Consider the following 46,986-nt stretch of genomic DNA (forward strand, 5'->3'; position numbering starts at 1 on the left):
CGAAGGCGTGGCACTGTATCACAGGCTTCGAGACAGCGCTAAAGCGCTTCCTCAGCCCGAACGATATTGTGAAATGTAGAAATTTAATTCCTTAGCTTGACGGCTATGGGCTGTAAAGCCCAACACATCAATTCTAGATATTAAGCATCAGCCTGATAAGCTTCTGCCCCAATCTGAATTTTCACCTCATCGCCAATATTCGGCAGATACGCTTTGATGCCAAAATCAGAACGCTTTAACACGGTATTAGCACTGAAACCAACCGTCATTTTATTAGTAACCGGATTTTTACCAGTCCGATTTAATTTAACATTCAGTGAAATTGGCTCGCTTCTGCCATGTAAAGTTAAAATGCCATCAACACGTGCAGTACTGCTATTGATCAACTCGACACGATTGCTTTCAAACTTGGCGATTGGGAATTGGGCAATATTAAAAAATTGCTTGTCCTTCAATTCGCTATCCAGTTTTGGCAAACCAGTGATCAAATCAGCAAGGTTAATGGTTGCAACTACTTTACTATTCTGCGGATTTTCTTTATCCAGAGTCAACTCGCCATTAACAAACCATTTGCCAGTCTGATTTGAAAAACCAAAATGTTCAACCTGCCACTGCACATAGCTGTGTTGATTGTCAAAAATGAATTTTTCAGCAGTATCCGCAGAAATGGGCAGAGCAAATAACAAATTTAATACCAGACAAGTCACAATGCGTTTCACAATATCTCCTAATCCTTAATAAACCCGGCGGCAATAGTATAAATATATCTGACAGTTTGGCAATTACCGGGATCGATTGTTTTTCCGGCATTATATGCAATCAGAATTGTCAAAAAAATTGAGTTGATTTTTGTCACAATATATGTGCTATACTGATTGATATGTAAAAAAGGGATTTTTACGGAAAAACAATAAATGACGAGGTGAGTTATGCAACATAATCAGCAAATGCCGCCCCAACATCAGGCACGCCAACCTGGCATTGAAAAAAAAATGGAACCGAAGCCGGTTTATTTATCCCCGAATTATCAGGGCAGTAATAAACTGAAAGATAAAGTAGCTATTATTACTGGCGGTGACAGTGGAATTGGCCGTGCAGTGGCCTGTGCTTTTGTGTTAGAGGGGGCGCGGGTTGTTATTCAATATTTGAATGAGCATGAAGACGCTCAGGAAACGGAACAGATTATCAATGACATTGGCGGGGAATGTTTGTTAATTCCAGCGAATCTGCAGTCACATGACGCCTGCCAGCAAGTTGTTCAGAGAGCGATTGAGAAATACCATAAACTCGATATTCTGGTAAATAATTGCGCTGAACAGCACGTTAAAAAGCACATAGAGGAAATCAGTTGCGAACAATTGGAAGCAACCTTTAAAACCAACTTTTTCTCCTATTTTTATATGATTGCATCCGCCATGCCTCATTTAAAACAAGGCGCAGCTATTATTAATACGACTTCTGTGACTGCTTATAAAGGCAGTGGCGGGCTTATTGATTATTCTGCAACCAAAGGTGCGATTGTTGCTTTAACCCGCTCCCTTTCACAAAATCTGGTTAAACAGGGAATTCGGGTCAATGCGGTAGCGCCAGGACCCATATGGACCCCCTTAATTCCGGCAAGTTTCAGTGCTGAAGAAGTGGCGGAGTTTGGCGCCCAAGTACCTATGCAGCGGCCGGGGCAACCTGCAGAAATTGCGCCTTCATTTGTTTTTCTGGCAAGTGAGGATTCATCCTATATGACTGGCCAGGTTCTACATCCTAATGGCGGTGTTATCGTTAACAGTTAATCGGGGGGATGCCATGAGTATTTATACCTATTTGAAACATGATCACAAAGAAGTAAAAGATATTATTCAGCAAATTGAAGATTTAAAATCGTCAGATACCGAGCAACGTGATGAATTATTTAATAAGTTAAAAACCAAAGTCAAAGTGCATAGTGATGCAGAAGATAAAATTTTTTATAAACCGTTAAGTAAAGACAAAGAAACCAAAGATGAAATTCCTCATGCCCGTGAGGAGCATGCGGAGGTTGAGGAAATGCTTGACAGGTTATCAGATACTTCACTTCGGGGAGCGGCCTGGAATCAGCTTTTTAAGCATATGTCTCAGGCACTGTTGCACCATATTGAGGAAGAAGAAAACGAAATTTTTCCTGATGCCAGGAAAACCCTTTCTACTGCAGAGGCCAATGAAATGGAATCGGCCATGAAAGCGGAGAAAAAGAAAGTTAAGGATCATCTGAATATTGAATTGCGGGGCGAAGAATAATGCTCCAAATGTGAAACAACATATTCAATTCTATTGTAGCCTGGGTGCAGCGAAGCGAAACCCAGGTTCCGGTTGTGCGAAAAAATGCAGAACCCAAATAATTGACGAAAATCTGAATTTTATGCATCATGCCAATAGAAAAATTCTTTATTAGGCATACACTTGACTCAGATAAACACCCAATCCGCGCTTCTTGAGCAACCCATAGCAGCCGAAGAATCCGTCAGTATTGCACGCACAGGCCGTTTCGAGGCGCTTGATCTGCAGCGCGGCATGATTATGACCCTGATGGCGCTTGCACATTCGCGCGAATATTCCAGTGATCCCTATACTAACTCCAGTTGGCAGGTCACTTCGGCATGGAAAGGCCACAACTGGCTTGACGCCTTGCAACAAGTGATCGTAGGGTCAGGCGTGGCAGGCGGTTTTTTTATGATGATGGGCGTTGGCATCTTTTTTCTCTGGCATTCGTGGTTAAAAGATGGCCGTACTCCGAAAGAAATTTTCAATTATTTGTTTCTGCGCGGCTCGTTGCTGGTTTTATTGCAGCTAACAATCCTTGAGGGATTTGAATTAGTCTCGTCTGATAAACCATTTTTCCTATATGCCGGTGTCTTTATGACATTGGGATTATGCATGATGGGTGCAGCCTGTTGCATGCGTCTGATTGCTTATCTGAAACATAAAATCCCTGACATGCCCTGGGAGTACATTGTTCCGCTGGTAGTTATTGTAACCATAACTCTGACTATGCAAATATTAGTGGGCAATCTGCAAGCTGAAAAATTACAGCCTACCTTTAATCAGGTTATTTTTCTGATAACCGGAAACACTTACTATAACGGGATTTTGCTCGAAATCAATTACACGCCGATACCCTGGTTTCCAGCAGTTGCCATGGGCTTGATTGTAGGCAAAATACTGCAGCCAAGAAATGCAGGCAGCATGCGGCAGTTAAAAAATCTGGCTTTTGGATTAGTGGCCGCCTGGTTTATCCTGCGTACCGCAACACTGACTGGCTGGTTACATGCCGGCGATTATAAACAGCTTGCTGACAGTCAGGATATTAGCTGGATTTCCTGGTTTTGCGCCTCAAAACATCCGCCCTCTATCGAGTATTTTTTATGGGCGTGCGGTATGAATTTATCAGGGATTGTTCTGTGGTATAAAGTCAGTCAATCATGGCCCGCGGTATTTGATAAATTTCGCTTTTTAAAAATATTGGCGCAATGCGCGTTGTTTTTCTTTGTTGTCCATTGGTTTGTATATTTTGGATTATCGTTATTGCTTCCTGAAAAATTAACTACCCCTATGCCGCAAATTGGTTTTTGGCTGGTTGGTATGATAGTGTTGTTTTATTTATGCAGACGCTTCCACGCCTTTAAGTTCAGACAATCAAAATATTCATGGTGGCGGATGTTCTAAAATACGATCAGGGATGATTGATCTATGTTAAGGATTTTTATATTTGCTGTATGCCTCCTTCTCAGTGCCTGTATGGTGGGACCAGACTATAAGGAGCCGCAAAAGCCGGTCGCAGAGCATTGGTTGGCCAAAAGCCCGGCAATCAAGGAAGCCCCCGTCAGGAATGCCAACTGGTGGAAAGTTTTTCGTGATCCAACCCTGACCAGCATCATTCATCAGGGTTACAGCAATAGCCTGACAGTTCAAATTGCTGGCGTTCGTGTTTTGCAAGCCCGGGCCCAACTTGCACAATCCGTAGGCGAGCTTTATCCGCAGCAACAAGCGATTACAGGTAATTATAATTATCAACGCATAGGCGGCGGTTTTTTACAGGGACTTATTCCCTCAAGCTTTGAGACCGCGTCTTTAGGTGCTTCAGCCAGTTGGGAGCTGGATTTCTGGGGTAAGTACCGCCGCGCTATCCGATCAAATGACGCAACATTCCTGGCATCGTTAGCGGCTTATGATAATGCCTTGGTCACCTTAACCTCGGATGTTGCCAGTACCTATATCAGTATTCGTACCACAGAAGAACAGATTCGAGTTACCAAAGCGAATATTCAGGTTCAGGCCAACAGTCTGCAAATTGCTAATTCACGTTTTAATGCGGGTGAAACCAGTTTGCTTGATGTACAGCAGGCTAAAACCGAGCTTGCGTCGACACAGGCGAAGCTGCCTCCATTGATTGCAAGCCTGCAGAGCCAAAAGGATATTTTGGCCGTGTTACTTGGAACAGTACCGACTAATATTGACGGTATATTGAAAAAAAGCCGCGGTATTCCAATGGCTATCCAGCGTGTTGCTGTCGGCATCCCACTGGAAACGCTGGCGCAACGACCTGACATCTATCAGGCACGTCTTGAAGCAGTTGCCCAGTCAGAGGCTATAGGGGCGGTGAAAGCCAATCTTTATCCGGCGCTGTCGTTAGTCGGAACCTTTGCTTTTGCCGGTAATACGATAGGCTCATCCTCCATGAGCAATATGTTTAATTGGTCGCACCGGACAATAACCGCAGGCCCGTCGCTGACCTGGCCGATCCTGAACTATGGCCAGATTACCAATAGCGTCCGGGTACAGGATGCGGTATTTCAGGAAGCGTTGTTGAATTACATCAATAAGGTTTTAAAAGCCCAGCAGGAAGTGCAGGATTATATCACGCGTTATGTCGAAGCAATCAAAGCCGAGCGTAGTCTTGAGCAGGCAAATAGCTCCGCAGTCAAAGCGGTAAAGCTGGCGATTGTTCGTTATAAGGAAGGGCAGGCGAGTTATACCACCGTCCTTGATACCGAGCGTCAGCAATTACAAGTCCAGACCTCTTTAACCGATGCAAAAGGTGAAATCGGTAAAGCGCTGGTCGGGCTTTATCGCGCCCTGGGCGGTGGCTGGCAGATTCGCGGCTGTAATGACGTTATTTCGCCCAAAACCAAGGCTGATATGGCGGATCGAACAAATTGGGGTAATTTGCTGGAAAAACAAAACCACCAAAAGCCAGTCACTCCTGGCCAGCAAATTAAACAACTTTACGTACCAAACTGGTGATAAGCATGACTGCAGAGCACAAAATAAAATTACAGAAACTGGCAGCAATCGTGGTTGTTGTATTTTTATTATATCTGGTTGTCCATTTTACTAATAAAAAACAGCCGCCGACTCTGCCAGTACCTGTTGTTACAGTGAGTAAACCAAAGCTGGCCAATGTGGTTGATTATGTTAACCAGACTGGTAATCTGGTGGCTTACAATTCTGTTAATCTCGTTGCCCGGGTTGAAGGTTATCTGAATGAAATCAAATTTACTGATGGCGCGCTGGTAAAAAAAGGTCAGGAATTATTTATTATTGAGCCGCAACCTTATCTTGAAAAGTTAAGAGCGGAACAGGCCAGCCTCGAAGCAATCAAAGCGGCTTCAGTTTATGATTTGTCTGAATACAAGCGCCAACAGAAAATGTATAAAGAAAATGCTACTGCACAGAAAAGCGTCGAGCAGTGGCGGTCTAAATATGATGAATCAATTGCAGAAATTGCCAAAGCAGAAGCAAATGTTTCGATAGCTCAAATCAATTACAGCTATACCCGAGTATTGGCGCCTTTTGATGGCCGTATTGGCCGCCACCTGGTCGATCCGGGAAATCTGGTCGGTAATGGCAAGGCAACGGAACTGGCGAATGTCGAGCAGATTGATCCGATTTACGTGTATTTTAATCTCAACGAGCTTGATTTGCTTAAGCTGCGTGCAGAGGCAAAAGCGCATGGAATTACCCGAGAGGATATTAATAAAATCCCGGTTTACGTTGCCATGCAGAATGAAAAAGGATTTCCGCATCAGGGCAAGCTTGATTTTGTGAACACAGGTCTTAATGCTTCAACCGGAACGATGCAGTTTCGCGCCTTATTGCCTAATAAAGATTTAACTTTGTTGCCGGGTCTGTTTGTACAGGTACGTATAGCAGCCAGTAATCCGAAGCCAACTTTAACCGTACCAGACAGCGCAGTTCTTTATGATCAAATTGGTGCTTATCTGCTGACAGTGGATAACAACAACACTGTGGCGGTCAAGCGGGTCAAACTGGGCGGAGTAGAAAACGGTATGCGGGCAGTGATCTCTGGCCTGTCAGCTCAGGATAACGTAATTGTTGACGGCTTGCAGAATGCAACGCCTGGTAAACAGGTTAATCCTCAGACAAAAAAGGAGACTACGCTGGTTGGACTCAACAATATACTGCCTAGTCAGCTGCCTTCCTGTCGTAACAGTAGTTTTGTACAGGCAAAAACCAATAAAGCGCTGCCCAGCAAGTTACCTTTCTGGCGTGACAGTAATTATGCATAGGTTTATTGCCATTAAGTTAAGAAAATTTGTCATCCCCGCGGAGGCGGGGATCCACCCCATCAAACAAGGTAAGAGGCTGGCTCGAGAGATGGATTCCCGCCTTCGCGGGAATGACAGAGTCCTTTAAAAGTGAGAAACAGAAATGATTTCCAAGTTCTTTATTGAAAGACCAGTACTGGCCAATGTGATTGCACTGTTACTGGTTTTGCTGGGTGCAATTGCCATCGTGATTTTACCAGTATCACAATATCCGGCGATAGTACCGCCGACTATTCAGGTTACAACCACCTATCCTGGCGCTGATGCAGATACCCTAATCAAAACCGTAGCGCTTCCGATTGAGCAGCAAGTAAATGGCGTGGCTGATATGCTTTATATGCAATCAACCAGCAATAACAATGGTAATTATAATCTTATTGTTACGTTTGATATTGGTACTGATTTGAATATCGCTCAAGTTCTGGTTCAGAACCGTGTACAGGCCGCGATGGCTCAACTACCACAACAGGTTCAGCAACAGGGCGTACTGGTCCAGCAGAAATCCACAGCGATTTTGCAATTTATTACCCTGACTTCAGAAAAAGATCAATATGATGGTCTGTTCCTCAATAATTATGCCACCATCAATATGCAAAACGAACTGGCGCGACTGCCGGGGGTCGGCAATGTGGTTATTTTTGGTTCAGGAACCTATGCGATGCGGATCTGGCTTGATCCACAAAAAATGATGGCATTCGGCTTAAATCCCAGCGATGTATTGAATGCGGTCAGTAATCAGAATAAGGAAATTTCGGCAGGACAGGTTGCCTCTCCACCCATAGCTGGCCAGCAAGCCTATCAGTTTACCGTTAATGTGCCTGGCCAATTGGCTGACCCGGATCAATTTGCTGATATTATTATCAAAAGCATGCCCGTAAAAGCTGATCAGCAGGCCAATGCCGGCAGCAGCGCCCAGCTTGTTCGTATCCGTGATGTTGGCCGGGTTGAACTGGGTTCTGCGAATTATAACCAGCTTTCCAAACTTAATAACAAGCCGGCAGCTGCGATTGGCATTTTCCAGTTACCGGGCGCTAATGCTTTGCAAGTTGCAACTGAAGTGCGTAAAACCGTTGCTAATATGGCGAAAAATTTTCCGCCTGGCTTACAATATACAATCCCCTTCGACACTACCGTGTTTGTAACCGAATCGATCAATGAAGTATATAAGACGTTGATTGAAGCGGGAATTTTAGTACTCATTGTCATTGTTGTCTTTTTACAAAACTTCCGTGCCACGCTGGTTCCAGCGACAACGGTGCCGGTTACTATTATTGGAACATTTATCGCCCTGTTATTTTTAGGCTATACAGTCAACCTGCTGACTTTATTCGCACTGGTATTGGCAATTGGTATTGTAGTCGATGACGCAATCGTTATTGTCGAAGGAGTCAGTCATTACATTGAGCGTGGCGTGCCGCCGAAAGAGGCTGCTATTAAAACCATGCAAGAGCTTTTCGGCCCGATTCTGGGGATAACCCTGGTTTTAATGGCGGTGTTCGTTCCGGCAGGCTTTATGCCTGGCCTTACTGGCGCAATGTATGCCCAGTTCGCGTTAGTTATTGCTGCCACGGCTTTGATCAGTGCGATTAACGCCATGACACTGAAGCCGACCCAATGCGCCTTATGGTTAAAGCCATTGGATACCTCCAAGCCTAAAAATATTTTTTTCCGGACATTTGACCGCTTCTATAATCCGTTGGAAGCGGCCTATGTTGGGTTTATTGAAAAACTGGCCAACAATAGCGGCAAAGTCTGTATTATAGGTCTGGTCTTAGTTGCGCTGGCAGTTTTCGGCATCAGCCGCATTCCGACCGGCTTTATTCCGATCGAGGATCAGGGCTATCTGATCATGAATGTCATGTTGCCTGATGGCGCATCGTTATCACGCACTGAAGCGGTGATGAAGGAGTTAAGCGATGAAGTTTCCAAGGTGGGCGGTGTTGCCAATGTGATTTCAATTGACGGTGTTTCCTTGCTGGATAACAACACTAGCCTGGCGAATGCCGGAATTTTGTATGTCATGTTCAAGGATTGGAGTGAGCGCGGCGAAGGGGAGGGGTTACTGCCGCTTTATACCAAACTTAATGATATCGCAACCAAAACTTTAAGCGCAAAAGTGATGGTTATTGTGCCGCCGCCGATTCAGGGTTTGGGTTTATCAGGTGGTTTCCAGATGCAAGTGGAATTGCGCGACGGCAGTTTTGATTACCGCAAATTGCAGGCTGTGACTGATCTCTTAATCCAGAATGGTAATCAACAAACGGAATTACAGCATCTCCTGACTTCCTTCCGGGCATCTGTACCACAACTTGCAGCGCCTATCAGCCGGGTGAAGTCTGAATCATTGGGTGTGCCGCTTGGAGACGCTTTTGATACATTGCAAACCTATCTTGGCTCTTCTTACGTAAATCTTTTCACCAAGTTCGGCCAGGTTTTTCAGGTATATGTTCAGGCAGAGGCAGAGGCCAGAATGACGGTTGACGATGTGCGTAATTTTTATGTCAGAAACGAGGCTGGCGAGATGGTGCCATTTGGTACCCTGACTGATATGGGACCTGCTGTGGGGCCAGCAATTATTTCCTTATATAACTTATACCCTTCCAGCAGTATTAATGGCGCTTCTGCACCGGGCTACAGCTCTGGCCAGGCAATTAATATAATGGAGCAACTGGCCCACGTTTCATTGCCTGCCGGAATGGCCTATGAATGGACAAGTACCTCTTATCAGGAAAAGCTGGCAGGTAATTTAAGTTATTATATTTTCCTGTTGTCGCTGATACTGGTTTATATGATTCTTGCCGGACAATATGAAAATTGGGTCACGCCCGCTTCAGTGTTACTCAGTGTGCCCTTGGCGCTGATTGGTACGGTATTTGCGTTATCAGCACTGGGGCTGGCAAATAATATGTATACCCAGATTGGCCTGTTATTACTGATAGCGCTGGCGGCAAAGAATGCGATTTTGATAGTTGAGGTCGCCCGCGAACATCGTTTAATCCATAATAAATCCATTATCGAAGCCGCTGTTCATGGCGCAAAAACCCGTTTTCGGCCAATTCTGATGACTTCTTTTGCCTTTATTATGGGAGTATTGCCGCTGGTTTTCGCAACTGGCGCTGGCGCCAATGCGCGCCGCTCAATTGGCATTGCTGTCTGCAGCGGTATGCTGGCGTCAACCTGTCTGGCAATGTTGTTTGTACCGGCGTTTTATGTAGTGTTGCAGAGTTGGCAGGAAAAGAGAAAAGAACGAAAAGCGGTGCTGGCTACACAAACAAAGTAGCCGGGTAGCCTTGATACAATGCAGCGTATCAATTTCTTCGTCGTAAGAGGAGGGAAAGGCTAGTATTACAAGCGTTCATGTACTTTAATACGTGCTATAGGCTTGCTGGAGCCATTTCTTTATTACATTAACTCTAATTTTATTTGCGACTTTATTTTATTTAACCAATCAGTTCTATAATGAGCTTTTAATTTATGATTCTGTTGTCTGGTCACACCGGCAGTATTTAATAGGTATTCTAACGAAGTAACAGAATCTAACCATCCTAATAAACCAGTAGATTTAATTGCAGCTTTATCGGCTGTTGATATTAAAATCAATGCACTTGGCAGTAATTTTTGTGCATAAAGCCATGCAAATAGGTGAAGTTCACCATCATCAATACCTTGTGTTTGTGGATAATCGATTATTAAATTAGTAATATCTTTTTTGGTAGGATTATATCTTCCTGATAGGCCATTGGTTAGTTCTTCATGTTTTATTGATATATGTTGAGGATCATCAGAATTACCAGATACGGCTTCTTCAATGCATTTATCTACTGTTTCTATAGCATATTTATTACAAATTGCATTCCAGCTATTAATTCGAAAAGACTCTAAAATAATATTAGTGTCAACAAAGACTCTGGTTTTTGACATGAGGACTTCTTATTTTATTTTTACAATTCGTAAGGTGCAGAAAGATCATATTCTGTAAAAAGGTCTGTTAGGTGTGATAAGTTCATATTCAATGTCTTAGCAGCTTTTCTTGCAGATAATTGACCTTGCTCTATTGCCTTATGCAGCATATTAATAAAAATAGGCTGAAATTTCTTAAGAACACAGTCGTTATGCATAGGTAGTTTATGTTTTTTTAATGTATTCATTGTTTCTTGTTCAATCCATTTGAGATTAACTAGTCTAAAAGCTAAAGCTTGTGGGGAAACCTTTAGTTCTATTGCCACATCAAGTAAATGCTTTGTATCATTGATAAATTTTTTATTTATGAAATGATTCAAAGATTCTTCAGGCATTAATATTCCAGATGCAAAGTTATCCGCCAGCTGTTCAATTCGCTTATTTTTCTTACGGTCTTCAATTGAGTTAGATTCTCTATGAGAAGGCTTCATCACATCCCATGTTAATATGTGAAATAACTCATGTGCTAGATTATAATATCTTCTAGGTTCAGGTTCATTCTTATTAATTAAAATTAGACCTAGATCCTGCAAATGACATGAAGCGCCAGAAATAACGCTACCATCTTGGTTTTGTTTTGAATCTACAAATATAACAGGAATATCCAATTTTTGTTCGATTCTATCAATAAGATGTTCTGTAGGTTTTATGCCAAGTTCAAGAATTTTAACAAGTTTTTCTGCACAGTTAACAGCGTCTTCAAAAGAAGATTTATTTGAAAGTTTTAAACTATATTTTAATGGATTGCTTTGCTTATTATTAATTTCCCGTAACCAGCGTAATAAACCTATCCATCTACTAGTTTGTTGTTCAAAAGCGTCGAGTTCTTTTTCAGCTAGATCATTGGATGCACGCCAGGAAAATTTTGCTTCGCCAGTAACAGAAAAAGGATCTAGAAAAAAATCAATGTCATAATCTAAGAACTCTGATATAGATAACAACTCTTCAGATTTAACGGCTCTTTCTCCATTTTCTATGGAAGATATGCTCTGGCGATTTTTTAATCCAATGGCCTTGGTAAGGTCATCTTGACTGTAATCTTTAGATTCACGAGCTACTTGGATTCTGCGCCCAATCAATTTTTGAGACACTTTATTTATGGACATAATTTTACCTTATTATATATATTGTTATTATATGCTCACGTTTTAATATATGCAAGATATTCTTGCTTTTTATGATATGCAATAATATCTGTTTTCATGTTTATTCTAGGTTGCGTCCTTAAAGGCTATTAACTCAATCTCTTTATGCGAGGATTATTTGCTTATCCTAAATGGGATATTAGATCTATACTCGGAAGGCATAAGGCACTCATTTCTATTGATACTTTTAACAAAGTTCAGACCAGATTATTTGGCGTGCAAAGCATGCTTTTTCCAGAAAATCAGATCATGAGGACTTTCCAATTCGTGGTCTTGCTTTATGTCCATGCTGCGAAAATTCGGATGGTGGAGGCGGCGGGAATCCATCTCTCAGGCTGGTTCCCCGCCTTCGCGGGAATAACAGATTACAATTACTTGCCAACCGCCGCTGTCTTACCTGAAGGCAGACCAACAAGGCGAGTTTGCTCCAGTTTTTCTTTAAGTCTGGTAAACATAATCGGGAATACGCCGTTACCGGTCACATTAGCCGCTGTTCCAAACGGATCGCAGATTAAATAAACCGCAGTAATTAACCCGATCATATCGCTTGAAAAACCAAGATGCGCTTCAAGCAGAGGGGTAACAACCAGGATAACGCCGCCTGGAACGGCAGCGACTGCGTATTTGGCCAACGCGGTGTAGAACGCAAAAGTTAAAATCATACTTAGCGAAGGCATCGGCATGCCGAAGGTTAACATGGTTGCCAGGCTTAAAATTGGCATGGCAATCGCACTGCCTATGGTATGGATATTAATAATTGCAGGCACCAGCATTCTTGCTTTCTCTTCGTCTTCCAGATTTTTCTCAGTAGACATTAATAATACTGGCATAGCGGCAGCACTGGAAATCGTGCTGAAACCAGTCAGCGTTGCTGGCAGCACATTGCGGAGATAATAGGTAAATTTCTGCCATGAAAAGTTACCGGCAACAAAATACCAGCACAGCAGGTAGATCCATTGGCTGCCAACTATCAACAGCAGGATTGGGCCATACAGATTTAAGGATTTCTGCAGGATATGTTCATATTCAAGCTTGAACACAAATCCCAGAATGAATAGCGGCAGGAACGGAATAAAAACTTTTCTAAGGAAACCATTGGCAATGCTATTCAGTTTCGCGCCGATTTTTTTCGCAGTGTCATTAGGGTAAACCGAAAAGAAAATACCGCTGAAAAAACCAATCAGTAGCGCAATATCATTGGAAATCAGTTTGGTTAGATGGAATTGCCACGCAGGCGCCAACTGAGGAGAGGTTTCCATCGCACTGGGCATAAAATGATAAAAGCTTAAACCGAGGTAACCTGAGCCAAAACCTACCATTAGCGCGGTAAAATTGGATGCAAAAACACAGACAATTAACAGTACGACAAAAAACAAAGCCCCTTTACGCAGATTCCCCAGACAGGAGAATACAAAGCTGAAAATAATAAAAGGCAGAACAAACTCCAAAACGCTTTTCATGCTCAGACTAAGGGCATAGCTAATTGATTTTACTTCAAGCGGCACATACTGTCCGAAGAATAAGGGAAGTAAAAGGACTGCCAAAAGCGTAAGCAGAAATTTCAGTTTCTTTAGAAGTACAGTAGACATAAGAGTTTCCTTATAAAAAAGCTAACTACCCTCAAACCATATGTCGTTCTATATTTGATCACACTGGTTCTTTTGTCTTACTATCATACCAACTGATTTCTTCCATGGCTATTAATTAATTGCATTCAAACGATTTTTAGAGCCATTAAGTTAAGAAAAGTTGTCATCCTCGCGATGGCGGTAGTCTTTAATTTTAGTGCTCGCAAGCTGCGCGCTAAAATTTAAAGCCCACTTCGCCATCCTTCGTTGGCCATTTTAGGTAATTCATGTCAGCGGCATCCATTCACTCGTAGCCTGGGTGCAGGCCTAAAAGGCCGTAACCCGGGTTTATCGTACTAGCAAAGTGAACTGAACCAGACCAGCGCTTTACCCGCCTCATTCACAATCATCGCCTCAGGGTCCTGTCATAGCTTTAATGAGTTAAGGGGTGAAAGCCCGAACGCACCTTACTCGATAAAGGTCGACCCTGAAATAGGCGCCATAGGTACCATCGCCCATGTTCTGTTCATAGGCGCGAAGATCATTGCCATTGTAGCTAGAACACCAGTATCTGCTACCGCTAAAACCGCCTATTGCCACACGATTGGTATATAAACAGTAGGCTTGACTTGAAACGTTGCCTGCGGATGGCAGGAACCAATCGTTGTAGCATGTATTCCCTGCCTGACAAGGAGTATTGCCATGAGAATCCACTTCATAGTCACTGCAAATTCCCGCAGCATAAGTATTGATAGCAATATTCATTGGACAGCCTGCTCCTCCACCTGGCCCTGTAAAGCAGGCAACAATATATGCTGTATTAGTGGCCCCATCGGTGAGGCTATACGGTCCAGGATTATTAGTTACACCAGAGCCGCCCCATTCAATCCCCGCGCTGTTATCGGCAGTGGCTGCAATCAGATTATTTAAGCCGCCGTTCATGCAGGCGATTGTTCCACCAAAAGCCGGTTGTCCAATTGCGGTGGCCGCGTAAGTATAGCCATTAGTCAGTGTTGCACCGCCTGCTGGCGTGTTAATCACGACGTCCACAGCTCCTGCCGCATGGGCAGGGGTGACGCCAGTCACTGTCGTCGAATTGACTACATTGATGCTGGTTGCCGCTACCCCGCCAAAGGTGACGCTGGCAGCACCCGTTAACCCGGTTCCCGTTAAGGTAAAACCTGTTCCCCCTGATGCCGCTCCTGAAGTTGGATTGATGGCGGTTAGCGTGCTGCCTGATTGAATGGCGATGGCTGCCGTCAACGCATTGGTATTGCTGCCCTGGATGGTGAAATCCGTTTGCGCCGCCATTGTATTGCCTGGCGTATAAGTCAGTGTGCAATTGCCTCCTGGCGGTACATTCGCGCAGGTGTTGCCTGTTTCTGTCACATAGCCATCCAACGCCGTTCCGGTGAAATCTGATACAATGTTGGTAGCTGCTACGTCAGTGGATGTGTTAGTTATCGTTAACTGCCCAGTTGAGCCATTGACCGTTAGCAATAAAGGAGACCCTGCAACCGTAATCTCCGCATCCAGTATCGGTAACGCCTGGGTTATACGCAAAATATCAGGGCTACTGGGTCGATAACACTGACCAGGGTTTCCTTGATCACAAACTACAGGACCATCCATAATTGGGCTGTTTAACTGGCTGCCATTTATCTGCAAAGACAATACGCAGGAATTTTTGCCTCTGAGTACAAAAGGATTGCCGCACAAATTAAGCCCCGCGGTGATTTGGGTAATAGCCTGAATTGGCTCCATGGTTAAGCTGTGCGGCTTACTGGATTGATTAGTCACTCGATACTGTACCGTAGCTGTGCCATTGGCAGGTATTGAAACCGTGGTCGCTGTCAACGGCTCAAAGGTCCACACTGGCGATCCGGCATAAGCCGTTGTCATCATGAGCCCTAACCACAGGCAAGCCAGTAATTTTTTCCTGAAAAAATGTTTGTTGTTTCTCTGCATGTCGGTAGTCCTTTTAATATCAAACAGTTCATTCCCTGCGTCAGCATCGTATGTTATTTCATATAGGTAAACTATTCAAATGCAGGATACGCGGGAATGACAAAATTAGAGAAACATTTAATCCTGATTAATACTCGCAATATCAATAACAAAGCGATAACGGACATCGCTCTTCAATACGCGTTCATAAGCGTCATTAACTTGCTGTATTGGAATCAGTTCAATATCAGAAGTAATATTATGCTTGCCGCAGAAATCAAGCATTTCCTGCGTCTCTTTAATCCCTCCAATCAGAGAACCAGCGAGGCTGCGGCGTCCGCCTACCAGTGAGAATGCACCGATTGGGATTTGTTTCTCTGGAATCCCGAGGATAACCATAGTACCGTCTCTTTTTAACAGGGTGAGATAGGCATTCCAGTCTAATTGCAATGAAACCGTATTGATAATCAAATCAAAATGACTGGCAAGTTTTTCAAAGGTAGCCGGATCAGACGTGGCATAGAAATGATCGGCTCCCAGACGCCTGGCATCCGCTTCTTTTTTCATTGAATGGCTTAGCACTGTCACATCAGCGCCCATGGCATGCGCAAGTTTAACCCCCATATGGCCCAAACCGCCTAAACCAATAATCGCAACTTTTTTGCCAGGTCCTGCGCCCCAGTGTCGAAGTGGGGAATAAAGGGTAATGCCTGCACATAATAAAGGGGCAGTTGCATCAAGGGGTAAATTATCAGGCAGATTTAAAACATAGTCCTGGTTCACTACAATAGCAGAAGAGTAACCGCCCTGACTGATCCGGCTACCGTCACGTTCCATGCTATTATAGGTTGCAGTCATTCCTTCTTCGCAATATTGCTCCAGATCTTCTTTACAGCTGCTGCACCGACGGCACGAGTCGACAAAGCAACCAACACCAACGTTATCACCCGTTTTGAATTTGGTGACTTTACTGCCTGTTTTAGTCACAACCCCAACAATTTCATGGCCTGGTACCATAGGAAACAGTGAACCGCCCCACTCATCACGCGCCTGATGGATGTCAGAATGGCAAATCCCGCAATATTTAATTTCAACCAGTACATCATGCTCACCGACATCACGGCGTTCAAAATTATAAGGGGCAAGAGGCGTTGTAGCATTCCTGGCTGCATATCCTTTGACAGGGATCATAATAGCTCCATAATGTTAGTAGTAAGCATTAAGGTTAGAATGTCTATTCACTATTTGCAACTGTAGAAGCCTTGATGCGGTTCAACCTGCTACCCATTACTGTAGGGTTAAAATAATCCGCGATAAAGATACCAATTTACTGGCCTTTTTGGTATAATCTGACGCAATTTTTGCAGCCCAAACCCAAGGAGACATGTTGTCTGACTCATTAACACTCGACTCGGAGGCGGTAGTTCCTCGTGGTGGTTTGAAAGCCTGGCTGGTGTGTTTATCAGCTGGTTTGTTTTTCTTTTATGAGTTTTTTCAGCTTAATATCTTTGATGTTATCAATCATCCCTTACGTAATGACTTTAATCTTGATGCAGCCCAGTTAAGCTGGATGTCCAGTACTTACCTGTGGGCTGATATCCTGTTTTTATTGCCTGCCGGGATTATTCTCGATCGATTTTCGCCGCGTAAAGTCATTATGACCGCCATGGCCATTTGTGTGTTTGGTACTATAGGTTTTGCTCTGACCAACTCATTTGCTCTCGCCTGTTTTTTCCATTTTCTGTCAGGTATTGGCAACGCATTTTGCTTTTTATCCTGCGTTGTCCTGGTTTCGCACTGGTTTCCCCCGCGCCGTCAGGCTTTTGTTATCGGGCTGCTGGTTACCATGGCATTTATGGGTGGAATGATGGCGCATACTCCGTTTGCTTATTTGAACGAGCACTACGGCTGGCGTAATTCACTCCTGATTGATGGTGCGGTTGGCGCTGGGCTTCTGATCTGGATAGCATGCGTTGTGCGTGATTATCCTGATCCAGTGCGAACAACCAATCAGGGCGTACACGAAGCGGTTCTTCCTGGTTTTATCAAGGCGCTTAAAAACCGTCAGACCTGGCTGGCTGGACTTTATACCTCCTTTTTGAATTTGCCCATCATGGTATTATGCGCCTTATGGGGAGCCAGTTATTTGCAGGTTGTGCACGGTTTGACGGAAATCTCATCGAGTAATGTTGTAAGTCTTATTTTTATTGGAAGCATTATTGGTTGCCCACTGGTCGGGTGGATATCTGATCATCAGGGCAAGCGCAAACCTCTGATGCTTATGGGGGCGACCGCAACGTTGATTACCGTGATTCCCCTGTTTATGGATATTGCTCTAAACCAGTTCCAGCTTGGTTTGTTGTTCTTCGCCCTCGGGTTTTTTACCAGTACTCAGGTAATCAGTTATCCACTAATTGCCGAAAGTAATACGGCTAAAAATACCGGTGCGGCTACTGGAATTGCTTCGGTGCTGATTATGGGCGGCGGCGGAGTAGGCCAGGTCTTGTTTGGCTGGATGATGCAGCAACATGCCGGTTTGGCCAACCAATATTCAATTGCTGATTTTCAATACGCAATGTGGATGTTCCCGGGGGCGGCAGTATTAGCTTTAGTTGCAGTGCTGTTAACTTATGAAACATACTGTAAACGATCAATGTAAGGAGTAATGAATGCAAATGGCAGAAGATTACAAGGATACAAGCAGTTTTTCTGAAATCATGTTACCCTGGCTGGTATGTTTCAGTGCTTCTTTGTTTTTCTTTTATGAGTTCATTCAGGGCAATATGTTTGCCTCCATTGCTGACAGCATTATGCGCGATTTTAACGTGCAGGCTGATAAAATGGCTTATTTGTCAAGCATTTATTATCTTTCAAATGTAATCTTTCTGTTTGTTGCCGGGGGTGTACTGGATAAGGTTTCAGCCAAAAAAACCATTATGGTTGCCATGTCTCTGTGCGTAATCAGTACTTTCATTTTATCTCATGCCCATTCGTTCTATGTTGCGCTGATATGCCGCTTCATTACCGGTATTGGCAGCGCTTTCTGCTTTCTGGGGCCAATCCGAATTGCTTCCCGCTGGTTCCCGCCGCGCAAAATGGCATTAGTAACCGGCGTTATCGTGACGCTGGCCATGTCTGGCGGTTTCCTGGCTCAATACCCGCTTACCTGGCTGGTTAATCAGGTAGGCTGGCGCGATGCGCTGGTGTATGTTGGCTGGCTCGGTTTTATTATGTTGGTATTTATGCTTTTTGGTATTGTTGATAAAGCTGACAATGAACCGGCAAAAGCAGCGCGCTATAACAATGTATGGGCTAATGCCAAACAGGCTTATCTCAATCGTCAAAACCTGAAAGCAGCAGCTTATACCAGCCTGATGAATATGGCTATTGCTGTTTTTGGAGCAATGATGGGGTCGCTTTATCTTGTCCAGCGTATGGGGATATCAAAAGAGGACGCTTCGATAATAAACTCCATGCTGTTTTTGGGGGCGATTGTGGGCGGACCGGTTATAGGCTGGATTTCCGACAAACTTGCTCTGCGGGTGTTGCCCATGAAAGTAGGAGTGATTGCTTCATTGCTGACGCTGTTAGCGGTGTTGTATCTTCCGGTTTCATTCGTAGCCATGAAGATTTTATTCTTTCTGCTCGGCTTTTTCACAGCCGCGCAGATTATCAGTTATGCGTTGGTCGCTGAGAGTAGCCCGGCGGCAATTACTGCAACCGCAGTCAGTGTTATTTCGCTTTTAACCCAAGGCGGATATGTGGTTTATCAGAATCTGTTCACCGCCTTGCTAACCAGTCATGGCGACATGCAGATAGTAGACGGTGTACCCGTTTACTCACTTGCTGATTACCAATATGCAGCTATGATCTTACTTATAGGCCTTGTTTTGGCTCTGCTATCCTTAATTGGATTAAAAGAGACACATGGCAGACATAACGACATAGAAGGTTAAATGATGACAGGCAGAGTTTGTATACTGTTAATGGATTCCCTGGGAATAGGCGCAAGCCTCGATGCCGCACGCTACGGCGATGAAGGCGCCAATACCTTTGTACATATCTATCAGGCATGTGAGCAGGGTAAAGCTGATCAGGACGGCTTGCGGAGTGGAAAGCTTACTATTCCCAATCTGGCGAAATATGGTATGTATCATGCTGCAGTTGCAAGCTCAGGCATTAATTTTATTGATTTGGCAACACTTGAACAACCCACAGGTTATTTTGGCTATGCGGTAGAGCAAAGCCTTGGAAAAGATACGCCAAGCGGGCATTGGGAGCTGGCTGGTGTTCCAGTGACTTTTGATTGGGGGTATTTCCCGGATCAGTCAGCCTGTTTTCCCGAGCAGTTAATTAATGATTTTGTTGTCCAGGCAAAATTGCCGGGCGTACTGGCTTTAAAACATGCTTCCGGTACCGAAGTGATAGATGAGTATGGCGAGGAGCATATCAGTTCCGGTAAGCCTATTGTTTACACATCTGCTGACAGTGTTTTTCAGATTGCGGCTCATGAAAAGTATTTTGGACTCGAACGGCTCTATGAAATATGCGAAATTGCCCGTAAACTTGTTGATGAATATCAGATTGGCCGGGTAATAGCACGGCCCTTTATTGGCGAACCCGGTTCTTTTAAACGCACTGCTAACCGACGTGATTATGCAACTTTACCGCCAGCGCCAACTTTGCTTGATGTGTTAAAAAACACTGGCCGTGAAGTGATTGCGATTGGAAAAACGGCGGATATATTTGCTCATCAGGGTATTACCCAAACGATTAAAGCGGATGGCAATATGGCGTTGTTTGATAAAACTGTCGAGGCAATGGCTACTGCACCGGCAGGCAGTTTGATTTTTGCCAATTTTGTCGATTTTGATTCTTCATATGGCCACAGGCGGAATACAACCGGTTATGCGCATGCTCTCGAAGAGTTTGACAAACGGTTGCCGGAATTAATGGCACAGCTGAATGACAATGATTTGGTTGTAATTGCAGCTGATCACGGTTGCGATCCGACATTCCCGGGTTCTGATCATACCCGCGAGCATATACCCGTGCTTGTGTTTGGTAATAATACACCAGGGCGGTTTATTGGACGCCGGGATACCTTTGCTGATGTCGGGCAAAGCCTGGCTGAATATTTAGGAGTTGAACAGTTGCAGCATGGCATTTCCTTTATCACTAAATAATGCAGCCTACCCGGCTGAGTTTATAGCTTTTTGCAAATTGCTTGATTATCGTTTGACCTCGCTGAGAAAACGGATTCTGTATATTTTATGGTCTTCCGACAAACCTTTAAAAGCTTATCAAATCTTAAGCCAATTGCACCTTACCCAGGAAAATTCAAAACCGCCAACGGTTTATCGGGTACTGGATTATCTGGTTGAGTGCAAACTGATTCATAAAATAGAGTCGATTCAATCCTATGTCCTTTGCCGCAAGCCTGATGAACACCCCGTTTCAGAAATTTTACTGGTTTGTAATGCCTGTCACCGGATTCTGGAGGCATGCGACAAGCATATTCATAATTTACTAAAACAGCTTGGTCTTAATAATAATTTTAATATTGAAAAAAATGCTATTGAATTAAAAGGTTACTGTAATCACTGTCATGCCTGAAAATAATTCATGCTGGACTATTGTTTTTTAGTGATTCACCCCCATCTTCTTTATCCTGAATCAAAGTTTGAGGAATAGTTTTGGAACAATATTGCGGTACCACCATATTGTCTGTACGGCGCGGAAATAAAGTCGTTATTGGCGGTGACGGCCAGGTCACTCTGGGCAACACAGTAATGAAAGGCAATGCGAAAAAAGTCCGGCGCCTTTATAAAGATAAAGTCATTGCAGGGTTTGCCGGCGGTACGGCCGATGCATTTACTTTGTTTGAGCGTTTTGAGCGCAAACTGGAAATGCACCAGGGCCATCTGGTACGCGCCGCGGTTGAGCTGGCTAAAGACTGGCGTACCGATAGAATATTAAGACGGCTTGAGGCGTTATTAGCTGTTGCTGATAGCAAAGCGTCTTTGGTTATTACTGGAAATGGCGATGTGATCGAACCGGAAGAAGGATTGATTGCAATTGGTTCCGGCGGTCCTTTTGCCCAGTCTGCTGCCCGTGCCTTACTGCGTCATACTGAATTATCTGCTCGGGATATCGTGGAGAAAAGTCTGGGAATAGCGGGTGAAATATGTATTTATACCAACCTGAATTTAACAATAGAAGAATTGGATAGCGACTGTGAGTAATAACATGACTATGACCCCACGTGAGATTGTCCAGGAATTGGATAAGCATATTATTGGGCAGGATGAAGCAAAACGAGCAGTTGCAATCGCGTTGCGTAACCGCTGGCGTCGGATGCAGATTCAGGATGAAGTACTGCGTAATGAAATTATGCCTAAAAATATCCTGATGATTGGCCCTACAGGCGTTGGAAAAACCGAAATTGCCCGGCGATTGGCAAAACTGGCTCAGGCACCATTTATTAAGGTTGAGGCGACAAAATTTACTGAAGTAGGTTATGTTGGCCGTGATGTAGATTCTATCATCCGTGATCTTGCTGATATCGCAATCAAGCAGGAACGTGAAATGGCGATGAAAAAGGTTGAGAATCTGGCGGAAGACGCCGCAGAAGAGCGAGTTCTGGATGCCTTATTACCACCAGCACGCCATGGCTTAACGCCCGCTGAAAAAGACAATTCAACCCGTCAGGTTTTCCGTAAACAATTACGCGAAGGCACGCTTGATGATAATGAAATTGAAATAGATATAGCAGTATCGCCAATCGGAGTGGAAATTATGGCGCCGCCTGGTATGGAAGAAATGACCAGCCAATTGCAGGCCATGTTCCAGCAGGTTGGCGGTGGGCGCACCAAAAGCCGTCGATTGCCAATCAGCAAAGCGATGAAAATATTGCGTGAAGAAGAGGCAGCCAAATTAATTAACGAAGAAGATATCAAAGTTCGCGCAATCGAAAGCGTTGAGCAAAATGGTATTGTATTTATTGATGAATTGGACAAGGTTGCGAAACGTGCTGAAGGCGGGGGCGGTGATGTATCACGCGAAGGCGTGCAGCGCGATTTATTACCCCTGGTGGAAGGTTGTACGGTTTCTACCAAGTACGGTATGGTCAAAACGGATCATATATTATTTATTGCTTCAGGCGCATTTCACGTAGCCAAACCGTCTGATCTGATTGCTGAACTGCAAGGTCGATTACCTATCAGAGTTGAATTAAGCGCTCTCGGTGTTGAAGATTTCGTTCGCATCCTGACTGAGCCTAGCGCGTCCTTGACAGAGCAGTACATTGCCTTGTTGGCAACGGAAGGTTTACAGCTTGAATTTGATGAGTCAGGTATTCGCCGAATTGCCGAAGTTGCATGGCAGGTTAACGAGCGAACCGAAAACATTGGCGCACGCCGTCTGTATACAATTATGGAGCGATTACTGGAAGTCGTCTCTTATGAAGCAACTGATCGATCCGGCGAAAGCGTTCGTGTTGATCATGCCTACGTAGATGAACATCTGGGTAAACTGGTTGCTGATGAGGATTTGGCCAAATATATTTTATAGTTCCTTATTTGTCATCGCTGGGCTTTGTTGAATAAATCAAGATTCAACAAAGCTTGTCATCCCCGCGAAGGCGGGGATCCATCCATCAAACAAGGTAAGGAGCTAGCTTGGAAGATGGATTCCCGCCTTCGCGGGAATGACAGTATCCTTAACTTAATGGCAGGGGGATGAGATGACCTCAGTTTTCAGAAAACAATTCCGCCAGACTGGGTGATAATGATTTTTGCATCATCCTGTCATTCTCGATAAAAATCTTATCGCAACCCGCTGGTAACAGACGATGGTTGTCCTCAAGTTGCGGCAAGGGATAAGCTAAGTGCTCGCTTAACCAGTAAAGGTTTATCTCATGCAAATCCCGGCTTAACAGATAATGCCGGTTATCATCACAATGAATCAGGTTCAAGCGAATTAATTCATAAAGCATGTGCTCGGGATCAATCAGAAAGGGCCGTGGTATTCGATCAATGAGCTGCTCCTGCGATAACCCCAGGCCATCTTTTTGCTGTTGCCACAGCTCATATAACCACAATAATGCATGTGAAAAGCCATCGATCGGCGGCCCTTCCCGCCGTTCGTGATGCACTGACAGTGCATAACTAATCTCCGCTCCCAAAAGGGCAATTAACCATACCCAGTAAATCCATACGAAAAAAATCGGCACGGTGGCAAAAGCGCCATACAGTAATTGATAGGTGTCATAACGCGATAAATAAAAAATGAACCCCTGTTTGACCGATTCAATTAAAGTGGTTGCAAATATCCCGCCGACTAAACCATGCCAGAAACGTACAGAACGGTTAGGTACAATCACATAGAGAAAGGTAAAGCCAATCAGGGATAATAAAACCGGCAAGGTATTAAATAAAATCGGAGGGGTGTGGTTATTTTGAAATAAGGGCATTGAAATAATATAGGAACTTGCTGCTAGGCTGAGTCCGAGAAAGATCGGCGACAGCGACAAAATCGCCCAATATAATAAAAATGCGGCAACGCCTTCACGGGGATTATGGATGCGCCAGATTTTATTCATCGAACGCTCAATCGTAAACATCAGCAATAAGGCCGTGACAAACAGAAAGATAATACCCCAAACGGATAAATGAGAAACCTGGGAAACAAACTGCTGTAAATAATTCTGCACTACTTTCCCGGTTGCCGGCACAAAGTTCTCAAAAATAAAATTCTGGATTGGCGTACTCAGGTTTTGGAAAGCCGGAAACGATGACATCAGACTAAGCCCCACAGTCATTAATGGCACAATTGCCAATAAGCTGGTAAATGCCAATGCAGAAGCCCTGTATGTGCAATCATCTTCAATAAAATGAGTCACCACAAAGCGAATGAAGCGTTGTAATTTGTAACATCTGTTTGTAATACCTTGTTTCCAATCCATGGGGCTTAAGCCTTCTTGTTATTATATTTTAGCTGGCGGAGGCGCCCAGCAAATCCTTCTCATGATAGCGAGGCAGGCTGAAAGCGCCGGCTACGCCTGCAGCGTAGACCAATCCGGTTGCAAAACAGTATAAACCAAAATAACTGTTATCATGACCGGCATAAAAATAATTTGCAATCTCAATACCAATTGCCTGACAACACATGCTGATAAGGCTAATCATGGCATAAGCCGTACCCTTGCTGACAGGCGTTGAGAATAATATATACCGGTTAAGCGGTGCCGATGCTATGCCAAGGCTAAATCCATAAATAATGAAGCCTGGCATCAGCCATCTGAAATCCTTGCCGAACGCGAGCGGTGCCAATGCAGTCACGGTAAGGCCAATAACGGTTATAGTGCTGCCGAAGGTAATAATTTGCTTGATACTGTAGCGTTTAGTCAAATAATGTAAACACCAGTTACCAAAAATACCCGCACTAAATATAGGCAGTTGCCATAATGCATAAGTCAGGACAGACAATTTGGCCTCGCTGACAATAATAACAGGCGATATAGCAATCCAGGCAGCGCAGGGCGCACTTAACAGGCCTGCTGCGATAGCGCCGCTCAGATATGCCGGGTTAGTCAACAAGAGTTTATAGTTTTTAGCAACAATGCCAGGCGCCAGGGGAGTTTTGGGAATCTCTTTACCATCATGTTTCACTGCGCCGACTGGTTCAGGCATAAAGCGCCACAACCCCCAGAATGCGACTAATGCCAGCACGGCTATGCAGATAAAAATGCCGCGCCAGTTAAAATATAAAATAAAAATTGTACCGGCCAGCGGCCCTAGCAGTGGGGCTAGTGAAGCAACATTGCCTAATATCGCTGTTAACCGTATCGCCGCCATCTCTTCAAAAATTTCCTGTAAAGTGGCATACCCGATAACCCCGATGAAGCATAAACCCATTCCTTCAAAATAGCGGGCGAGAAGAAATTGAAACATTGAATTTGAACAGGCAATAAAACCGGTAAAAACGAAAAACAATAATGCGCCAAACAACATAACCGGTCGTCGGCCGACCGAATCGGAAACAGGGCCTAAAAATAATTGCAGACTCGCCCCACCCAGGATATAGACAGTCAATGAAGTGGCAATCGCAGACTCTGGACCATTAAATGACTGTACAACATGAAGCATGCCCGGCATGATCATATCATTAGCGATATAGGTTAAAAATTGGTAAAGTACCAGAAACGCGGCAAAGGACAGTGCTTGTCTGCGAGAGATAGCAATCAACGGATTTGACATAAAAGCACTCCTTTACCGAAACAGACTTGTTATTGTACACAAAATGATCATTGCTGTCATCCGAATTAAGCAGGGGTCACTAAAGAGGATTTGCATTATGGCTTTACCTTACATTCTGGTTTTATATTACTCCCGTCATGGTTCTACCGCGCAACTTGCCCAGTATATCGCGCGCGGAATTGAAGGAGTCGACGGGGTTGAAGCCCGATTAAGAACTGTGCCGCGGGTTTCGACGACTTGTGAAGCCGTATCAAGTCCCGTGCCTGACAGTGGGGCGCCTTACGCGACTTTGGATGATCTCAGGCATTGTCATGGCCTGGCATTAGGCAGTCCGACCCGTTTTGGTAATATTGCAGCGCCGCTGAAATATTTTCTTGATACCACAACACCCCTTTGGCTGGCCGGTGATTTGGTAGACAAACCGGCAGCTGTTTTTACCTCAACATCATCAATGCATGGCGGTCAGGAAACAACACAGACCAGCATGATGCTGCCTTTATTACATCATGGCATGGTCCTGTTGGGTATCCCTTATACTGAACCCGCCTTGAATAACACCCATACCGGCGGTACCCCCTATGGCGCTTCCCATGTTTCAGGGATTGAAGGCAAAAACCCATTGACTGACGATGAAATTACATTGGCTAAAAAATTGGGCAGGCGATTGGCAATTACCGCATTAAAACTGGCAATAAAACCACAGTAGGTGGGCTGTAAAGCCCAACATTTCCTTTAAATGAAAACCTTGATTACGCTACACTGCATCAAGGCTACCCTTGACTCCAGTAATCAACTCAATAATAGTTGCTAAAGTGTGTTTTTATTCCCTGATTGAGATACTTGTTTCATCAAGGTTATGCTTGACTCCAATAACTCCATAATGTATATTAAATTCTCATAATTTGAAGGCATTTATTCAGAGCGCATTATGAAAGTCCCGCAACATACATTTAACTACTCGTCTGAAATAACCGATTTTTAAGAAAGAGTACCTGTATGTTTAGTTTTTTCTCCCCTTTACCGATGATTGCAAAACGTTATATGTCATCTGTAGCCGCTGAATTCCGTTTGGCTAAAGCGAGCCAGACAGGCGAAATAATCAAAATTCTCTTAAAAAATGAACAGATGACAACCGAACATTTCTTGACGAATTTCAAAGACAAAATTGGTTGCCGCTATAGAAACACGTTATTTTTGGTAACAATGCCTACCAAACGGATCAATGGTGCATTTGAAGTCTTTCCAGGCCATAATTTGCTATTTTTTACCGATGAAAATGGCGCAGTTGATACGTCTGATGATGCATCCATCAGTAATAGACCTAATACTGCTGAAGTAATTGGGGAATATCCCCGTGTTCCAGACCAGCGTTTTAAAAACAAAGAGAATAAAGTGAAGTTGTATGCTCCAATGTTTACTTCAGTAGAAATGGAGTTTGCTGGTTGGTTAAAATATGCCAAAATCCAGTCGGGTTATCCGTTATATCTGCAGGCCTTGCCGGTAAGTTCGGAGGTGGCTAGTCAGATTAAAGGCAATATTGAGATAATAAAAGATTATAAGCGTTCTTATGCATTATTCAGTTACGTGGTCGATAAATATGAGAGGCGTTCTATCCCTGCCAATAATTGCAACCGTGCTGTGCAAGAGGCGGTTTTAGGTTTTTATTCAAAGGCGCAACTGCAAGATAAATCCTGTCAGGAAGCCGCTATTGAACTGGGAGGAGGATTTGCGGCTGATCCCAGGGAGCATCTGGCTCAGGCTGCATCTATAAAGCTCACTGATGGAATAGAGGCGTCGCCTATCCCAGAAGAAAATTATTATGCTTCGGCTACTTGTTAGATTTTTTCCGCAGCCAGCCGCTTAAATTACTGGTTAAGACATAAAAAACCGGGGTAAATAACAAGCCAAAAAAGGTTACCCCAATCATACCGCAGAATACCGCAACTCCCATAGCCTGCCGCATTTCTGCACCGGCGCCGGTTGCGATTACCAGCGGGAACACGCCGAGAATAAAGGCAAACGAGGTCATCAGAATGGGTCTGAGCCGTAATCTTGCGGCCTGTATTGCCGCTTTCCAGCGATTATTGCCTTGGTCCTCTAATTGTTTGGCAAATTCTACGATCAGGATTGCGTTTTTAGACGCCAACCCAATCAATACCATGAACCCGATTTGAGTCATAATATTATTTTCAGTATTGAGAATTTTCAGCCCAAAGAGCGAGGAAAAAAGACACATGGGAACAATCAAAATAACCGCCAACGGTAAAATCCAGCTTTCATACAAAGCAGAGAGCAACAGATAAACGAAGACAACTCCCAACGAAAAAGCAATCATTGACGTATTGCCGACCAATTTTTGTTGATAGGCCAATTCAGTCCATTCATAACCGATACCATCAGGCAGAATTTCAGCTGCCAGTTTCTCCATGGTAGCCAGAGCCTCTGAGGTACTATAACCCTGTTTTACATCGCCCATGACATCAATCGCCGGATAGAGATTATATCGTGGGAAGCGGGATGGGCCGGCGGTATTGGACATCGTGGCAACAGAACCGATTGGTACCATTTCACCCTGGCTGTTGCGTACTTTGAGGCGAAGAACGTCAGCCGGCGTGCGACGGTACTCAGCATCGGCCTGGGCTGTTACCCGGAACGTCCGGCCCAGGTAGTTAAAATCATTGACATACTTTGAGCCAAGATAGACTTCGAGTGCGCTTATCACATTCGCCACTGGAACACCCAGACGTTCCGCTTTTTCACGATCAAAGTCCAAATGCATACGCGGGGTAGAATTTTCAAACAGAGTAAATACCGATGTCGTTGCCGGCGCCTGATTCGCTTTTGCAATTAAATCCTGGGCGGCGGTCATTAATACTTTCGTGCCGCGTCCGCCTCTATCCTGCACCATCATTTTATAGCCGCCGCCATTGCCGATGCCGCGCACGGACGGCGGCGGAATAACAACAATAAAGGCCCCTTTTATTTTCGCCATTTCTGATCGGAGCTGATTCAGAATGGTATTATAACCAAGTCCGGCTTCATGGCGTTCATCAAATGATTTGAGGACTGGAAAAATTGCTGCAGCATTCGATGAGTTGGTAAAATTAGCGCCCGAAAAACCGGTAAAGGCAACCGCGTTTTCAATCCCTGGAATCGTTAACAGTTTTTTGGTGACTTGACGGACTATTTTATCGGTTCGGTCCAGGGATGCCCCTGTTGGCAACTGGATGGAAATAATGAAATAGCCCTGATCCTGGGCTGGAATAAAGCCTTGTGGAACCCATTTGAATAAAAACAGGGTAGTACTGATTAATACGGCATAAACGACTAACATTAGTGCCGAACGTCTGGTCATCGTGGCAACAATGGAGCCATAGCGATGAGAAATAAAATCCATAAACCGATTAAATCCCGCCAATGGCTTTTTCCACCAAATCGTGGTTTCCATGCTGGTAGAGTGTGGCTTAAGCAAGCGGGCAGCCAATGCCGGACTTAAAGTCAGTGAAACAAAAACTGAAAGCATGGTTGCAATTGCAACTGTTATTCCGAACTGCTTATAAAATTGTCCAGAGATGCCTTGAAGGAACAAGGTTGGGAGAAAAACGGCAACCAATACCAATCCAATCGCAACTAATGCTGAGCCAACTTCATCCATCGTCTTGCGAGCGGCTTCATAAGGTTTTAAGCCGTTGCTGATATTTCTTTCCATGTTTTCGACAACGACAATCGCATCGTCAACCACAATACCGATGGCTAGCACTAAACCAAACAGCGTCAGATAGTTGAGGGAAAAACCAATAATCTGCATAATGCCAAAAGTCCCAATCAGGGAAATGGGAATGGCGATAATGGGAATGATTGCCGCGCGCCAGGTCTGTAAAAATAGCAGAATAACCAGTACTACCAACACAATGGCTTCAAAAATAGTATGTTTTACCGCGTCAATAGACTGGGCGATAAAATCAGTCGGATCATAGGCAATATCGTAGGTCATCCCGGGAGGGAATTCTTTGGCCAGTTTTCGCATTGTGGCTTTGATTTTTTCCGCGGTAATCAGGGCGTTTGTTCCTGGGCGCTGGAATACCGGTAACGCAACGGCAGGGTATTTGCCAAGGTAGCCGCGGGTAAAATAATTTTCAGTACCAAGCTCCACTCGGCCTATATCTTTTAATTTGACGATACGGCCATCCTGCCCTGATTTAATAATGATATTTTCAAATTCAGACGGTTTAATTAATCGACCCTGCGTTTCAACATGATACTCAATGCCATATTGTCTAGGCTGAGGCTGATAATTGAGTGTGCCGCTCGCAACCTGGACGTTCTGAGAGCGAATTGCCGCTAATATTTCATCAGGCGTCAGCTCAAAAGAATTAATTAAATCAGGATTAAGCCAGATCCGCATGGCGTATGGACTGGCTCCGACAATGCGAGTATCGCCAACGCCCTGAATCCGTTTGATCTGATCAATAATATGGAGGACGGCATAATTGCCGATATAAGTTTGATCATAACGGCCATCAGGTGAAAACAGGTTAACAACCAACATCAAATCAGGCGAATTCTTGACGGTTGTGATCCCTAGCCGGCGAACTTCCTCTGGTAATTTCGGCTGAGCAATTGCAACCCGGTTTTGTACCAGTACCTGAGCCTGATCGAGATCAGTACCTAATTCAAAGGTAATATTAATCCGCAATTGTCCATCATCAGTGGCCTGTGAATCCATGTACAACATGTTTTCTACGCCGTTGATTTCCTGTTCAAGCGGAGTAGCAACCGTTTCAGCCACTGTTGTTGCATTGGCTCCCGGGTATTGGGCGTTGACCTGGATCGTAGGCGGTACAACGCGAGGATATTGTTCAACCGGTAAATTAAAATAGGACAAGCTGCCAATGATGACTACAATAATAGATAGAACAGCCGCAAAAATAGGCCGGGCAATAAAAAAATGAGAGATGTTCATAACAATTCCGCCTATTCCTTCAGGGTAGTCATTACCGGTTTTACTTCCTGATCAGGGCTTCGAATACGCTGAATTCCGCTGACAACTACTTTTTCATCGCCAGTTAAACCTGAACGAATAATATAAAAACCACTGTCGCGAATAGGACCCAAAGTCACATAGACCCGCTTTGCCCGGTTATTATTATCAACAACATACACAAACTGGTGTGATTGATCGGTATTAAGCGCGATATCCGGCAGCAAAATGCCTTCATACTCTTTACTGCCGATCAGGCGAACCCGGCCAAACAGGCCAGGATAAATAATTGCATCAGCGTTGGGAACAATGGCGCGTGCCTGAATGGTGCCTGTTCCGGTATCAACAACGTTATCAACGAAATTCATTGAGCCTTGATGCTTATAACTGTCTTCATCAGGCAATTTAATCATAATTGGATTAGGGCTTTCGGTGGAGCTTGGGCGTTTTCCGGAGCGATCAAGACGAATGTACTTGAGCAAGTCGTTCTGGCTTACCTCAAAATAGAAATAAATTGGATCAACTGAAACGATGCGGGTGAGAATGGTATCATCCATCTGAATCAAATTGCCCACACTGATGAAGTAGCGGCTGATTTTTCCGCTGATGGGCGCTTTAATCTCGGTAAACTCAAGTTGTAGCCTGGCATCATTAACCCGGGTTTCGGCCACTTGCATTTCCTGTTGGCGCTGGTCAATTGTTTCAGCCGAAATAAAACTGTCTTTTTGGAGTTTCAGCGCCCGTTCATATTGCTTTTTAGTCAGTTCAAATTGAGCCTGGGCGCGGTCAAGCGCATATTTGAAAGGGCGTTGGTCTATGATAAAGAGCACATCGCCTTTATTAACCATGTCGCCGTCTTTAAATTTGATTGCATCAAGGTAACCGGTAACCCGGGAGCGGATATCAACCCGTTCTATTGCTTCAAATCGTCCGGTATATTCATCCCATTCCGTAATTTTTTTCTTTAACGGCAAAGCAACATCCACTTCAGGCGCCTGCGCTTGTTGCGCGGATTGATTGCCCGAGTTGCAACCAGAAAAGTTAAGACAAAGCAGGGCTAAAAAACTGCTTCCAACCAGAATTCCTACCCTATTCATATGTATGCTCCCTGCAATGAAAATTGTCATCCCCGCGAAGGCGGGGATCCATCCATCAAACAAGGTAAGGAGCCTGCTTGAGAGATGGATTCCCGCCTTCGCAGGAATGACAGAATCCTTAATTTAATGGCTGTGAGGCTCTGTCTTAAATGCCATTTGATTATATAGCTAACCAACTCATCTAATACTAGCGTAAAAACCGCCTTAATAAAAATCTTCTTGTAATTCCCTGCAAGAGCCAGTAAGTTCAGAGTTTTTCTGAACCTCAGGTTTATATTGTGAGAGTAATAAGCTTTAATGCAAACGGCATAAGGGCTGCTGCCCGTAATGGTTTTTATGATTGGTTGCTGGCGCAGGATGCTGATTTTGTCTGTATTCAGGAAACCAAGGCACAAATTGCGCAACTGCTGCTGGAGCGAGAGTTATATCACCCGCTTGGCTATCATTGTGAATACTATGATGCTGAAAAAAAGGGTTACAGCGGTGTTGCCATTTACGCCCGCCACAAACCATTACGGATTGTAAAAGGAATCGGCTATGACTATTGTGATAATGAAGGACGCTACATTCAATTTGATTATCCGAAGTTAAGCGTTATCTCGCTTTATTTGCCCTCAGGCACCAGCGGCGATGAACGTCAGACCGTTAAATATGCGTTTCTTGAACGTTTTGCTGATCATTTGCAGGCTTTGAAAGCTGAGGGTCGTGAGCTCATTATCTGTGGCGATTATAATATTGCCCATAAAGCCATTGATCTAAAAAACTGGCGTGGTAATCAGAAAAATTCCGGTTTTCTGCCTGAAGAACGTGCCTGGATGGATCAATTATTTGGCTCAATGGGATTTGTAGATGCTTTTCGGGTTGTAAATCAGCAGGAAGAGCAATACACCTGGTGGTCGTATCGCGGACGTGCCTGGGAAAAGAATGTCGGGTGGCGTATTGATTACCAGGTAATTACTCCGGGGCTTATGGACAGTGTGCTAAGCGTTGCAATTCAGACTGAGGGGCGGTGGTCCGATCATGCTCCGTTAACAATCGATTATAAAGGGGAATGGTATGTTTAGGCTGGCAAGCTGGAATGTTAACTCTTTGAGTATTCGACTTGAGCATGTATTGACCTGGCTTGAGACAACCAATATTGATGTATTGGCACTGCAGGAAACCAAAACCGTTGATGAAAAGTTTCCGCTGCAAACCTTTACTGACCTTGGCTACCATGTGGTGTTTTCTGGCCAGAAATCCTATAACGGCGTTGCGGTCATCAGCCGGCATCCACTGACAGATATAGTGACTGATATCCCTGATCTGGAAGATCCCCAGAGAAGAATTCTCGCTATTTCTGTAGCGGGTTTGCGTTTGGTTAACCTGTATGTTCCTAACGGGTCTACAGTTGATTCAGAAAAATATTTATACAAACTGAATTGGTTACAGAAAGTAAAACAATTTCTTCAACAGCAATTACATGAATATCCTGAAGTAGCTGTTGTCGGCGACTTTAATATTGCGCCTGAAGACCGTGATGTTCATGATCCTGTTGAATGGCAAGGTTCGGTTCTGGTAAGCCCGCTGGAACGGCAGGCCTTTTCGGAATTCCTTTCTTTAGGATTACACGACAGTTTCCGGCTGTTTGATCAGGATGACGGTTTGTATAGCTGGTGGGACTATCGGGCGGCGGGCTTTAGACGCAACCGTGGTTTACGTATTGATCATGTCCTGTTAAATGAAACATTACGCTCAAAGTGTCTCAGTTCGCAAATTGATAAAATACCGCGCAAATGGGAAAGGCCTTCTGATCATGCCCCTGTTTGGGTGGAATTAACGCGCTAGTCCGCGCCTGACTTCGATTTATTTGAACTATACTTAGTAAACACCGGTTAGCCGTGAGTTAGTAATGGATAAAAGCAAGCTAGGCCAAACTCTGATAACTTTGAATATCGATGCCAGGACCATTCCTGGTCTTATTAACAACGAAAACCACAATCAGGAACAGATTGAACGCCTGATGTCCGATATGACTAAAGAACAATATGACCACGAGGAAATATTTGGTCAATTCTGTCAACTCGGCGCTTATATCGCTTGTCCGCCGGAAATGGCATTTGAATATTGTTCAAATGTGTTAAGTTTGGGTGAGTGGACATTCAGTATGCGTAATTTTGAATACATAGGGGGCCAAATCTGGCGTTCCGAGGAGCGCCTGGGTAAAAATACCTTTGTCTATACTAAGGTAAATGCTTATCCCGATTCAGGCGTGGTAGATTATTTATGTGCCTGGGATCAGGCTTTTGAATTATGGATGCGTTATTATTTCCGCTTTATCGATGCTCAACCTACACTGAATAAACCTGGTACAGTGGTACTTTGGACTAACTGCAAGCATCCATACTACGATCGCGCTACACCAGATTTGCCGGACTACATTAAAAAAGGCCACGAACAGACTAACCGAGCCTGGGTTGGCGATTTCTGGCACCAGTTTGATGCTATTCATAAAATTGAAATGAACAATCTCAAAAGAATTTTGGAGCATCGTTTTAAAGCAATGCACGCTGGTTTTATATGATAACTATTGCTGATTATTTAACTCGTTTTTTATACGAGTGCGGGGTTACTCACATTTTTGGCGTGAGTGGCGCTAACATTGAAGATTGCATCGATTCGGTTATTGCTTCAAAGTTACCGATAAAATTTGTGCTGGCCAAGCATGAGTTTAATGCGGCTTGTATGGCTGATGGCTATAGCCGGATTAATCGCCGATTAGGCGTGGTTTACGCCACATCTGGCGGAAGCCAGCTAAATCTCATTCCTGCCTTGGCTGAATCCTATGCTTCGCAACAGCCTGTTTTGGCAATACTTGGAATGCCCGTTACCAATCTTGCAGGGAAAGGCGCTTTCCAGGACGCTAGTGGTTTAAATGGCAGTCTCAATGGCGAGGCTCTATTTTCCTTGCTTGCGTCAAAATATTTTCACTGCCTGACCTCTGCTGATGAGTTTGCAACACAGCTGAAAAATGCTGTTAAAGCGGCTCTATCACCGCCATGCGGTACGGCAATTTTAATGATTCCCAAAGAACTGCAGCAGCAGAAGATCTCGTCGGTTTCTGTTGCCTGTCCGGATTCCATCTCCCCGGCAGAATTATTTAAGCCCGATGAGCGGCTTTATGATTTATGCCTTGCCGCCAAAGGCAAAACACTGGTTATTTTGGGGGAGGAAGTAAGGCGCCAGAATCTTGAGCAAGAGTTCTTAAGTGTAGTTGAGCGTTTAAATGCTTACGTAGCGGTGGTTCCAGAAGCAAAAGCAGACTATGACAATACCAATCCGCGTTTTGTTGGTGTAAGCGGGGTTGCTGGCCACCAGTCTGTAATTGAAACAGCGAATCAGGTCAAAACTATTTTCATTCTTGGCAGCCGGTTACAACTCATGGCCAGATTTGGTTTGGAGCCATATCTTCAAAGCCGGCAAGTTGTTTATTTAAATGAAAGCCCGCCGGCATTTGATATTGCTGCCGCACAACAAAATGGTTTTATCCAGGATCATCACTTAAAGCAGTGCCTGACGTGGTTAGCAGAAACATTACCGGTTTCAGTTGAACCATTATTGCATCCGCGGCAAGTGCGTTACGAGCCGATCCGGTATCTTGATAACAGCAGAACGTCTTCACTGAATTTTGAATCAATTTTTCAGTTGCTTGATAATTATATACAGCGTACTGATATTGTATATGCCGATGCCGGGAATACCGGAGGGGGCGCATTGCATTATCTGAAAGGCGGGCAGTATTTTGGTATTGCGCTTGGAATGGGCGGGATGGGGTATGCCTTGGGCGCCAGCATAGGCAGCAGTATCAGAGATAATACAATAAGCTGGTGTATTGCTGGTGATGGCGCTGTATTAATGCATGGCATGGAAATTCATACGGCAATAGAAGAAAATTTACCGATTCGTTTTATTATCTTGAATAATAATGCGCATGCCATGTGCTATACCCGAGAACATTTGTATCTCGGTACAACAGGAACATTCAATGTCTTTCGAGAAAGCCGTTACGGTCAGGGATTTGCCCATTTATTTCCCGGCTTTTATAGCCATGATGTAAAAAATATCGCTGAACTTGAAAATCATTTGAACTATTTACGCGGCTATAATAAACCGGCATTACTCTCTCTTGAAGTTGACTGCAAGGAGCTGCCGCCGTTTGCTCCTTTCCTGCAGCGGCTTAAGGAGCTCAAATCATGAAGGCAAAACTGATTCATGTGACTAATTTTATGCCTGAACGGATCATTAATAATAAAGCGTTACAACAGTCTTCGAAACAGGTCGATAGTGTGGGCAATAACCCTTTTTTTAAGGGCGTGGAAGAGCGGCGGTTTGCAAGTCCTGATTATAGTTCCGCCGATCTGGGTGTTGAGGTACTGAAGAAATTACTGGCCGAAACGGGCGTTGCGGCGGATAAAATTGATTTGATTATTATCAGCAGTATTTTCAATGATAGTTTTTGGCCGTCCATTGCATCAACAGTGCAGTATCGCGCAGGCGCCTGTAATGCAAGTTTTATTACTATAGATACCAGTTGCTGCTCATTTATTACCGGATTGCGTACAGCGGCTGCTTATATTCATTCTGGACAATGCAAGACGGTGGCTGTTTTGACAGTCACCAATTTTATATCCCGCCTGGCAGATTTTCAGCTTTCACCCCGTTCAGTTGTATTAGGGGATGGCGCTGCAGCTGCGTTAATGCAAGCGAATAAACAGGATTCGATCCTTGCTGTTGATGAAAAAGCCTTTGGTCAGAATTATGGTTTAATGCGTTTTGAGCCAGAAGAGATCAATGGCGTTTTTTACAATTATTGGGAACGGGGGTGTGGTCCAATAACGGTTAATTTTACTAAAGAATCGCTTGACCGTATTCGGCAAAATGCTTTTGATATTGTGCCGCAAATGATTAATTCTGTACTTGTAAAGGCGGGTTTAACAATAGCTGATATTGGTTGCTTTATTACACATCAGCCTAACCAGTTATTTCTCGATGTCTGGCGAAAGAAACTGGGGATTACACAGCAGCAAGCCCACGATACATTAAAAAAATATGGCAATATGTTTCAAGGTTCTATTTCCGTAACCCTGGCTGATGCTATTGAAACCAAACGAATAACCGCTGGTGAGAAGGTTGTTTTGGGAACCTTTTCAAATGGCGGCGATTTTGGCGCCGCGATAGTTTTGCAATTATAATTATGCTGAATCAGCCGCTAAAAAAGGCATCCCGAGCAAAAGAAGTAAGCACTGGATTCTGAATGTTCAGGTAAAAAAATTGATTTGACTGTACTATTCTGGTAATCTTGCTCGTCATTATATTGCGAATATGGTGCCTGGCACTGGATCAGGTGGCGATATTCATTTTTAAACATTAGAGAGTGGTATTATGAGAGATTCGATTCATCCAGATTATCAGGGTGTTAAAGTCATATGCAGTTGTGGTAATTCTTTCCAGACACGTTCAACTTTGAAAGGTGAACTCACCGTTGAGGTCTGCGATCAGTGCCATCCTTTTTATACTGGTAAGCAAAAACTGGTAGATACTGGCGGCCGTGTACAGAAATTCCGTGATCGTTACAAGCAACGCGAAAAAACAAAATAGTTTCCGTTTGTTCTGTTGTGTATATTAAAACAAGTTCCGACTGATACAGTAGATTTGTATAAATATGGCGCGGTCTTTATGCGCCATTTTTTTTCAAAAATCCCTATTCATATTTCAAAATTTTTTATATGATTTTCAGCCGGTTTGTCTGAATGAGAGTAAGCATTTTGGATGATAAAGAATTATTAAAACAACGTGCGTTGCATTATCACGAGTTTCCCACTCCGGGCAAGCTTGGGATACATGTGACCAAGCCGACCAATTCGCAAGATGATTTGAAGCTGGCATATACTCCCGGTGTTGCAGAGCCTGTGTGGGAAATTGCCAAAAATCGTGAAAATGCTTATCGTTATACAGCAAAAGGAAATCTGGTTGCTGTGATGACAAACGGTACTGCAGTGCTTGGGTTGGGTGATGTAGGCGCGCTTGCCAGTAAACCGGTAATGGAAGGGAAGGCTGTGCTGTTTAAGCAGTTTGCCGATATCGATGTATTTGATATTGAAATTGATGCTGATAATCCCCAGGCTTTTATTGCGACCGCAAAACGAATATCACCGACATTTGGCGGTATTAACCTTGAGGATATCAAGGCTCCAGAGTGTTTTGAAATAGAACAGGCTTTGATTGAGCAGCTCGATATACCGGTGTTTCATGACGATCAGCATGGTACAGCCATTGTTGTGGCGGCGGGTTTGCTGAATGCGCTGGAATTGCAGAATAAAAAATTGTCTGATGTAAAAATAGTTTGTATCGGAGCTGGTGCTGCCGGTATTGCCTCCATGCGGCTATTGGTTGCCATGGGTGCAACTAAGGAAAACATGCTGCTGCTTGATAGTAAAGGCGTTATTCATGCTGGCAGGGAAGATCTTAATGCGTATAAATTTGCGTTTGTCCGCACCACTGATAAACGTACACTTGCTGATGCGCTTGTTGATGCGGATGTATTTATTGGTGTAGCCAAACCGGATTTACTCAATGCCGAGTTATTAAAGCTTATGGCTCCAAAGCCGGTAATTTTTGCCTTATCAAATCCCGATCCGGAAATACGGCCTGAAGTGGCGCGTACAATTCGTGATGACCTGATTATTGCTACCGGCAGAAGCGATTATCCGAATCAGGTAAATAATGTACTTTGTTTCCCATACATTTTCAGGGGGGCGCTGGATGTGCGTGCCACCTGCATCAATCAGGCCATGCAAATTGCTGCTGTGGAGGCAATTCGCCAATTAGTACAAGAGCCTGTTCCACAAATAGTTAAGGATAACTACCCTGGTGTTGATAACTGGGAGTTTGGCCCGGAATACATTATTCCCAAACCCATCGATCCTCGTTTAAGAGAACGCGTCACGCAGGCTGTTGCCAAAGCAGCACGAGCCAGTGGCGTAAGTCGCGTAGATCATTCCTGATTCCTGGTCTCTGGAAGATCGTGCTTAACCAATACGTTAAGGAGTTTGTTTTGCATAGTACAAATGGTAAGAAGTATTTACTAATGGCTTGGCTAATATGTGGCCTGGGTGCTATTTATTACAGCTATGAGTATTTTCTAAGGATTTCGCCAAGTGTAATGGAACCTGCTTTGCGAGAGCATTTTAATTTGTCAGCGACTGGTTTTGGGTTATTATCAGCATTTTATTATTATGCTTATGTGCCTATGCAGTTGCCAGTAGGCGTACTGCTTGACCGTTATGGTCCCAGGCTATTGCTGACTATTGCCTGTATGGTTTGCGTTATTGGGACATTTTTATTTGCCTCTACCTCTATATTCTGGGTTGCTGCTACAGGCCGTTTCCTGGTTGGGTTCGGTTCGGCTTTTGCTTTTGTCGGCGTATTGAAACTGGCAACGATCTGGTTGCCGGAAGACAAGCTGGCGATGGTTTCGGGTATGGCGGCTGCATTGGGAACAATTGGGGCAATGATTGGCGACAATCTGCTGGGGCATCTGGTAAGACAAGTTGGCTGGAGTACAACAGTCAATTTAACCGCTTATTTTGGAATTGGCCTGGTGTTTGTTTTATGGTTTGGCATTCGCGATCGCAAAGGTTCGCAAAAAACCAGTGGAACAATTCATTCATTCCGCAAAAGCATGATCGATCTGGGCATTATTTTAAGTAACCGTCAGATCTGGATAAATGGCATGTTTGGTTGCCTGGTATACCTGCCAACCACAGTATTTGCCGAGTTATGGGGTATTCCCTACCTGAAACATGCACACGATCTGACGCAGGGCGATGCTGATTTTGCCAATTCCTTATTATTCCTGGGCTTTACCATTGGCGCACCTTTAATGGGCTTAATTTCAGATAAGCTCAAACGCCGCAAGCTGCCTATGCTGTTTGGCGCAGCCGGTGCTGCAATCATTATGATGATCGTGCTTTATATGCCAGGATTGAGCCTGTTTAATCTTAATTTCCTGATGTTTACTCTTGGTCTTTTATATAGCGCGCAATGTATTGTTTTTGCGGTTGGCCGTGAGTTGAGTCCAAACGAAGCCGCCGGTACAGCCATGTCAATTACCAATATGATTGTTATGCTGGGTGCAATGTTCCTGCAACCGCTGGTTGGTAAATTACTTGACTTCAGCCTGGCTACACACGCTGCAGCCTTGCCGGTTGGCAGTTTGTCAACAGAGAAGCTGCAACAGTTTTATACAGCTGATGATTATCAATTCGCATTGTCAATTATTCCTTTAGGGATAATCATTGCGGCCATATTGACGTTTTTCCTGAGAGAAACTTACGCAAATGCAAATAATTAATAATATCAGCAGAAAGCAGGCATTGTTTGGCAGCCTTGTTTGTGCGGTAGGCGCTTTTTTCTACTGCTATGAGTTTGTGCTCAGGATTATACCAGGTGCTTTGCAGAGTGAGTTAAGCGCAGCTTTTGGCCATATTTCAGCAACGACGTTTGGCCAGCTGTCCGCTTTTTATTACTTTGCCTATTCACCTATGCAATTGCCAGTCGGCATGTTGATGGACCGCTACGGCCCCAGACGATTATTAACCTTCGCCTGCTTCTGTTGCGCAATTGGTTCATTAATGTTTATGAATACTTCATCTATGCTGATAGCAGGCAGTGGCCGGTTTTTAGTTGGGTTCGGCTCTTCATTTGCCTTTGTTGGCGTGCTTTCGCTGGCAATGCGGTGGTTACCTAAACGCTACTTCTCCCTGGTGGCAGGTTTAATCACTACGCTTGGAATGCTTGGCCTGGTCTATGGTGAAGTCAAGATAACCGATATCGCCGTATCAATGGGTTGGCAACATGTCTTATCACTGATGGTGACAATCGGTGCTGTACTGACCGTACTTATCTTTCTGGTTGTCAGAGATAGCCCCGAAGGGCACGTTAACCACAAGCACCCGTTGCCCGAGTTTTTTGAGAATGTCTGGCATGTTCTTACTTCCCCTCAAGTGTGGCTAATCGGTTTCGTCGGCGCCTGTTTATACACTTCGCTGTCTGTATTTGGCGAGCTATGGGGTAAAAGCTACCTTGAACAGGCTCATCATCTGACAAAAGTAGAAGCGGCAAGAACTGTGTCGGCCATGTTTTTAGGATGGGCGGTTGGTGCGCCGGTGGCGGGCTACCTGTCCGATCGGAGCGGCAGAAGGGTATTGCCTTTGGTACTGGGAGCAGTGATGGGACTGATATGCATCAGTATTGTACTGTATTGCCCTGGTCTTTCTTATGTCAGCCTGAATATCCTGCTATTTTTGTACGGCCTGTTCAGCGCAACCGAAATTATTGTGTTTATTATGGCTAAAGAAAATAGCGGTGCCAAATTGTCTGGTACTGTCTTTGCTGCTACTAATATGATTGTGACGCTTGGCGGTGTGGTTTTCCAGCCTCTGGTCGGGAAATTACTCGATTCTTTTGGCGACAGCCATGTGGTAGCAGGCGAGCATATTTATTCAGTAGTCGATTACCAACTGGCATTGTCCGTGCTGCCAATTTCCCTGCTATTGGTTATGATTCTGGCGTTCTTTATGAAAGACTCCCGCTCCAATAATCACTAACCTTGATATTGAAAAAAAGCGTAGGTTGGGTCGTTTGACCCAACAAAAATATTCCTGGCCTTCCTCACCCTCTAAAAATCGCCACTAACTCATTAACCGGAACACGTTTCTCCCCATTACAACTAATAAGGCGTTCAACAGGAAAAGAAATAATATCACCCGATCGGTAATGAAAGCGGGTAAACTCAGTATCATGGTTAGATATAATAACAGTACACCCTTTTTCAGCACTGGCTATCGCAAGCCCAACCAAATCAATCTGATCCTGCTCAGTAAATTTTTTGCCAATATACGCAGAAAAATTAGCGCTTGCGGATAAGGGAACATAAGGCGGATCACAGTAAATTACATCACCGGGCTGGCTCTGCTGAAAAGTTTGCCGAAAATCGGATTTGATAAATTGAGCGGCCAGACTTTTTGCCAGAAAAAATTCCATTTCATTGCGGGGAAAATAGGGGCGATGATAAAGGCCAAATGGCACATTGAATAAACCTTGCTGGTTATACCGGCATAACCCGTTATAACCATGGCGGTTTAAATAAAGAAACAATGCCGCCCGCCGTTTGGATGCACGCAATTGATTAAATTCAGCACGTAATAAATAGTATTTTTCAGCACAATTATTTTCAGGAATGAACAACTGGGCACAATAATCAATAAAGCGGGTGCCTTGGGTTTGCAGGCACTGAAATAACATAACCAAATCGTTATTTTGTTCAGCCAACAGGTATTCAGTGTAATCGGAGTTTAGAAAAATGGCGCCAGAGCCGGTAAACGGTTCAATAAGGCGGTTACCGGCTGGTAAGGCTGCCAGTATTTTATCAAGACAGCGGAATTTGTTGCCGGCCCATTTTAAAAAAGGTTTGGTTTTTTGCATGAATTCAAATTACTGCGGTAAAACGGGTTATTTTTATTGCCGTTAGTATGACTTAATCTTGTCAAAACAGCTAGTGGCTTTACTCCTATTGCTTGCATACCATGGCAAGATCGCACAAAATACCCCTACTTTAATAAATGAGTTTTAGATGTGGATGAATTAGCCGAAATCCTGAGACCCTCCTGGGGCTCTGAACAATGGATTCTTGAAGGTTGGAATATAATCAGTGCTGAAGAGAAAGCAATCATTAAAGGCAGAATTGATGAATTGTTTTGTGACGGTTTGCCCTTTGAGCTCAAACATCCCAAAGTCCTCTATATATATGCTTTCTCCCTATTAGCCCAGCTGGAAGTATTGGCTATTCAGGTGCCGCTGAAATTCGAATCGCGTATGTCAACACCGGAGCATCGCGCTGCCATGCGACAGCAGTTGCTGGATGAGATATTTCACGGTCTGGTGTTTACTAAAATCCTATATATGCTCTGTGAACCTCATGCGAGGCCGCCTGCGTATAATGAAAATATTGAAATTACCTGTAATTTTATCCGTAGTGAAGAATGCCCTAAAGTTGCCATCATGTTGCTTAACCTGATTGGCGAGGGCTGGATTGAAGAGATTTTTTATAGTTTCGAACGTCAGCAGATTGCACCTAAAGTATTTGCCAAAATCATAGAAGACGAACATCGCCATGTATGCGAGGCTGATTTGTATCGTGATATAGGTATGCCTGCTCTGGAAGAGGTTCAGCCCAAACTGGCCTATCTGGAAGAGCAGTTGCTGATGAATATTTTCAGTCAATATAAATATATGTTCTCCGTCTGTACGTTGTTAGGTCCTAAAGGCACGACAGAATTTACTCAGGCCCTACAGCGCAAGCATCAGCAACAGTTGCAGAAAATTAATCTTGAGCCGAGCGAAAACTGGAAGTTTTATGTAAAGTTTACCAATGACTTATCGCCGCGCATTCAGGATTTTACCAAGGCTCATCTTGAAGTTCCAATGTCGCCTATCCGTAAAGTATTCCTGACGCAATGGAATGATCCTGGCGATCCGACTATGGTTGGGCAATTTGATATTGATGTCAGCGCTATTGATTTTTTCAGTAAAAAATATCCGCCAGAAACGATTACTACTTTGATGTTGCAGACTATCAGTATTGGCTTGGCGGAAAATGATCCGTTTCGTATTTTTTTGAGTATGAAAAGATTATACCAGGCAGAGAAAGCGTATACGGGTCTGATTGTGAAATTACCCGACTGCGGTGATCAGATTGGTATGATTGTCTTTGAAAACTGCCATCTGATGACCCTGCGTGAGTTGGCATTAAGGATTCGTTCAGCTATGCGGATGATGGTCTATTGCTACCAAAAACGCGCCCAGCTGGAAGAGATGTATCCCGAGTTGCTTGAGTATTCCGAGACCTATCTGTATAGCCTGTTTAATGACAGCTATGGTTATCCTGTACCCGGGATGCCTGTCGTGTCGTTAAGTAATATCGGATTTTGCGGTTATACCCAATCAAAATCGCCTCTGCGCCGAAACGAGGCCATGAAGTTTACCCTTATGGAGGTGCAGCGTAAGCCTGTCTGGGATAATGAAACCAATCAATTTAAGCCGCGCGATATGTTGCCCGTCTCAATCAGTGCCGACCATCGGATTTTTGACGGTAATTTACCCATTCCCCGCGTGACTGTTGATTACTTTAATAAAATGTTCAGCAAAATGTTGGAAGAGCAGGAACTGCCGGTAACCAAAACCGATCCCGAGCTGGAGAGTCAACTGGCCAAAGCAGTAGAAAAGATGATAATACGCAGCCCGGATACAGCATACGCAGTTTTATACGGCCTGCAAACCTATTGGCTTGATTTTGTCTCAATGCACGAACTCTTTAACCACCCTTTACTAAAAGAAGCTGCAGATTACTACAGTTAAAATTTCGTGAGAAAACGTTGGGCGGTAAAGCCCAACATTCCAGTTACGTTAGACTCGCCAAAACCAGCAAAAACACGGCTACCAACCCCATAACTCCCAACATCAACTGCCCCCCAGGCACCAGATGCAAACTGACATCGCCATCAGTACGCCGGGCTTGCCATGCCATAGCGGAAGGCAGCAACAACAGCAACATCACGCAGCATATACCGGCATAATTAAAGGCCTGAATATAAATGCCGGGATTAATCAGAACGACAGCCAGCGGCGGTACAAAAGTCAGCAACAAAGTTGTTTTCCCCTGCAAGCCGGTTTTCTTAAGAGTCAAGCCATCCGCCAGAAAATCAAATAATCCGATAGATACGCCAAGAAAAGCCGTGATCATGCAGATCGAGGTAAAAAATCCAAAGAATCCAGTAATAATCTTGCTTTGAATAACATCGCTTAACGCATCAGTCAGGCCGCTGGTGGCATGCTCTGTGTGCATCAGGGCGATAAGGCCATTGCTGCCATCCCGTTGGATAACGCCCATAATCACCGCATCCCATACAATATAACAGACTAGAGGGATCAACGAGCCAAACAAAATAACCTTGCGTAAAGCTGCCGCATCATCATTAAAATATTCGCGCAGGCTTGGAACAATAGAAGCAAATCCAAACGAACTGACTAAAATCATCAAACTGCCGGTAATTGCCTTGGCAGTACCGCCGCCCAGCATAAGCGGATCAATATGTGGGCTGATAATAACCACTAATAACAGGTAAACGCCCAGTTTACCGAACATCAAGCCGCGATTAACATAGTCAACCGCTTTTATTCCACTGTATACAACCAGGCTGAAAATGGTGGTAAATAGCAGGGTAGTAACCCAATTAGGCAAATCAATTGATGCCCGGCGCAACAATCCTCCAAGCACATCGCTACCGCCAGAAATATAGGCTGCCAGCAGGGTGTAAAGCAGAAGCAGGTAAGATATCCAGGCAATGATCTGACCAGGAAGTCCCAATGTGCTTTTTGCCATCGAGACCATATTACTGCCAGCAGGCAAACGCAGGTTTACCTCTAGTATCAGCAAGGCGCCAATAGTCATTACAAGCCAGCAGGTAACCAGAAAAAAAATTGAATTAGTGAAGCCGACTTCAGCCGTTGAGACAGGAAGGGCAAGCATACCTCCCCCGATTGAAGTACCGACAATCAACAGAATGCCACCGATAAGTTTGGATTTTGACACAGCATTGACTCTTGTATAAAAATAATACAATATGTTAATTTATTATGACAAAAAAGTCAATATCCCAACTGTTTATTCTGCCAAAACCTATAATTTTTGTCACGTATTATAATGAATGTGGATCCGTTCCTGCCCAACATGCCTCTTATTGGATGCGCCCTCTACGTTTTTAATCAATTTTGAACTATAATTTCCATACTGTCATACGGAAATAAAGACAAAATTCTCGCATTCACAGCCAAAATAAGGAAACATCATGCCAATCGAAGACATTTTAATAACATATGAAAACAAATCGAAAGACCCTTATTATGCAAATTATAGCCCGCTTCAATGCGCTATTTTTGATGGTGCGTTAGAAGATGCTCAAGCTCTTATGCAACACTATAAGGCTAATAAGACGTTAAATGATCAATTAAGCTTCGTAGCCAACGATACTAAAGAGAATATTCTGCAAATCGCTATAAAGCACCCAAAAGTTCTGGAATACTGTTGCCAGACAATCAAGGGCGCTAATCCATGGTTGTTTACCAAATTGGTTGAGCATAAAGATATTGGCCAGGACAACCTTTTTCACCAGATTGTCGAATTTGGCAGAGTTGAATCTTTCAAGCTATTGAAGCCTGTTTTGGATACCTATGTAAGGCCAGGCAAAGTGCAAGAATTATGGCTACAAAAAAATGAGCACAAGGAAACACCCGCAGACATTCTGCATAATTATGAAGGTTCAAAAACAATTCAACAGATGCAAGCAAAAAATTATATTACGCCAGAGGATGCGAAAGCAGCGTCCAAATGTCGTACAAATCTTGAAGCCGAATTCCAGGAAATTCTACCCGAGCCACCCAAAACTGGCATGTCAATGTAATCATGAGCGTAGATACTATGTAGAAAAGAAAAGCCAATAAGGTTATCTTTTGTCAATTTTTAATCCACTACGATAAAAGGAGACAAAGATGACCTTATCGGCTAAAGAGCATGTTACACCAAAAGGCGCTATTTTGTACATGGCGTTAGAGTTATCAAACACTAAATGGGTGATAGCGTTTGGCACAGGAACAAAGACCAGGAAAGTAACGATTGAAGCGAATGATATCGCTGGGTTGCAGGCGGAATTGAAGGTAGCCCAAGAGAAACTGAAATTAGAGTCTGTGAGCGAGGTAGTGAGTTGTTACGAAGCCGGCCGAGACGGATTTTGGTTACATCGGTGTTTGGAAAAGCATGGAATCAAGAATGTGGTAATTGATTCATCCAGTATCGAAGTGAGTCGGAAATCGCGTCGAGCGAAGACCGATGGCCTGGATGCGTCGCAATTGTTAAAGCAGCTAATAAGCCACGTGCGGGGCGATGTTAAATTTCATGTGGCCCGGGTGCCGAGCGAGGAGGAGGAGGACCGGCGTCGGATGCACCGGGAACGAGGCCGGTTAAAGAAAGAGCGCACGAGCCATACGAACCGTATCAGAAGTCTGCTGAACTTATATGGGATAAAGTTCAGCGGAACAAAGGATTGGACATCTTACCTGACGGCGGTAAAAGATTGGCAGGGGAATCCGCTATTGACGCACCAGAAGGAGGAACTACTTCGCGAAGTAAAGCGCCTGGAGTTGGTGGAATCGCATTTGAAGGCGTTGGAATCGCGAATGCAGCAGTTATTAAAGGAATCGCCAGAGCCAGTCTATCGCCAGATAGAGCAGCTCAAACGGTTAAAAGGGGTTGGCGATGTGAGCTCCTGGATGCTTA

38 protein-coding genes are annotated in these 46,986 nt (G+C 44.1%); 26 read left to right on the forward strand and 12 right to left on the reverse strand.

Annotated elements, in window-relative coordinates:
- Positions 1–140: 140 nt before the first annotated feature.
- A complete protein-coding gene (locus tag ACFORL_RS03195) occupies positions 141–719 on the reverse strand; it encodes a YceI family protein (RefSeq protein ID WP_382341038.1) in 579 nt (192 codons plus the stop codon).
- A 210-nt stretch (positions 720–929) separates the two neighbouring features.
- On the opposite strand from ACFORL_RS03195, the gene ACFORL_RS03200 reads away from it, so the two are divergent.
- The 6 genes from ACFORL_RS03200 (at position 930) to ACFORL_RS03225 (ending at position 9,879) form a co-directional block, all read left to right on the forward strand.
- Positions 930–1,787, forward strand: a complete 858-nt coding sequence (locus tag ACFORL_RS03200; protein ID WP_382341040.1) for an SDR family oxidoreductase — start codon at positions 930–932, stop codon at positions 1,785–1,787.
- A gap of 13 nt (positions 1,788–1,800) precedes the next feature.
- A complete protein-coding gene (locus ACFORL_RS03205; RefSeq protein ID WP_382341042.1) occupies positions 1,801–2,271 on the forward strand; it encodes a hemerythrin domain-containing protein in 471 nt (156 codons plus the stop codon).
- A gap of 162 nt (positions 2,272–2,433) precedes the next feature.
- On the forward strand, positions 2,434–3,696 hold the full coding sequence (locus tag ACFORL_RS03210) for a hypothetical protein (RefSeq protein WP_382341043.1): 1,263 nt from the start codon (positions 2,434–2,436) through the stop codon (positions 3,694–3,696).
- Positions 3,697–3,720: 24 nt separating this feature from the next.
- Positions 3,721–5,274 carry an efflux transporter outer membrane subunit gene (locus tag ACFORL_RS03215; protein WP_382341045.1) on the forward strand — a complete coding sequence of 518 codons (1,554 nt, stop codon included), beginning with the start codon at positions 3,721–3,723 and terminating at the stop codon, positions 5,272–5,274.
- A gap of 5 nt (positions 5,275–5,279) precedes the next feature.
- Positions 5,280–6,560 carry an efflux RND transporter periplasmic adaptor subunit gene (locus tag ACFORL_RS03220; RefSeq protein WP_382341047.1) on the forward strand — a complete coding sequence of 427 codons (1,281 nt, stop codon included), beginning with the start codon at positions 5,280–5,282 and terminating at the stop codon, positions 6,558–6,560.
- A gap of 142 nt (positions 6,561–6,702) precedes the next feature.
- Positions 6,703–9,879 (forward strand): efflux RND transporter permease subunit, encoded by a 3,177-nt coding sequence (locus ACFORL_RS03225; protein WP_382341049.1) that lies wholly within the window; start codon positions 6,703–6,705, stop codon positions 9,877–9,879.
- Between the two features lie 122 nt (positions 9,880–10,001).
- Here the strand turns inward: ACFORL_RS03225 and ACFORL_RS03230 are convergent, their stop codons facing one another.
- The 5 genes from ACFORL_RS03230 to ACFORL_RS03250 all read right to left on the reverse strand — a co-directional run bounded on the left by ACFORL_RS03230 (position 10,002) and on the right by ACFORL_RS03250 (position 16,410).
- Complete coding sequence (locus ACFORL_RS03230) at positions 10,002–10,520, reverse strand: hypothetical protein (RefSeq protein ID WP_382341050.1); 519 nt, start codon at positions 10,518–10,520, stop codon at positions 10,002–10,004.
- Between the two features lie 20 nt (positions 10,521–10,540).
- Positions 10,541–11,665, reverse strand: coding sequence for a helix-turn-helix domain-containing protein (locus tag ACFORL_RS03235; protein WP_382341052.1), 1,125 nt, complete (start codon positions 11,663–11,665; stop codon positions 10,541–10,543).
- 410 nt (positions 11,666–12,075) lie between these two features.
- The gene (locus ACFORL_RS03240; RefSeq protein ID WP_382341054.1) at positions 12,076–13,293 is read right to left on the reverse strand and encodes a cation:dicarboxylate symporter family transporter; all 1,218 of its coding nucleotides are present in this window, start codon (positions 13,291–13,293) and stop codon (positions 12,076–12,078) included.
- A 420-nt stretch (positions 13,294–13,713) separates the two neighbouring features.
- Complete coding sequence (locus ACFORL_RS03245) at positions 13,714–15,240, reverse strand: IPT/TIG domain-containing protein (RefSeq protein WP_382341056.1); 1,527 nt, start codon at positions 15,238–15,240, stop codon at positions 13,714–13,716.
- A 117-nt stretch (positions 15,241–15,357) separates the two neighbouring features.
- Positions 15,358–16,410, reverse strand: coding sequence for an NAD(P)-dependent alcohol dehydrogenase (locus tag ACFORL_RS03250; protein ID WP_382341058.1), 1,053 nt, complete (start codon positions 16,408–16,410; stop codon positions 15,358–15,360).
- 196 nt (positions 16,411–16,606) lie between these two features.
- On the opposite strand from ACFORL_RS03250, the gene ACFORL_RS03255 reads away from it, so the two are divergent.
- From ACFORL_RS03255 to hslU, 6 genes are all read left to right on the forward strand, one after another.
- Complete coding sequence (locus ACFORL_RS03255) at positions 16,607–17,878, forward strand: MFS transporter (RefSeq protein ID WP_449280255.1); 1,272 nt, start codon at positions 16,607–16,609, stop codon at positions 17,876–17,878.
- Between the two features lie 10 nt (positions 17,879–17,888).
- Positions 17,889–19,175, forward strand: coding sequence for an MFS transporter (locus ACFORL_RS03260; RefSeq protein WP_382341062.1), 1,287 nt, complete (start codon positions 17,889–17,891; stop codon positions 19,173–19,175).
- Positions 19,176–19,178: 3 nt separating this feature from the next.
- A complete protein-coding gene (locus ACFORL_RS03265) occupies positions 19,179–20,405 on the forward strand; it encodes a phosphopentomutase (RefSeq protein ID WP_382341121.1) in 1,227 nt (408 codons plus the stop codon).
- A complete protein-coding gene (locus ACFORL_RS03270; RefSeq protein ID WP_382341064.1) occupies positions 20,380–20,835 on the forward strand; it encodes a Fur family transcriptional regulator in 456 nt (151 codons plus the stop codon). Before ACFORL_RS03265 ends, ACFORL_RS03270 begins: the two co-directional genes overlap by 26 nt.
- Positions 20,836–20,915: 80 nt before the next feature.
- Positions 20,916–21,464 carry an ATP-dependent protease subunit HslV gene (gene hslV / locus ACFORL_RS03275; RefSeq protein WP_382341066.1) on the forward strand — a complete coding sequence of 183 codons (549 nt, stop codon included), beginning with the start codon at positions 20,916–20,918 and terminating at the stop codon, positions 21,462–21,464.
- A gap of 4 nt (positions 21,465–21,468) precedes the next feature.
- A complete protein-coding gene (gene hslU, locus ACFORL_RS03280; protein ID WP_382341068.1) occupies positions 21,469–22,791 on the forward strand; it encodes an ATP-dependent protease ATPase subunit HslU in 1,323 nt (440 codons plus the stop codon).
- A gap of 178 nt (positions 22,792–22,969) precedes the next feature.
- Here the strand turns inward: hslU and ACFORL_RS03285 are convergent, their stop codons facing one another.
- Together ACFORL_RS03285 and ACFORL_RS03290 are read right to left on the reverse strand one after the other, a co-directional pair.
- Complete coding sequence (locus tag ACFORL_RS03285; RefSeq protein ID WP_382341070.1) at positions 22,970–24,184, reverse strand: YihY family inner membrane protein; 1,215 nt, start codon at positions 24,182–24,184, stop codon at positions 22,970–22,972.
- A gap of 28 nt (positions 24,185–24,212) precedes the next feature.
- Positions 24,213–25,478, reverse strand: a complete 1,266-nt coding sequence (locus ACFORL_RS03290) for an MFS transporter (protein WP_382341072.1) — start codon at positions 25,476–25,478, stop codon at positions 24,213–24,215.
- A gap of 97 nt (positions 25,479–25,575) precedes the next feature.
- Here ACFORL_RS03290 and wrbA point away from each other — a divergent pair, with 97 nt between their 5' ends.
- Together wrbA and ACFORL_RS03300 are read left to right on the forward strand one after the other, a co-directional pair.
- Positions 25,576–26,184 carry an NAD(P)H:quinone oxidoreductase gene (gene wrbA / locus ACFORL_RS03295; RefSeq protein ID WP_382341074.1) on the forward strand — a complete coding sequence of 203 codons (609 nt, stop codon included), beginning with the start codon at positions 25,576–25,578 and terminating at the stop codon, positions 26,182–26,184.
- A 290-nt stretch (positions 26,185–26,474) separates the two neighbouring features.
- A complete protein-coding gene (locus ACFORL_RS03300; protein WP_382341076.1) occupies positions 26,475–27,317 on the forward strand; it encodes a hypothetical protein in 843 nt (280 codons plus the stop codon).
- On the opposite strand, the gene ACFORL_RS03305 is transcribed toward ACFORL_RS03300, so the two are convergent.
- Positions 27,307–30,441, reverse strand: a complete 3,135-nt coding sequence (locus ACFORL_RS03305) for an efflux RND transporter permease subunit (RefSeq protein WP_382341078.1) — start codon at positions 30,439–30,441, stop codon at positions 27,307–27,309. The genes ACFORL_RS03300 and ACFORL_RS03305 overlap by 11 nt on opposite strands.
- Before the next feature lie 11 nt (positions 30,442–30,452).
- The gene (locus tag ACFORL_RS03310) at positions 30,453–31,556 is read right to left on the reverse strand and encodes an efflux RND transporter periplasmic adaptor subunit (protein ID WP_382341080.1); all 1,104 of its coding nucleotides are present in this window, start codon (positions 31,554–31,556) and stop codon (positions 30,453–30,455) included.
- A gap of 278 nt (positions 31,557–31,834) precedes the next feature.
- Here ACFORL_RS03310 and ACFORL_RS03315 point away from each other — a divergent pair, with 278 nt between their 5' ends.
- From ACFORL_RS03315 to ACFORL_RS03355, 9 genes are all read left to right on the forward strand, one after another.
- The gene (locus ACFORL_RS03315) at positions 31,835–32,620 is read left to right on the forward strand and encodes an exodeoxyribonuclease III (RefSeq protein WP_382341082.1); all 786 of its coding nucleotides are present in this window, start codon (positions 31,835–31,837) and stop codon (positions 32,618–32,620) included.
- On the forward strand, positions 32,613–33,383 hold the full coding sequence (gene xth, locus ACFORL_RS03320) for an exodeoxyribonuclease III (RefSeq protein ID WP_382341084.1): 771 nt from the start codon (positions 32,613–32,615) through the stop codon (positions 33,381–33,383). The genes ACFORL_RS03315 and xth overlap by 8 nt, the downstream gene beginning before the upstream one ends.
- 64 nt (positions 33,384–33,447) lie before the next feature.
- On the forward strand, positions 33,448–34,119 hold the full coding sequence (locus ACFORL_RS03325) for a hypothetical protein (protein ID WP_382341086.1): 672 nt from the start codon (positions 33,448–33,450) through the stop codon (positions 34,117–34,119).
- Positions 34,116–35,792 (forward strand): thiamine pyrophosphate-binding protein, encoded by a 1,677-nt coding sequence (locus ACFORL_RS03330; protein ID WP_382341088.1) that lies wholly within the window; start codon positions 34,116–34,118, stop codon positions 35,790–35,792. Before ACFORL_RS03325 ends, ACFORL_RS03330 begins: the two co-directional genes overlap by 4 nt.
- Entirely contained in the window at positions 35,789–36,787 is a 999-nt protein-coding gene (locus ACFORL_RS03335) for a 3-oxoacyl-ACP synthase III family protein (protein ID WP_382341090.1), read from the forward strand. Before ACFORL_RS03330 ends, ACFORL_RS03335 begins: the two co-directional genes overlap by 4 nt.
- A gap of 190 nt (positions 36,788–36,977) precedes the next feature.
- The gene (gene rpmE, locus ACFORL_RS03340) at positions 36,978–37,193 is read left to right on the forward strand and encodes a 50S ribosomal protein L31 (protein WP_382341092.1); all 216 of its coding nucleotides are present in this window, start codon (positions 36,978–36,980) and stop codon (positions 37,191–37,193) included.
- Positions 37,194–37,345: 152 nt separating this feature from the next.
- The gene (locus ACFORL_RS03345; RefSeq protein ID WP_382341094.1) at positions 37,346–38,599 is read left to right on the forward strand and encodes a malic enzyme-like NAD(P)-binding protein; all 1,254 of its coding nucleotides are present in this window, start codon (positions 37,346–37,348) and stop codon (positions 38,597–38,599) included.
- 50 nt (positions 38,600–38,649) lie between these two features.
- Positions 38,650–39,948: an MFS transporter gene (locus tag ACFORL_RS03350; RefSeq protein WP_382341096.1), complete on the forward strand. Its 1,299-nt coding sequence runs from the start codon at positions 38,650–38,652 to the stop codon at positions 39,946–39,948.
- Positions 39,935–41,203, forward strand: coding sequence for an MFS transporter (locus ACFORL_RS03355; protein ID WP_382341098.1), 1,269 nt, complete (start codon positions 39,935–39,937; stop codon positions 41,201–41,203). The genes ACFORL_RS03350 and ACFORL_RS03355 overlap by 14 nt, the downstream gene beginning before the upstream one ends.
- A 64-nt stretch (positions 41,204–41,267) precedes the next feature.
- Here ACFORL_RS03355 and ACFORL_RS03360 read toward each other — a convergent pair whose 3' ends face one another.
- Complete coding sequence (locus ACFORL_RS03360; protein ID WP_382341100.1) at positions 41,268–42,080, reverse strand: Dam family site-specific DNA-(adenine-N6)-methyltransferase; 813 nt, start codon at positions 42,078–42,080, stop codon at positions 41,268–41,270.
- Positions 42,081–42,230: 150 nt separating this feature from the next.
- Between ACFORL_RS03360 and ACFORL_RS03365 the strand changes: the two genes are divergently transcribed.
- The gene (locus ACFORL_RS03365) at positions 42,231–44,012 is read left to right on the forward strand and encodes a 2-oxo acid dehydrogenase subunit E2 (protein ID WP_382341102.1); all 1,782 of its coding nucleotides are present in this window, start codon (positions 42,231–42,233) and stop codon (positions 44,010–44,012) included.
- A gap of 43 nt (positions 44,013–44,055) precedes the next feature.
- Here the strand turns inward: ACFORL_RS03365 and ACFORL_RS03370 are convergent, their stop codons facing one another.
- A complete protein-coding gene (locus tag ACFORL_RS03370; RefSeq protein ID WP_382341104.1) occupies positions 44,056–45,246 on the reverse strand; it encodes an amino acid permease in 1,191 nt (396 codons plus the stop codon).
- Between the two features lie 256 nt (positions 45,247–45,502).
- Between ACFORL_RS03370 and ACFORL_RS03375 the strand changes: the two genes are divergently transcribed.
- Both ACFORL_RS03375 and ACFORL_RS03380 read left to right on the forward strand, forming a co-directional pair.
- The gene (locus tag ACFORL_RS03375) at positions 45,503–46,114 is read left to right on the forward strand and encodes a hypothetical protein (protein ID WP_382341106.1); all 612 of its coding nucleotides are present in this window, start codon (positions 45,503–45,505) and stop codon (positions 46,112–46,114) included.
- 88 nt (positions 46,115–46,202) lie between these two features.
- Positions 46,203–46,986 (forward strand): IS110 family transposase (locus ACFORL_RS03380; protein WP_382341108.1); only part of this gene is annotated, 784 nt, incomplete at its 3' end.

This window comes from Legionella dresdenensis, from assembly GCF_042649825.1.
In the GTDB taxonomy this organism is placed as follows: domain Bacteria; phylum Pseudomonadota; class Gammaproteobacteria; order Legionellales; family Legionellaceae; genus Legionella_C; species Legionella_C dresdenensis.

Excerpts from the sequence above, each read along its gene's own strand:
- ACFORL_RS03200 (WP_382341040.1), top strand. The coding sequence starts at position 930 with ATGCAACATAATCAGCAAATGCCGCCCCAACATCAGGCACGCCAACCT.
- ACFORL_RS03205 (WP_382341042.1), top strand. The coding sequence starts at position 1,801 with ATGAGTATTTATACCTATTTGAAACATGATCACAAAGAAGTAAAAGAT.
- ACFORL_RS03215 (WP_382341045.1), top strand. The coding sequence starts at position 3,721 with ATGTTAAGGATTTTTATATTTGCTGTATGCCTCCTTCTCAGTGCCTGT.
- ACFORL_RS03220 (WP_382341047.1), top strand. The coding sequence starts at position 5,280 with ATGACTGCAGAGCACAAAATAAAATTACAGAAACTGGCAGCAATCGTG.
- ACFORL_RS03225 (WP_382341049.1), top strand. The coding sequence starts at position 6,703 with ATGATTTCCAAGTTCTTTATTGAAAGACCAGTACTGGCCAATGTGATT.
- ACFORL_RS03230 (WP_382341050.1), bottom strand. The coding sequence starts at position 10,520 with ATGTCAAAAACCAGAGTCTTTGTTGACACTAATATTATTTTAGAGTCT.
- ACFORL_RS03235 (WP_382341052.1), bottom strand. The coding sequence starts at position 11,665 with ATGTCCATAAATAAAGTGTCTCAAAAATTGATTGGGCGCAGAATCCAA.
- ACFORL_RS03240 (WP_382341054.1), bottom strand. The coding sequence starts at position 13,293 with ATGTCTACTGTACTTCTAAAGAAACTGAAATTTCTGCTTACGCTTTTG.
- ACFORL_RS03245 (WP_382341056.1), bottom strand. The coding sequence starts at position 15,240 with ATGCAGAGAAACAACAAACATTTTTTCAGGAAAAAATTACTGGCTTGC.
- ACFORL_RS03250 (WP_382341058.1), bottom strand. The coding sequence starts at position 16,410 with ATGATCCCTGTCAAAGGATATGCAGCCAGGAATGCTACAACGCCTCTT.
- ACFORL_RS03260 (WP_382341062.1), top strand. The coding sequence starts at position 17,889 with ATGCAAATGGCAGAAGATTACAAGGATACAAGCAGTTTTTCTGAAATC.
- ACFORL_RS03265 (WP_382341121.1), top strand. The coding sequence starts at position 19,179 with ATGACAGGCAGAGTTTGTATACTGTTAATGGATTCCCTGGGAATAGGC.
- ACFORL_RS03270 (WP_382341064.1), top strand. The coding sequence starts at position 20,380 with ATGGCATTTCCTTTATCACTAAATAATGCAGCCTACCCGGCTGAGTTT.
- hslU (WP_382341068.1), top strand. The coding sequence starts at position 21,469 with ATGACTATGACCCCACGTGAGATTGTCCAGGAATTGGATAAGCATATT.
- ACFORL_RS03285 (WP_382341070.1), bottom strand. The coding sequence starts at position 24,184 with ATGGATTGGAAACAAGGTATTACAAACAGATGTTACAAATTACAACGC.
- ACFORL_RS03290 (WP_382341072.1), bottom strand. The coding sequence starts at position 25,478 with ATGTCAAATCCGTTGATTGCTATCTCTCGCAGACAAGCACTGTCCTTT.
- wrbA (WP_382341074.1), top strand. The coding sequence starts at position 25,576 with ATGGCTTTACCTTACATTCTGGTTTTATATTACTCCCGTCATGGTTCT.
- ACFORL_RS03300 (WP_382341076.1), top strand. The coding sequence starts at position 26,475 with ATGTTTAGTTTTTTCTCCCCTTTACCGATGATTGCAAAACGTTATATG.
- ACFORL_RS03305 (WP_382341078.1), bottom strand. The coding sequence starts at position 30,441 with ATGAACATCTCTCATTTTTTTATTGCCCGGCCTATTTTTGCGGCTGTT.
- ACFORL_RS03310 (WP_382341080.1), bottom strand. The coding sequence starts at position 31,556 with ATGAATAGGGTAGGAATTCTGGTTGGAAGCAGTTTTTTAGCCCTGCTT.
- xth (WP_382341084.1), top strand. The coding sequence starts at position 32,613 with ATGTTTAGGCTGGCAAGCTGGAATGTTAACTCTTTGAGTATTCGACTT.
- ACFORL_RS03325 (WP_382341086.1), top strand. The coding sequence starts at position 33,448 with ATGGATAAAAGCAAGCTAGGCCAAACTCTGATAACTTTGAATATCGAT.
- ACFORL_RS03330 (WP_382341088.1), top strand. The coding sequence starts at position 34,116 with ATGATAACTATTGCTGATTATTTAACTCGTTTTTTATACGAGTGCGGG.
- ACFORL_RS03335 (WP_382341090.1), top strand. The coding sequence starts at position 35,789 with ATGAAGGCAAAACTGATTCATGTGACTAATTTTATGCCTGAACGGATC.
- rpmE (WP_382341092.1), top strand. The coding sequence starts at position 36,978 with ATGAGAGATTCGATTCATCCAGATTATCAGGGTGTTAAAGTCATATGC.
- ACFORL_RS03345 (WP_382341094.1), top strand. The coding sequence starts at position 37,346 with ATGAGAGTAAGCATTTTGGATGATAAAGAATTATTAAAACAACGTGCG.
- ACFORL_RS03355 (WP_382341098.1), top strand. The coding sequence starts at position 39,935 with ATGCAAATAATTAATAATATCAGCAGAAAGCAGGCATTGTTTGGCAGC.
- ACFORL_RS03360 (WP_382341100.1), bottom strand. The coding sequence starts at position 42,080 with ATGCAAAAAACCAAACCTTTTTTAAAATGGGCCGGCAACAAATTCCGC.
- ACFORL_RS03375 (WP_382341106.1), top strand. The coding sequence starts at position 45,503 with ATGCCAATCGAAGACATTTTAATAACATATGAAAACAAATCGAAAGAC.